The organism is Oscillospiraceae bacterium (assembly GCA_015068645.1).
Taxonomy (GTDB): Bacteria; Bacillota; Clostridia; order UMGS1840; family UMGS1840; genus SIG452.
In genome coordinates, this window is sequence record SVKD01000010.1 from 1 (window position 1) to 57,671 (window position 57,671).

Genomic DNA, 57,671 nt, shown 5'->3' on the forward strand with positions numbered 1-57,671 from the left:
CAACAAAGGTATGAAATATATCAACCTTGTTGGAACCGGTGAAACCTTCGGTCAATAATCGCTGATGAACTCGTCGTGTAGCGACACAGCGAAAAATTTGTTCGTGCAAATGAACAAATCACACAACTAAAAAAGGACTGCCTTCGGGCAGTCCTTTTTTGTATGAATTGCAAAAAGAAAAGGCTTCCCGCTTTTCGGGGAAGCTGTCACGAAGTGACTGATGAGGTGTGGTGAAATAAAGAATAAATAATAAAAATGGTGGCACCTTGCAGGTGCATAGCATTGTAGGGGCGGATGCCCACATCCGCCCGTTTCTTCAGTATTGCAATTTTCTACAACGGGACGATGCGGGCATCGTCCCCTACAAAAACGGTTCCCCAAACCGTTTTCTTAACGGCTCGTGCCCTCTCAGTGTTCGAGTCCCTTTCGGTGCTTATTGACATAAAAAAAGAGCAGATACAATATGTATCTACTCTTTATGGTGCACCTTCAGGGACACAGTTGCTTCGCACCTTGTCTGCTTGACGACCCAAGCCTGCGGCTTCGGTACCCGTCTGCGCACCATTCACCTAAAAACGGTTCCCCAAACCGTTTTCTTAACGGCTCGTGCCCTCTCAGGTTTCGAGTCCCTTCGGTGCTTATTGACATAAAAAAAGAGCAGATACAAAATGTATCTACTCTTTATGGTGCACCTTCAGGGACTCGAACCCGGGACCCACTGATTAAGAGTCAGTTGCTCTACCAACTGAGCTAAAGGTGCATAACAACTCCGTTATTATACATCATTATTTTGAAATTGTCAAGTATTTTTTATGGAAAAATCTTTCTGATAAAATGAAAATCTCTCCCGATTGGGAGAGATTTTATCATTCAGTTACTTTGATTCGTTCTACGCTGTGGCATTTGCCGGTGGATTCGTCCACGGTGAAGATGGCGCCCATCATGGCAGGATTGGTGTCTGCCCAGTCAAAACGGGAGCGTTTATGATGCACAATCCGTCCGATGGAAATTTCTTTTTTTAAGCCTAATACCGAATCGGTGGCACCGGTCATCCCGATATCGGTGATAAAACCTGTACCGTTTGGTAACACCTGTTCGTCGGCGGTGGGGGTGTGGGTATGAGTGCCGAACACGGCAGATACCCGTCCGTCCACATAATAGCCGAAGGCTTTTTTTTCGCTGGTGGCTTCGGCGTGGAAGTCCACGATTATGATATCGGTTTTATCTATTAAGTAGTCCAGCGCTTTATCCATTGCCAGAAAGGGACAGTTGACAGGGGAGAGGTAGATTCTGCCCAAAAGATTTACCACGCCAATGCGGTATCCTTTGGCGTCTAACACGGTGTAGCCCTCGCCCTCTAAGGAGCCGTCATAATTTAAGGGACGGATAATGCGGTCGGGGTAACGGTCAAAGGCTTTTTCCACGTCTTTTTTATTAAAAGCGTGATTGCCTAAGGTGACACAGTCTGCCCCTGCGTTTAAAATGTCTTCGGTGATATTTAAGCTGATACCGCTTCCGGGAAGAGCGTTTTCACCGTTGACCACGGTGAAATCAATGTTGTTTTCTTTGATAAAGGTTGGTAATTTCTTTACCAAAAATTCGACGCCGCAATCTCCCACAACGTCACCGATTGTTAATAGTTTTAACATGAGATTTGTTCCTTTTCTATCTTCCGAATCGGAAGCTGAAATGTTTATTATTTATTCTTTTTCCTTGATTAAAGGGGCATAGTATTTCGCCATAAAATCGTTGTAAATTCTGGAGTATTCTTCGGTTTGACGGATGCTTTCCACTTCCAGATATTCATGGGAATTGAACAGTTTTTCTTCCGAGTGCAGCTGGATGATTGCCACGCCCACATTGGAACAGTGATCTGCCACACGTTCTAAGTTGTTGACAACTTCCAGGTATGCAATGCCCGATTCTGCAGTGCATTTTTTCTTTGCCAGACGTCCCATATGTTTTCTGCGGAAGGTGGACTTGAATAAGTCGATAACCTGTTCCTTGGGTTCAATCTGAGAAGCAACAGAAAGGTCGTTGGTGCGGATAGCTTCCAGGGTGGTATCCAACAGGTCGTAAACAGCCAAGAACATATTGTGCAACTCTTTGGTTCCGCCTTTGGACAGTTTCTGATCGTCTTCTATCATCATTTTTGCAATGTCACTCATATTGCTTGCGTGGTCGGAAATACGTTCGATATCGGAAACCATACTGATATATGCCATAGTCTGTCTGTTTTCGGATTCGGAGAGAGTTTTATCGTTGATTTTACCAAGATAAGAAGACAGTTCACTTTCCATGGTATCTACGTTTTTCTCGATGAGTTTGATTTCTGTCATCGCATCGGAATTTTTTTCTAACATTGCCGCTTCGGATAACACGATATTCTTTTTCGCCAGTTCCAGCATAGAAATTACCACGTTTTTACTCTGTCCGATAGCAATAGCGGGGGAGTGAAGGAAACGTTCGTCCAGCATACGGGATGGCTTGTCTGCCATCGATTCCTGTTCCTTGGAGCCGCCGATGAGCTTTACCAAAAGCCCGGCAAAGGGGAACAGAATGATGGTGGTGGTAATGTTAAAAATGGTATGAAAATCTGCGATAGAACCGGAATTTACGTTGCCGTTCATCAGTATGTTCCAACCGGGAACTACGTAGGGGCATACGAAGAATAATGCCACAATAAACAGTAAGGTTCCGAGGATATTAAAGGTTAAGTGCAACACGCTGGCTTTTTTTGCAGTTTTGGTGGCACCCATAGAGGATAGTACCGCTGTAACGCAGGTACCGATGTTTTGCCCTAAAATAATGGGGATTGCTCCCCCTAAGGTGATGGCACCGGTGGAAGCCACTGCTTGCAGAATACCGACTGATGCAGAAGAAGACTGAATAATAGCAGTTACAACAGCACCAATGATAATGCCTAAAAATGGCATATTGGCACAGAATGCAAAGAGGGTTTCAAATACGGATTTATCAATGCCGTTTAATCCGTCTGACATAAACATCATTCCTGCGAAAATCAGGGAGAGACCGATAAAAATACCACCGGCATCTTTTTTTGTCTGATTTTTTGCCATATAAATCAGCAACATTCCTGCGATGATTAACACAAACATTAAATTGTCCGGTTTAAAGAAAGATAAAAAGAAATTTTCTGAAGATACGTCATTTAAACGAAGAATGTGTGCTGTGATGGTGGTACCGATGTTAGCGCCCATAATGATTCCTGCAGCTTGCTTTAGGGTCATAATTCCTGCCGATACAAAGCCCACCACCATAACCGTGGTGGCAGAGGATGATTGGATTACTGCAGTAACCAAAGCACCTACCAGGACTCCTTTCAAAAGATTTCCCGTTAAGGATTCAATGATTTTCTGCATCCGCATTCCGGCTGCCTTTTCTAAACTGTCTCCCATCAGGTTCATACCGAATAAAAACAGACAAAGTCCTCCAATAACCTGAATGGCGATGGTTACATACAATCCGATGTTGTCCATAATGTTGTTGCTCGCTGCTTTCTCTTTTTTTGAAAACAACTTTTCCTTTCTCGAATTTTTTGGATATGTAAATATTTTTTGTAAGGGAATGATTTTTTTCTTCACATATTATAATGAATATGTAAGAGCCAGATTATTTTGACAGATTTTTTCACACAATTTTCAATTTTATTATAGCATAGTAGTTTCGGGTTTTCAAATATTTTACGAGAAAATTTTGAAAAAAATAAATTTTCGTAAAAAAGAATAAAAAAATTAAAAATATTTCAAAAAAACTATTTATTTTTCTGATAGAATATGCTATAATTACTTGATAAAATGTATTAGTATGTCAATTTGACAGTAATTATGATAAAAATATGATAAAAAAATGAAAAAAGAGGTGACCGGATTGTTTGGACTGGGTAAGAAAAAGAAAGATAACACAGTGCTGTTAGACCCCAAAAATATTCCCGTGCATATTGCAATCATTATGGATGGGAACGGTCGTTGGGCAAAAAAACGTGGGTTGCCTCGTACGGCAGGTCATGCAGCGGGTGCGGATAACTTGGTAAAGATTGCCCGTCACGCTTATGATTTAGGGGTAAAATGTTTGACGGTGTATGCCTTTTCCACCGAAAACTGGAAACGTCCCGAAGAGGAAGTTAACAATCTGATGAATCTTTGTATGAAACGGTTGCCTCAGATTGTGGATCTGATGGAACACAGAAAAGTGGCAGTTCGTTTTTTGGGAGACCGTTCTCCTTTGCCCGAACCTCTTGTAAAAATGATTGAGAAAGAAGAAAAACGCACCGAGCCTTATGCCAAAACCGGTTGTTTTTTAAATATTGCTTTAAACTATGGCGGACGTGATGAATTGATTCACGCGATTTCCGAGATTTCCAAAAAAGTGAAAGCCGGGGAATTGACACCCGAAGAAATTTCCGAAGAAACCGTTTCCGCCCATTTGTACACGGCTCATTGTCCCGATCCGGATTTGGTGCTTCGTCCTTCCGGAGAAATCAGAATTTCCAATTTTCTTCTGTGGCAATCTGCGTACAGTGAGTTTTATTATGACCATATTTTATGGCCGGATTTTTCGCCTCGTCATTTAGAAGAAGCAATTCTTACATATCAGGGTAGAAGCCGTCGGTTTGGCGGGGTTGAGCCTGCGAAATAGAAAGGAAGATAAGCTATGTTAACAAGAATTATCAGTGCAGTGGTTGCTGCTGCTGTGTTGATTGCGGTGATGCAGTTTGATGCCATTGTTATCACAGTTTGTGCAGTAGTGTTGGCACTTTGGTGTCTGATGGAAGCGTATAGTGTGTTTTCATATCAGAAAAATCCTGTGTTTATGACCATCGGACTTTTGGTTTGCCTTGGAATGCCTTTTTATTCCCGTTTGAGTTTTCCGCAGTTGGGTGGAATCGGATTTATTCTGTTTCTGCTGATGGTGCTGTCTATGGTTGCCCGACCAAAGAAGGTTCATTTTTCAGATATTGCTAATATGAGCCTTTTGACGGTTCTGATTCCTGTTTCCTTTACACTGTTAATGTTGTTGCGTCAACAGCCTGTGAACGGTCATCATTATGTGTGGCTTTCCTGCATCGGAGCATTTTGTACCGATACCGGCGCATACTTTATGGGAATTGCCTTAAAAGGCCCTAAACTTTGTCCTGATTTAAGCCCCAAAAAGACGATATCCGGTTCTGTTGGCGGATTTTTAGGAGCCCTTCTCGGATTTTTTGTATATGCAATGATTTTGCAATATGGCTACGGTATTAGCGTGAATCCTACTACATATTATCCTTTGGCACTTCTATGTGGTTTGGTTGCACAGCTGGGAGATTTAACTGCGTCTTCCGTAAAGAGAAGCAGAAATGTGAAGGATTTTGGAAATGTTATTCCCGGACATGGTGGATTTTTAGACCGTGTGGATAGCTTAATGTTTGTTGGACCTATGGTATATATTTACGTAATTACCTTTGGATTGCAGGTGATTTTATAATGGAAGCAAAAACAAAGTCGGTTTATATTGCGGGCTCCACAGGTTCCATCGGAACGCAAGCTTTGGCTGTCTGCAAAAAACACGGTATCCGTGTAGCAGGGTTATCTTGCGGTAAAAATGCAGAACTTCTCATTCGTCAGGCAAAAGAGTTTGACGTAAAATATGTGCATATCGGTTCAGAAGATGGGTATCATCTTGTAAAGGAACAACTTCCCGATTGCATAGTGGAAACCGGTGAAGATACGCTCTGCCGTCAGATTGAAGAAAGTGATGCAGATACGTTACTCGATGCCATTGTGGGCAGTGCAGGGTTAAAGCCTGCTATTTCCGGAATTAAATCTCGAAAAAAATTGGCGCTTGCCAATAAGGAAACGATTGTCTGTGCCGGTCAGCTCATTATGGATATGGCGGAGGAATATGGGGTGACCATATTTCCTGTGGATTCGGAGCATTCTGCGATTTTCCAATGTTTGCTGGGTAACCGTGACCGTGATGTGAAGCGTATTTTGTTAACTGCATCCGGTGGTCCGTTTTTCGGAAGAGAAGATTTATCCGGCATCCGTCCTGAAGATGCTTTAAAGCATCCGAACTGGGATATGGGCAATAAAATTACCATTGATTCTGCTACGCTTATGAATAAAGGGCTGGAAGTGATTGAAGCCTATCACTTATTCGGACATAAGCCGATTCAAGTGCTGGTGCATAGAGAAAGCATTATTCATTCTATGGTGGAATATGTGGATAACGCCATTATGGCACAACTGGGTACGCCCGATATGACTATCCCCATTCAGTTAGCACTGACCTATCCTGAGAGAAGCGAGAGCGATGCAGGAGAAGTGGATTTTGTAAAATTGGGTACCCTCAGCTTTTTTGAACCGGATACGGAAAAATTCCGTTGTTTGCAGTTGGCTTATGATGCGTTGGCAATTGGCGGAACTATGCCTTGCGTATTAAACGGCGCTAATGAGGTGGCGGTGGATGCTTTCTTAAAAGGGAAAATCGGATTTTTGGATATTCCCCGCATGATTGAAGCTACGATGCAGGCGCACACTGTGATTACTGACTATACTATGGATGATGTGCTGGCGGCAGACCGTTTTGCCAAGGAGTACGCTCGTTCTTTATTGTAAAAAAACTGGAGGAAATTAAATGACCGCAATTATCACAACCCTTTGTGTGATTATCATTTTCGGCTTGATTATTTTTATTCATGAGCTTGGGCATTTTCTTACGGCAAAAATGTTTGGCGTGAAGGTGCATGAATTTGCTCTTGGCATGGGACCGAAGCTGTTTGGCAAACAAAAAGGAGATACGCTATATTCTGTTCGTTTGATTCCGATGGGCGGATATGTGAAAATGGAAGGGGAAGATGCAGATTCTTCCGATCCGGCAGCCTTTGGTAACAAAAAGCCTTGGCAACGGTTTATTATTCTGTTTGCAGGAGCATTCATGAATTTATTGCTTGGCTTTGTATTGCTGGTGGTGTTAAATGCGGCAAGTCCTCGATTACCAATTGTTCCCAAAATGGAGATTGCCGCTGTGCAACAGGGAATGGGTGCTGAACAAGCAGGAATTTTGGCAGGCGACAAAATGATTGCCATTGATGGGAGTCGTGTGCGTACCCAGCTGGATTTGAATTTAGCGTTAGACGCAAAAGACTCTGTAACGGTTACCGTAGAACGTGACGGCGAGAAGCAAACTGTTCCTGTAACCTTAACGGAGGTAGACGGAACCGGACGTCTGGGAGTAATTCAGAAGGTGGAAGAGAAACACTTTGGAAACGTGATTTCTTATTCGTTCTTTGAAACATTTTCCATTATTAAGTTGACCTACCAATCCTTCTTCGGGATGTTCAACGGTTCTGTAGGTGTGGAGCAGATGTCGGGTCCCGTTGGGATTGTGACGGAAATTTCCAATGCCGCCAAAACCGGATTCTTTGACGTGATGTTCTTAGCACTCATTATTAGCTTGAACCTAGGTGTTGTGAACTTATTCCCACTACCTGCATTGGACGGCGGACGAATTGTGTTTGTCCTTTGGGAAATGCTCACCAAAAAGAAATTAAAACCGGAACAAGAAGGTTTTATCCATTTTATTGGCTTTGTCATTTTGATATTATTTATGCTTTATATCACGAAAAACGATATCGTGAAGTTATTTGCAAGGTAGGGTTGCCGAAACTCACTCCCTTTGCAAATTTACGTTTCCTTACGTACAAAAAGTATGCGATGGTCATTGAAATTTACAAATGAAGCAAGTTGTAGGCAACCCGATTTGATATGGTAGGGATTGCCGAACCCCACTCTTGTTGTCATTCAGGAGGATTTCTTTATGAATATACCGAAAGACTTAAAAAAATCAAAAAAAATAAAAATCGGAGACCGATTCATCGGTGGAGGTGAACCGGTTGCCATCCAGTCTATGACCAACACGCCTACCGCTGATGTGGATGCCACAGTTCAACAGATTTTATCGCTGGAGCAGTGCGGCTGCGAAATCGTAAGAGCTACTGTCAACGACGAGGAGGCTGCCAAAGCTATCTCAAAAATCAAGGAACAGATTCATATTCCCTTGGTTGCGGATATTCACTTTGATTACCGTCTTGCCATTCAAGCCGTGGAGCAGGGAGTGGATAAGGTTCGCATCAATCCGGGAAACATCGGAGACCGTAATCGTGTGAAGCAGGTGGTGGATGCCTGCAAAAAACACGGTGTTCCCATCCGTGTGGGAGTAAACGGCGGTTCTCTTCCCAAGCCGATTTTGGAAAAATTCGGGGGAGTAACGCCCGAAGCTTTGATGGAAGCTGCAAAGGAGCAGATTTCCGTGTTGGAAGAACTGGATTTTCACGATATTGTGTTATCGTTAAAAGTTTCTGATGTGGAGAAAAATATCGCTGCATATACGTTGGCAAGTGAAGTGTTCCCATATCCGTTGCATCTTGGTGTGACCGAAGCAGGCGGCGGAATCTGGGGTGTGACAAAAAATGCCATCGGTATCGGAACTCTGCTTCGGAATGGCATCGGTGACACCTTGCGGGTATCCTTAACTGAATCGGTGGAAGAAGAAATTGATGCCGCGAAAGCTATTTTAACTGCCACGGGCAGACGAAAAGAGTGGGTAGAGGTGATTGCTTGCCCCACTTGCGGTAGAACGAAAATTGATATTATTTCGTTGGCAAAAGAAGTAAAAGAAAAAACAAAACATATACATAAACCGCTCAAAGTTGCGGTAATGGGTTGTGTGGTAAACGGTCCCGGAGAAGCAAAAGATTGCGATATCGGGATTGCAGGTGGAGACGGAAAAGCTGTTCTCTTTGAAAAGGACGAAAACGGAATTTCTCAAATTACCAAAACACTCCCGGAAGCTGAAATTGTGCAAACACTCTTAAATAAAATCGAGCAAATGTAAGAAAAGGAAGGAAAAGAACAATGGAAAACGTATTTGATGTGTTACAAGAAAGAGGACTGATTGCTCAGACTACACACGAGGCAGAAATCAGAGAATTATTAGGCAAAGAAAAGGTAACCTTTTATATCGGTTTTGACCCGACAGCAGATAGCTTGCATGTAGGACACTTTTTGCAAATGGTGGTTATGCGTCATATGCAGATGCATGGACATAAACCCATCGCTTTAGTTGGTGGCGGTACCGGACATATCGGAGATCCCTCCGGCAGAACTGATATGCGTCAGATGATGACCAAAGAAATCATCGACCACAACTGCGAATGCTTTAAAAAACAGCTTTCCAGTGTGGTGGATTTCACCGATGGTAAAGCGATTATGGTAAATAATGCTGATTGGCTTTTGGACTTGAATTATGTAGAATTTTTACGTGACATCGGTTCTTGCTTCTCAGTTAATAAAATGCTTCAGGCAGAATGCTTTAAGCAGCGATTGGAAAAGGGGCTTTCCTTCCTGGAATTTAACTATATGCTGATGCAAAGCTATGACTTTTTGATGTTAAGCAGAAAATATGATTGTAAAATCGAGTTGGGCGGCGACGACCAGTGGTCCAACATTTTAGGTGGTCTGGAACTTTGCCGCAGAAAAGACCAGAAACAGGTTTACGGTATGACCTTTACTCTGCTGACCAACAGCGAAGGTAAAAAGATGGGCAAAACTGCTTCCGGTGCAGTATGGCTGGACCCCAATAAAACATCACCCTATGATTTCTATCAGTATTGGGTGAATGTTTCCGATGCCGATGTTATTAAATGTATCAAACTTCTGACCTTTGTGCCCATGGACGAGATTCGTAAAATGGAACAATGGGAAGGGGCAGAACTCAATCAGGCAAAGAAAATCCTTGCTTACGAAGTGACCAAGTTGGTTCATGGTGAGGAAGAAGCCAACAAGGTGAAGGCAGCTGCAGAAGCTGTGTTTGGCGGAGTTGGCGTTTCCGCGGACATGCCCACCAAGGAAATCGAAGATTTTGGCGATTCCATCGGTGTTTTAGATTTATTGGCAAATACCGGTATTGTGCCTTCGAAAGGTGAAGCAAGAAGACTGATTCAGCAGAACGGTCTTTCCATTGGGGATGACAAAGTAACCGATCCGATGATGGCAGTTACTAAAGCAGACTTTGAAAAAGAAGGATTTATCATCGTGAAGAAAGGCAAAAAAGCATTCTTCAAAGTGATGATTAAAGGATAAGGCAGAATATTTGAGAAACAGGCACGGAATTTTTCGTGCCTGAAATTTCTTCTATAGGCTAGAAAATTAAGAGGTTTTTCTATGAATCTGAAAGTGATGACCTTTAATATATGCCATGGTGCAGATTATCAAGAGCTGGTGAAAACCAACAAAAGTCCAAACGGACCGCTTTGTTTCGGATATGAATTGACCGAAAAACTTTTTCAGGAAGAAAATGCAGATGATTTAATCAAAATTTGGCATCAAAGCGTAAATCTGGAAAAAATTGCCAAGGTTATCTGTCAGTATGATTGCGATATTATTGGTTTAAACGAAGTCCGCGGAGCGGGAGATTCTCCTTATTATTCCAATCAGGCGGAATTGTTAGGGAAAATGACCGGCAGGGAATTTGCTTTTGCGAAAGCGGTGGAATTTCCCGGCGAGGGTAGCTATGGTACAGCTATTTTGTCTCGATTTCCCATCAAATCTTGTGAAACCGTGAAAATTCCGCAAATGGAAGATTTGCCTAACAGGGAACCCCGTATTTTTTTGAAAGCTGTTCTTTTGATACCGGAAGAAGTGACGGTGTTTGTGAGCCATTTCGGCGGACATGCAAGGGAGCAGGAATTGGCAGTAGAAACATTTTTAAGAGAAATTGAAGATATTAGCACGCCTGTCATTTTGATGGGTGATTTTAACACCACGCCGGACAGTGGGCGGTTGGATAGTATATATGAAGTGATGGAAGAAGCTTTTTTAAAAGAAAATCGATTTACGTTCCCGTCTTTTCATCCTGTTCGAAAGATTGATTATATTTTTGTAAATCATATGGAAAAAAACATTCACTTTTCAAAACCAGAAGTGATTACCAAAATAATTTCAGATCATTATCCTCTTTTTGCAGAGGTTATCTTATAAAAGGAGATTTATCATGACAGGTCTTACCCGTCAACAAGTTGCAGAAAAAACACAAGCTAATCAGACTAATGTGATGCCCAAGCCAAACGTAAGAACAAGCTGGGATATTGTCAGAGAAAATGTGTTTACCTATTTTAATTTTTTAAATACTGTCATCTTTCTTCTGGTGCTAACCACAGGGAGCTGGAAAAACACTCTATTTATGGGAGTAGTCATTTCCAATATCTTGTTGGGAATCGGTCAGGAGTTTTATCTAAAAAGAAAACTGGACCGGCTCAAATCTGTTCGTCAGCAGTATCATACTGTGTTGCGAGACGGAGAAAAAGAACAAATCCGCTCCGAAGCAATCGTGTTGGAGGATATCGTTTTTTTAACTGCAGGAGATCAGATTCCCTGTGATATGCAAATTCTTTGTACCGACTATCTGGAAGTGAATGAAGCGTTAATTACCGGTGAAGCTGACCCCATTTCTAAAAATCAGGGAGATGCTTTGGTTTCCGGTAGTTTTGTGGTGGCAGGTTCTTGCTATGCCAAGGCAGTGAAAGTGGGTAAAGATACCTACTATGCAGGCATTATTACCAGTGCAGGGAGCTATCAGAAGATGGAATCCCGCATTTTAACTGCTATCGGCAAAATTATCAAGGTGATGTCCTATGTGATTCTGCCTTTAGGCATCGTTCTGTTTTTATCCACTTTTTATCGGAACGGCACCGATTGGCAGACAGCAGTGATTTCCACGGCAGCAAGTATTATTGGAATGATTCCTTCCGGACTTTATTTGATTACTACCGTTACCGCAGGCACTTCTGTGTTGAAATTAGCCAACAAAAAAGCGTTGGTCAACGATTTTTCTGCCGTAGAATGTTTAAGTCGTGTTACCACGGTTTGTCTGGATAAAACCGGAACGTTAACCACCGGTGAAATCAAGTTAAAAGAGCTTGTTCCTTATGATGGCACTGTTTATCAGTACCTTCGTTTGTTTGCCAAAGCGTTTCCTGTGAGAAATCCCACTATGGAGGGAATCTATCAGGCGTATGGTGACAAAACCGAGCTTACTTGGGATGTTTGTATTCCTTTTTCTTCGCAGCGGAAGTATTCCGAATTAAAAATCGGGGAACACTGTTATCGGTTAGGTGCCGCAGATCGTTTGGTTAATTCAGAAGATATTTTGAAAACCGTTAGCGAAAAAACCGCACAGGGGGACCGTGTGTTAGCACTTACCCGTGACGGCGAATGCTTGGCGCTTATTGTAATGAGTGATGTAATCAAGAAAGATGCACACTCGGTGTTGGATTATTTTCGTCATGAACAGGTGGATTTAAAAATTATTTCGGGTGACCATCCCGAAACGGTTTCTGCCATTGCCAAACAGCTTGGTTTTATGGATTATGACCGTTATATTGATTTAAATACGCAACCAAAAACCTTAGAACATTATCAAAAACTGGTGGGAACTTATTCCATTTTTGGTCGTGTGACACCGGAGCAAAAACGACTTCTGGTGCAGGCTATGAAGCAAAAGGGAGAAACCGTAGCCATGAGCGGAGACGGTGTGAATGATGTATTAGCATTAAAAGAAGCAGATCTTGCCATTGCTATGGCAAACGGTGCTCAGGCAGCCAAAGCAGTTGCTCAGGTGGTCTTAAGTGAGTCTGATTTTTCACCCGTTCCTCTTATTTTAAAAGAGGGCAGACGAATTGTGAATAATATTGAACGTGTTGCAAGTTTGTATTTATTAAAAACAGGCTTTTCGCTGATATTATCCTTCATTTTTATTTTGCTTGGTACACCTTATCCCTTTGCACCTATCAGTATGACGGTGATTGGTTCTCTTGCTATCGGAACACCTTCTTTCTTTTTGGCAATGGAACCCAATGATAAACCCGTGGGGGAAGATTTCTTCGGTTCCGTGATGAGAGCCACCGTTCCCACTGCTGTGTTAATCGGTTTGTTTGTGGGATTTTTCGGAATTTTAGAAAAAATAGGGGTGCTGGCAGATAAGGATACTCTATCTTTTTACGTCACAGCATATTTTGCCTTTTTCCATCTGATGCAAACCAGCCTTCCTATCAGCATTTGGAAGCTGACGGTGGTTGGGGTTATGCTTGTGCTGTTCTTTATTTGTCTTTTTGTTCCCAATCTGCTGCCTCTCGGCATTTTAGAAGGTTCAGATTTTCTTCTGTTGGGGACAACGATGTTGCTTGGTACGGTGCTGTTGTGCCTGTGCCATAAAGAATCCTGATTTGAAACGATTTGGAGATGAACTATGATTTATTTGGATAATGCAGCTACAACCCGTCCGTATGAATGTGTGGTGGCTCGTGTAACAGATATTTTAACCAATTCTTTTGGGAATCCCTCTTCCTTACACCGTTTGGGTATGGAAGCGGAAGATATTGTGAGAGAAGCCAGAAAAACCATGGCCTCATCCATTGGTGCGAAGGAGAATGAGATTTATTTCACTCCTTCCGGTACGTTAGCCAATAATACTGCTATTTTAGGATACCTTCGCAGAAATAAGCATAAAGGTAATAAGGTGCTGATTTCTATGGTGGAACATGCTTCGGTTTATAACATTGGAAAACAATTGGAAAAAGAGGGCTATCAGGTAGAATGGATTCCCGTTGTCAACGCTGAAGTTGACTGGGATTTTTTAGCGGAACAGTTAAATGATGATGTGGCGCTTGTAAGCGTGATGGCAGTCAATAACGAAACGGGGACTTTGTTTGATATTGCAAAAATCAAACGGATGATGAAAGAAAAAGCACCCAATGCGGTACTGCATTCCGATTGTATTCAAGCGTATGGAAAACTGGATATTCACGTTCGTGAGTTTGGAGCGGATCTGATGAGCTTTTCCGGTCATAAAATCGGTGCCCCCAAAGGAATCGGTGCTTTGTATGTGAAAAAAGGAATCTTACTGGAATCGCTTTATTATGGCGGCGGTCAGGAAGAAAATCTGTTTTCGGGAACGGAAAATGTGGCAAATATTGCGGCATTTTCGGAAGCTGTAAAGATTTTTCGTAAGGAACATCCCATAGAAAAAATGAAAGAACTTTCCTCGTTGTTTCTGAGTTTGTTGGATTCTGATATTTTAGTGAACAGCCAAAACAGCTTAGGAACTATTGTGAACATTTCCTTAAATCTTCGTTCGGAAATTGTGCTTCATATGTTGGAAAGTGAAGGGATTTATGTGTCTTCCGGTTCTGCTTGTTCTGAGAAAAAGGGCGGGAACAACCGTGTACTCGCTGCATTCTCTGTGCCGAAAGCAATGCAGGATACGGCAATCCGCGTTTCTTTTTCTCATCAAAACACCGAAGAGGAAGTCCGTTTTGCAGCAGAAAAAATCAATCAAATCTTCCAACAGAACAAAATCAGAGCAAAAAAATAAAAAAAATTGAAAAACTTTAAAAAATCACTTGACATTTTAGAGGTTATTCGTTATAATATTGAGTGCTAAAATTGATAAATACTGTTTTTTTGAATCAAGATTTAGCGTTTTTCCCGAAATGGGAACCCATAATTGTTAAAGTAATCAATGATATATTTGGAGGTGCAAAAACATGAAAAGAACTTATCAGCCCAAGAAAAGACAGAGAAAAAGAGAACACGGTTTCTTCAAAAGAATGAGAACCAGAAACGGTAGAAAAATCTTAGCTAGAAGAAGAGCAAGAGGCAGAGTTAGTCTTAGCGCATAATTCATAAGATAAGAAATGTCGTCAGATGCTTAACGCTTACGACATTTTTTTTCATTTAGCCCATTAAAAAAAGATTGCAACATTCGTTGGATTTTTCTAAAAATGTGAGGGAGACGGTTTGATTCACGCTACTTCTTTAACAGAAAACTACGAATTTCAAAGAGTTTACAAAAAAGGTCGGTCTTATCCCGGCAGATATGTGGTACTCTATTACCGTAACAATAATCACAAAGATTTGCGTTACGGCATTACTGCTACCAAAAAAATCGGGAAGGCTTGTAAGAGAAACCGTGCAAGACGGTTGATTTTTGAGAATATGAGACTTTTTTTCCCCACGATGAAAAAGGGGTATGACCTGGTGGTTGTGGCTCGTCCTGCCATTTTGGGTACCGATTTTTTCTCGTTGGGAAAAGAACTTTCCAGACTGTTACATAAAGCAGGTGCATTTGATGCTCAGTAAACTGTTTATTTTATTGGTTCGGGGGTATCAGAGGTGGATTTCGCCACTTTTGGGTGCCCGTTGCCGATTTCATCCAACGTGCTCTCAGTATGCTATTTTAGCGGTGCAAAAATACGGCTTTTTCAAAGGATTTTGTAAGGCTGTTTGGCGCATTTTACGTTGCAATCCATGGAATCCGGGAGGGATAGATTATCCGTAAAATCCCGGCAACAGAAAGGAAAATACAATGGATTGGTTATACCAGCTTTTAGGTCTCGTTATGAGACTCATTTATAATTTAGTCCAGAATTTCGGTTGGTCTATTATTATTTTCACGGTATTGGTTCGTGTTTGTATGTTGCCCTTAGTGTTAAAACAGCAGAAATCTATGGCACATATGCAGAAGATTCAACCTGCTCTGCAGGAAATTCAGGAAAAATATCAGTACGATAAGAATAAACAAAGCGAAGAAACTATGAAGCTTTATCAGCAGCATAAAATCAATCCCTTAAGCAGTTGCTTACCGTTAATTGTGCAGATGCTGGTATTGTTCTCTGTGTATGCAGTTATTCAGAATCCTATTACTTACGTTCTGCAAACTACCGGTGACGGGTTGAAAACCGCTTTTGAAGCCTTGATGAATGGGGCGGAAACGCTCACCGGATATTCCTCTCAGTTGGATGTTGCTGCTTGGGTAAGTTCCCACATGGCAGAAGCCGGAACCCTTTTGACCAAAGCAGGAAGCACGCTGAAACCGGAACAGTTTGCACTGAATTTTAAACTGTTTGGTCTTAATTTGGGAAGCGTCCCCGGTGTGGCGATTGCTGAAGGAAATAGTATTTTCTGGATATTCCCCCTCGTTGCAGCTTTGTCTACCTTCTTAACCAGCTTCATTTCTCAGAAAATGATGGCTAGAACTCAGACCAGTGAACAGGCATCTCAGATGAAAATGATGCAGTATTTCTTCCCCTTGATGACAGGTTGGTTCTGTTATAAATTGCCTGCTGCAATGGGACTTTACTGGATTGTTGGTAATGTTTTGCAGATTCTGCAGAGCTTTACTTTAGACCGCTATGTGATTCGAAAAGAAGCTCAGGTAATTGAAGTCAAAGAAGAACAGAAACGTTTGGCTAGAAAAGAAATGAAAAAGAAGAAAAAGAAATAGAAAGGATGGAAAACATCTGTGAAAGAAATTATCACCTCTGCGAAAACAGTTGATGAAGCGATTGAAAAAGCTGTGCAGGAACTGGGTGTAGACAGAGATTTAATTGAGATTGAAATTTTAAATGCACCCACCTCAGGATTTTTGGGAATTGGTGCAAAGCCTGCAAGAATCTTAGCAAGATATGACGTAAAAAAACCGGAGGAAGAAACTTCCGCTCCTAAAAAAGAAGCAAAAGCTCCCAAGGCAAGACCTGAAAGAGCAGAAAAAACCGCAAGAACCGAGAAGAAGGTTGTAAAGGAAGAAGTAAAAGCAGAACCGAAAAAACCTTCTGTCAATTATGAAGATGATGCCGATTTTGTTCCTACTGAAAACGGCGTAGCATTTGTGGAAGAACACGTGAAAGAGCTGTTCAGACTGATGGATATTGCAGTTACCGCAGAAGTAACCCAGAAAGGCAGAATCATTTCTGTGAATCTGGTTGGGGAAGAAGCGGGTAACATCATCGGGAAACACGGTGATACCTTGGATGCTATTCAGCATATGCTGCAGTTAGCATTCAATAAAAAGATAAAAGGCGGCGAAAAAATCCGCTTAGATACCGAAGATTATCGTATGAAACGTGAAAAAACCTTAACCGGCTTGGCAAAAAGCATTGCAAACCGCGTAATTAAGTCTCACGGTAAATACGAATTGGAACCCATGAAAGCGTATGAAAGAAGAATCATCCATTCCGCTCTGCAGAGCTATCCGATGATTACTACCTACTCTGTTGGCGTGGAACCTCAGAGACGTCTGATTGTTGCATTTAAGCACAGAAATCAGCAGAATCAGGATGTAGCAGAAACTACCGAAGAATAAGGTGGATGCTCGATAAAATACCGCAGAGCGTTTTACTACCAACAAACCTCATCACTCGGCGTACACCCGGTACGCCTTCGGATTACCCCTTCTGGTTCGGTTTGTTTGTTCTACGATATTTTCTCATCGCCTGATTTGATGGTGGATGCTCGATAAAATACCGCAGAGCGAAAATTTAAAATAAGGGGCTGTCTGAAACATAGACAGCCCTTCACATATGCTGGTGTGGCTCAAAGGCAGAGCAGCGGTATCGTAAACCGCAGGTTGCAAGTTCGATTCTTGTCACCAGCTCCAAAAAACCGTACACAGATGTGTACGGTTTTTTGCTTTTATGATGATAAAAGAGATGAAGAAATGATGGATTGGTTATTCGATTAGATGGTTCTTTTGCAAAACAGATGATTTTAAAATGCAAATGGCTTTTTCTAAGCTGAAATTACATAAAAGATGTCCTTTTTTCGTATTTACATATGAGGCAAGTCGTGATATACTAAAGATAGTATATCCAGATAACAATGTAAGGAGGATATTGGAAGTATGAAAAAATTAAAAGTAATTTTAATCGGTGCCGGTGATCGAGGCAGAATTTATATCAGCAGAATGGATCCTGAAAAATTTCAGGTGGTTGGCGTTGCGGATCCCGTTCCGGCATTAAGACAGTTTGTAAAAGAAACCTACAATTTAACCGATGATCAGTGTTACGAAAGCTATGAAGACATTTTAGCAGTTCCCAAATTTGCAGATATTGCTATCATTGCAACCATGGACCAGCTTCATTATGCTCCTTGTATGAAAGCCATTGAATTAGGTTACGACATTCTGTTGGAAAAACCTGTTTCAGCAGACTATCAGGAGTGTGTGGATATGGCAAACGCTGCCAAAGAAAAAGGCAACAAAGTGTTGGTTTGTCATGTGTTGCGTTATGCACCCTTCTTTATGAAAATAAAAGAAATGATTAACGAAGGAAAAATTGGTCAGGTTGTTTCTGTGCATCACACTGAATGTGTAGGTCACGTGCATCAGAGCCATAGCTTCGTTAGGGGTAACTGGGGTAACTCTGAAAGAAGCTCCTGCATGATTCTGCAGAAATGCTGTCACGATATGGATATTATGCAGTGGCTGGTTGGTTCTCCCTGCAAAAACGTTCATTCGTTCGGCTCTTTGGGCCATTTCACCAGAGCAAACGCTCCCGAAGGTTCTCCTGAACGTTGTGACAAAACTTGTCCCATCTATGATACCTGTTATTACAATGCAGTAAAACTGTACTTAGAAGACGAAAAGAACACCTGGTTCCGAAATGCTGCCACCAAAATTGAAACTCCCACCAATGAACAGGTGGCAGAAGCATTAAAAACCACTCAGTACGGCAAATGTGTTTACAAATGCGATAACGATGTTGTAGACCGTCAGGTTGTAAACTTAGAATTTGAAAATGGTGCTGTGGCATCTTTCAATATGAGTGCTTTCAACGAAGGTGGACGTTACATCCGCGTTATGGGTACCGACGGTGAATTAAGCGGTTCCATCGGTGATATGCAGCTGGAATTCTTTGATTTCAGAACCCGTCAGAAAACCCAGATTGATTTGATAAATGCTACTGCTTCCAATTCTATCGTTGGCGGACACGGTGGCGGTGATCAGGGCTTGGTGAACTCTTTATATGATTACATCACCGGGAACTGTGACGAAAAGGAACTCAGTGCCATTGCAATTTCCGTGGAAAACCACTTGATTTCTTTCGCAGCAGAAAAATCCAGAGTGGAAGGTTCTATTGTAAATTTAGCAGAATTCAAAAAAGAATTAGGATTGAAAGAATAGAACACATACAAAAAAAGGAAGTATCCGATGATACTTCCTTTTTTGATGCCAAAAAACAAAAGAATTATTCTTTTACTTTGTTGTATTCTTTTACCATGAGCGCACGTTTGTAGCCACGGTCTTCGGAGATGGAATCAATATAGAATTTTCTGCCGTAGTAAAATCGAACCAAATCAAAATATTTGGCTGCGGTGTGCAGTTCCAGTCGTTTTACGCCTTTTTCCATCATCACGGTGTCCACCACGCTCATTAAACTTTTGCCAACCCCGTGGTTCTGGAATTCTGGACTAACGCCGAAACGACTTAAGTATGCGGTGCCGTCTTCTTTCACTTTGATACGCACACTGCCTGCAGGCACTTCGTTGATGAATGCCACAAACACTAATTTGTTGTCTAAATCACGAAGAATATCATCATAGGTTTCATTTAATGCTTCGGTATCTTCCAGCCCTGCATTTTTTACGTATTTCTGGAAAGAAATTTTGGTAATTGCCTGAATTTCAGGAATTTCCGCTTCAGTTGCCAAACGGATATGAAAGCCGTAGTAATCTTTTTCCTGTGCCATTTTTTATCTCCTTATTTCTTGTAGGAATCAGCCATCAGCATAGTCATAATTGCTTTTTGTGCATGCAATCTGTTTTCTGCTTCCTGGAAAATTCTGGAATGAGGACCATCAATTACATCCTCGGTTACTTCAAAGCCTCTGTATGCAGGCAGACAATGTAAGAAGATGGAGTTTTCATCGGTTAAGGAGAACAGTTTTTTGTTTACCTGATAATCACCGAATTCTTTTACTTTGGTTGCTTTTTCTGCTTCCTGACCCATACTTACCCAAGTGTCGGTATAAACGATGTTGGCACCTTTCATTGCTTCTTCGGGGTCACAGGTTTCCACGATTTTACAGCTTTTTGCCAGTGCTTTTGCTTTTTCAATCTGGTCGGGTACACATTTATATTTTTCGGGAGTTGCAATATAACAATCAATTCCTGCCATTGCACAAGCATGTGCTAAGGAGTGTGCCATATTGTTGCCGTCACCCACATAAGCAAATTTCAGACCTTCCAGTTTGCCGAATTCTTCGTAGATGGTCTGCATATCTGCCATTGCCTGACAGGGATGTTCTAAGTCGGTTAAGGCGTTGATTACGGGGATAGAACCGTATTTTGCCAGATCATACACGTCGTCTTGCGAGAAGGTACGAATCATAATCCCGTCCAGCATTCCGGACAATACGTTTGCAGTGTCATAAATGGTTTCCCCTCTGCCGAGCTGAATGTCATTGGAGCTTAAGAACAGGGGATGGCCACCCAGCTGATACATTCCAACTTCAAAGGAAACACGGGTTCTGGTAGAAGATTTTGCAAAAATCATCCCTAAGCTTTTGCCCGCAAGATAGGGGTGGGGAGTGCCAGCTTTCTGCATTTTTTTCAGTTTATGCGCTAAGGTTAAAATATCGTCAAATTCCTGTTTTGTAATATCGGTAATACTAATAAAATGTTTCATTTCTTTTCAATCCTCTCTTTTATAATGCTTGCAGTAATTCGTCTAATTTATCGGTAAGTAAATTGATTTCTTTTTCGGTAATAATCAGAGGGGGAACCAGTCGGAACACGGTTTCACCCACAGTGCCAACCAAAAATCCTGCTTCAAACAATTTTTTTGATAAGGCTTTTGCAACGGGTTTTGCGAACTCTACGCCAATCATCAGCCCTTTTCCGCGAACTTCTTTGATAATGGGAAATTTATCTTTTAAAGCGGTTAATTTTTCTTGGAAAATCGCACCCATTGTTTTGGCATTTTCTAAAACACCGTTTTCTAATAGTTCATTTACCACACAAAGACCTGCCGCAGTTGCTAAAGGATTTCCGCCAAAGGTAGTTCCGTGGTCACCGGGAACAAACGCAGAAAATTTTTCTTTGCAGAGAATTGCCCCAATGGGAACGCCACCTGCCAAGGCTTTTGCCAATGTGAAAATATCAGGTTCCACACCAACGGTTTCGTAAGCAAACAGGGTACCGCATCTGCCCATACCGGTTTGCACTTCGTCAAAAATCAGGACAATATCTTTTTCGGTACAGATTTTTCTGATTTCTTCTAAGTAAGTTTTTTCTAACGGACGAACGCCGCTTTCTCCCTGAATCACTTCCAGCATCACAGCACCGGTTTTTTCAGTGACTGCAGCCTTGAACGCATCAATATCATTTGCAGGAACGTGAATGAATTTTTCAACCAAAGGAGCGTAGGGCTTTTGATATTTTTCTTGTCCCGTAGCAGAAAGGGTTGCTAAGGTTCTTCCGTGAAAGGAATTTTCCAAGGTGATTACCTCAGGTTTTTCCTGTCCTTTATTATAAAAATATTTTCTGGCAAGTTTTAGGGCACCTTCGTTTGCTTCTGCACCGGAATTTGCAAAAAATGCTCTGTCGGCACAGGAGTTTTCACAAAGTGCTTTGGCTAAATTTGCCTGAGATTCAATATAATATAAGCTGGAAGTATGAATCAGTTTTTTTGCCTGATTGCAGATGGTTTCCACCAGTTTCGGATGATTGTGACCTAAGCAGTTTACCGCAATTCCTGCCATAAAATCATAGTAGATTTTACCGTCGGTTGCGGTCATGGTCATACCGTTACCTTCGGTGAAACAGACGGGAAGTCTTTCACCAAAAGTGTTCATATAATATGTTTTGTCGGTTTGTTTAATTTGCTCTAACATGTTTCTCACCTTTATTGCATAATTATGCAAGTATAATCAATAATAAACCTATTATAATACATAATTATGCATTTGTCAATAAGTTTTGCAATATTTTCTGTTTTTTCAAAAAAGTTATTTACAAATAGGGAATATTATGTTATAATACTATATTGAAGAAATATTGATAAATGTTGAAAAAAAGGTCCGCAATCTTGTTCTCGAGAGAGCAGACACCAACAAAAGAATTGAGAATTTATGCATAATATATACATGGATGCACAAAACCCGTAAGGAAAGGAACACGGCAGATTTCATATCGCCTTTTGGTAATCTTATGAGTGACAGATTAAATCATATCAGAAACTTTTCGATTATAGCACATATTGACCACGGAAAATCCACTCTGGCAGACCGTCTGCTTGAGAAAACCGGGGTTGTTTCTGCCAGAGAAATGGAAGAGCAGCTTTTAGACAATATGGAGCTGGAAAAAGAACGTGGCATCACCATTAAGGCAAGAGCCGTTCGTCTGGTGTACCGTGCAAAAAACGGAGAAGAATATATCTATAATCTCATTGACACTCCCGGTCACGTGGACTTTAACTACGAAGTATCCCGCAGTTTAAAAGCTTGTGAAGGTGCTATTCTGATTGTGGATGCGGCCCAGGGGATTGAAGCACAGACTCTAGCAAATGCCTACTTAGCGGTAGACAGTGATCTGGAAATTCTGCCTGTCATCAATAAAATTGACCTGCCCAGTGCAAGACCGGATGAAATCAAAAGAGAAATTGAAGACATTATCGGTATCCCTGCAGATGAGGCTCCGCTGATTTCTGCAAAAAACGGCACCAACATTGAAGATGTGTTAGAAGCGATTGCTAACACCATTCCTGCTCCCAAGGGCGATGAAAACGCTCCCTTAAAAGCGTTGATTTTTGACTCATACTATGATGCTTATAAAGGTGTTATTATCTATATCCGTGTGATGGACGGAAAAATCACCAAAGACACTACCATGAAAATGATGTCCAACGGCAAAGAATTTGAAGTGGTAGAAGTGGGGTATTTGAATGCTCTCGGTATGACTCCCTGTCAGGAAATCTGTGCCGGGGAAGTTGGTTATGTTACCGCTTCTATCAAAACCTTGCGTGATACTGCGGTTGGCGATACCGTTACCGATAAAGCAAATCCTGCAAGTGAGCCTCTGCCGGGGTATAAAGCAGTGCAGCCCATGGTGTTCTGTGGTTTGTATCCTGTGGATGGCGCAAGATACGATGACTTAAAAGATGCCCTGTTAAAATTGCAGTTAAACGATGCGGCGCTGATTTTTGAACCGGAAACCTCCATTGCGTTGGGATTTGGTTTCCGTTGCGGATTCTTGGGACTTCTGCATTTAGAAATCATTCAGGAACGTCTGGAGCGTGAATTCAACTTAGATTTAATCACCACCGCACCCAGCGTAATTTATAAAATCACCAAAACAGACGGTACCAAGATGGATTTGGATAACCCCACTAACTTGCCCAATCCGTCTGAAATTGCTTCCATGGAAGAGCCCTTTGTTTCTGCCACCATTATGACACCCACCGATTATGTGGGCAACATTATGGAGCTTTGTCAGGAACGCCGAGGCGTGTTTATTGATATGAAATATCTGGATGAAACTCGTGTTTCTATCCATTACGATATGCCCTTAAACGAAATCATTTACGATTTCTTTGATGATTTGAAATCCCGCACCAAAGGTTATGCATCTTTGGATTATGAATTGTCTGATTACAGAGAATCCAAGCTGGTAAAATTGGATATTCTCTTAAACGGCGAAATCGTGGATGCACTTTCCTTCATTGTGCATACCGATAAAGCCTATGCAAGAGGCAGAAGAATAGCGGAAAAATTAAAAGAAGTCATTCCGAGACAGTTATTTGAAATTCCCATTCAGGCGGCAATCGGCACTAAGGTTATCGCCCGTGAAACCGTAAAGGCAATGCGAAAAGACGTGCTTGCAAAATGTTACGGCGGTGACATCACCCGTAAGAAAAAACTTCTGGAAAAACAGAAGGAAGGGAAAAAACGTATGCGCCAGTTCGGTACCGTGGAGGTGCCCCAGGAGGCGTTTATGTCCGTGTTGAAACTGTAATGAAAGCAGGTCTTTATTTTCACATTCCGTTCTGCGTGAGAAAATGTGCGTATTGCGATTTTTATTCCGTTTCGGATACATCATCCCAAAGAGCGTATTTTAAAGCAATGCATGGGGAAATGGAAGCATACCGAGGAAAACAGATTCCTGTGGACTCGGTGTTTATCGGAGGGGGAACCCCTTCGGTGGCAGACGAAACAGAAATTGCAAAGCTTGTAAAAAAAGCAAGGGATATTTTTGATTTTTCATCCGACACGGAAATCACCATTGAATTAAATCCTAAAACCTTTGATGAGAAAAAACTGCTTGTCTATCGGGATGCAGGGATTAACCGTGTCAGTATGGGATTGCAGTCTGTAAACAATGACGAGCTAAAAAAACTGGGCAGAATCCATACCGCAGAAGAATTTTTGGCATCCTATCAGTTACTTCGTAAAATGGGATTTACCAATATCAATGCAGATATTATGTACGGCTTGCCGGATTCATCTATCGAAACTTTAAAGAAAACCCTGACTTTTTTAAAACAACTGGATTGTGAACATATTTCTGCGTATGCTTTAACTTTGGATGAGGATTCACCTTTGTACCGGAAAGGGTATGTGTTTCCCAATGACGACGGTGTGTATGAACAATACTGTTTGGTTTGCGAAATGCTTTCTCAGTACCGTCATTATGAAATTTCTAATTTTACGAAAGATGGCAAAGAACCTTGCCGTCATAATCTAAAATACTGGACCCGTGCTCCTTACATCGGTTTTGGTGCAGCAGCACACAGTTTTTTTGGAAACAAACGATTTTTTAATCCATCGAGTATTTCGGAGTATGTTGACGGAAATTTCGACAGATGTGAAGAAACAATTTCCAAAGAAGCTGCTTATTTTGAGGAACTGATGCTGTCTTTACGGACAGATATCGGCGTGGAACGCGAAAAATTGCCCTCCGGTTTTTGGCAACAAAACCAAGCATTGATTCAGCAATATCAAATGAATGGGTATGTGGATGTTACGCAGAAAGGGATTTGTTTAACCGAAAAAGGTTTCTTTGTGTCGAATGCTATTATATCATCCTTCCAAACGGAAATGGATTGACAAATTTGGGAAAGAAAGTTATAATAAAAAGATAACATTGTTCAAGTGAAAAAAACAATGGAGAGTTAATATGATGAGTGAGAATCAGAAAAAACAAAAAAAACAACTGAAGAAGAAACAAAAAGCCGAAAATTTTCGGGTATTCCGGAAGTTGTATTCTATGCCCAAGGTGTTTATCGGTTTTGTGTTTCTTTTGGTGTTTTCTTTATCTGTATATCCGTATAACCGCAATTTGGCGTTGATTCAGGTGACTTTGACAGTGGCCTTGTTCTTTGTGTTTGTTTTAACCGGAAATAATTCCAGCAAGAAATTTCGGGATTATATTGAGAGCTTGTCTTTTGAAGTTGGATCTGCAAGCCACAATTCCGTGTTGAAGTCGCCGTTTCCCATGGCGGTTATGAGAGCCAATGGAGAGTTGGTTTGGTGTAATGATGCTTTAGGATTGCTGTTGCCAACCGAAGATTATATTGGACGATCTCTGAGTGACTTCTTTCCCGACTTTTTATTAAATCATGTGAGTGGTATTTCGGAATTTTCTACCGCTGACAAAAGCTTTACCGTGTATTCTGTGGTAACAGATGATACCGTGGCTGTGGACGAACGTATTTATGTTTGCTATTTTTCTGAAATTACCGATTATATTGCCTTGAAGCAAAAATATCAGGATGATATGATTGTGAAAGGACATATTTATATTGACAATTTAGATGAAATTACCAAGCAGATTTCTGATGCGGAACGTACGATGATTGCTTCTCAGGCAGAACGGATTATTTCTGAATTTGTTGGCTCTTATCAAGGTATTTTGAGCAAAATGGATCGTGACCGTTTTACCTTTGTGATGGAGCATAAATCCTTCGAAAAACTTCTGGAAACCAAAATGTCTGTGTTAAAAGAAGTGAAGAATATTGAAACCTTCGGAAGCCTTCCCGTAACATTAAGTATCGGGATTGGTGTGGGAGAAAGTCTGGGTGAAACCGAGAATTTCTCTCGTGTGGCTTTGGATATGGCATTAGGTCGCGGCGGTGACCAGGCGGTTATCAAAGTGGGAAATGATTTTACCTATTTTGGCGGTCAGAACCGTGAAATTGAAAAACGTACCAAGGTGCGTTCCCGTATTATTGCACTTTCTTTCAAAGAGATGGTGCATCATGCAGACAAAGTGCTGGTAATGGGACATAAAAATGCAGATATGGACTCCTTGGGTTCTGCATTAGCTCTTGCAAGAGTTGCAGCCGCTTTTGATAAGCCTGCTCATATTATTTTAGAAGATACCAACGTGAATACCGAAGCGATTCTGACGAAAACCCGTTTGGATAAAGATTTTGAAAACACCTTCATCACGGAAAGTCAGGCAGAAATGATGATTACCGGTAAGACAGTTTTGGTAGTGGTGGATACCCACAGACCCAATCTGGTTGCGGCTCCCGATTTATTAAAAGAAGATGTGAAAGTTTTCTTAATTGATCATCACAGAAAGGGCGCAGATTTTATTTATGATGCTGCTCTTACCTTCCACGAGCCGTATGCATCTTCCACTTGTGAATTGGTGGTGGAAATGCTTCAGTATCTGGATGATACGGTAAAATTAAAGAGAATCGAGGCCGAAAGTCTGTATGCGGGGATTCTTCTGGATACGCAGAATTTCTCTATGAAAACAGGTGCCAGAACTTTCGAAGCAGCATCATACTTAAGAAAACTGGGAATGGACCCCAATGCTGCAAGAGATCTGATTAAAACTGATTTTGCCAACTATGTAAAAGTTTCTGATATTGTAAAATCTGCTGAAATTTATAAAGGCTCCATTGCCATTGCCAAGTATTACGGTGATGAAGGAGACAGCGTGTTTATTGCGCAAGCAGCAGATGATTTGATTGATATTAAAGAAATTGAAGCTGCATTTGTAATTTTCCGTCGGGGAGAAGACACTATTATCAGTGCCCGATCCAACGGAACCATCAATGTGCAGGTGATTATGGAGAAACTTGGTGGCGGCGGTCATCAGACGGTGGCAGGTTGCCAGAGCCGTGAACTTACGGTAGATAAGTCTATTATGCTTATCAAAGAAGCTTTGGATGAAATGGAAGAAGCATAATTTTATGCGGATAGAAAGGAAGACAAAATTATGAAAGTTATTTTATTACAGGATGTAAAAGGAAGCGGCAAAAAAGGGGATATTATCAATAGTTCTGACGGATATGCAAGAAACTTTTTATTCCCCAAAAAATTAGCTGTGGAGGCTACCGAAGCAAATTTAACCACCTTAAAAAACCAAAAGGATTCCGTGGCACATAAACGTGCCGTAAATCATGATAATTCCGAAAAATTAAAAGAACGTCTGGAAGCAGCCACTTTCAGCGTTTCCGCGAAATCCGGAGATAACGGCAAATTATTTGGTGCCGTAACCTCCATTGATATTGTGAAAGCCATCAAAGACCAGTCCGGTATTGAAGTAGAAAAGAAAAAAGTGGTTTTAAAGGATGCTATCAAAACCCTTGGTACCTATGAAATCACCGTGAAATTATTTGAAGATGTCAGCGCAAAAGTAAAAGTTGAAATCAAAGGATTGTAAGTTTTATGGATATGGTAAGAGATTTACCCTATAATCTGGAGGCAGAAGCAGCGGTTTTAGGGTCTGTCATTATTGATAAAGAATGTTTGCTGGAAGTAATGGAGTTTATTTCCGCAAACGATTTTTACGTGCCGAAAAATCAGGAGATTTATAAAGCAATCACCAATTTATTCAATCTGAATATTCCGGTGGATGTTGTTACCCTTTATGATGAATTAATCCGTATGGGCATTTATGAGCAGGTGGGTGGCAAAGAGTATATTTTAGATATTGTCAATTCCGTTCCCACCACCGAAAATGTGAAACATTATGCCAAAATTGTGGCTGACCAGGCTCACTTAAGAAAGTTGATTACCTTGTGTCAGGATATTGAAAATGAAGGATATGCCTCTAAGGGTGCTCAGGAAGTTACCGAGTATGCCATTTCCAAAATTTTTGATTTGGTTTCCGAGCGGGATACCGGTGGAATTACCCATATTAAGCCCATTATTTACCAAAACTATAATAAATTTGCAGAAATGCTGGAAAATCGGGGTCAGGTAGCAGGAATTCCCACAGGTTTCAGTGAATTGGACCGCAGACTGTCCGGATTAAAACCTTCCACTTTGGTGCTGATTGCTGCCCGTCCTGCTATGGGGAAAACCTCTTTTGCCATTAATATTGCGCAAAATGTTGCCATTACACAGAATTTACCCGTTCTGATTTTTTCTTTGGAAATGTCCAAGGAAGAACTGGTAAACCGTATTATTTCTTCTGAAGCAAGAATTGAATCCGATAAAATTCGTTCCGGAGAAATTACCCCGGAAGATATGAATAAATTTTTAGATGTAATGGAGCCTTTGTCCAAAGCTCCGATTTACATTGACGACAATGCTTCCGCTACTGTTACCGATATTCGCGCCAAAGCCAAACGTATGAAGTTGGAAAAAGGTTTGGGACTGATTGTGATTGACTATTTGCAGCTGATGCAAAGCGGACGCCGTGCAGAAAGCAGACAGGTGGAAATTGCTGCTATCAGCCGTGATCTGAAGGTGCTTGCAAAAGATCTGGAGGTTCCTGTGATTGCAGTTTCCCAGCTGTCCCGTGGACCGGAAAACCGTGCGGATAACAAACCGATGTTGTCCGACTTGAGAGAATCAGGAGCGATTGAGCAGGACGCCGACATTGTTATGTTCTTATTCCGTGAGGAATATTATAAACCCGAAACAACTGAAAAGCATAATATCGGGGAATGTATTATCGCTAAGCACAGAGCAGGGGAAACCGGTTCCTTTGAAATGACCTGGCTTGGGAAATATACCAGTTTTTATGATTTGGAGACCCGCCATGAGCCGTATTGATTTTTCTCACGATGTGTTTTTAAATCACGTGAGAGCGTTGATTGAGCGGGAAGATATGATAAACCACGGAGAGTCGGTGCTGGTGGGGTTATCCGGCGGTGCTGATTCTGTGGCGCTTTTGCGAGTTCTTCTGGAACTTCGCGAAGAATACGGCATGAAATTATGTTGCGCGCATATTCACCATGGTCTTCGTGGCGAAACTGCTGATCGTGATATGCAATTTGCAGAGGATTTATGCCAAAAATATGAGATTCCCATTGCAGTTTTGGAAGAAGATGTAAGAAGCTATGCCAATCAATACCATCTTTCTTTGGAAGATGCGGGAAGAAAAGTGCGATATGCATTTTTTGAGAAGCAACATACCGATAAAATTGCAGTTGCGCATATGAAGGATGATAATGCCGAAACGGTCTTAATGAACCTGTTAAAAGGGAATTTACCGCTGGGAATTGCTCCTTGTCGGGAGAAAATTATTCGTCCGCTTTTAGGCGTCACAAAAGAAGAAATATACGCCTACTTAAAATATTTGGATCAAGATTTTGTTACTGACGAAACCAATTTTCAAAAGGATTATACCCGAAATAAAATTCGTTTGGATTTAATTCCCTATTTAGAGCAACATTTTAACACAAATTTCACAAACACCGTGTATCATAGTTCCGATGTGCTTTATCGGGAACACCAATTTTTGGAAGAAAAAGCCCGAGCAATCTATCAGCAGGTGGCAACGGAGGGGGATTCCTCTGTGATGCTTTCGTTGGCTCCGCTTTTAGAAAATGAGGACGTAATGGTCAAACGTACCATTCGTTATGCCTACTATCAGATGTGTTGCAGCGGAGAATGTATTTCCTACCGGCAGACAGAACGGCTGTATCAATTGTGTATTGATGGAAAAAAGGGAAAACAGATCTCCTTGCCGGGTGGAATTGTTGCCTTATTATCCGGAGAATTTTTAGTTTTTAAGTATAGCGGGGAACAGGCTTGTAAACCTGTTTTATTAGAAGCAGAAACACCCGTTTGTTTCGGAGAAGCTGATTACAATATTTGTTTATCCAAATCCAAAGATTGCGATGCAACATTTTGCTATCCCATCTGTGTGAAAGCCGGGGATAGCGTGTGGGTTCGTCAAAGATGTGCCGGAGACAAACTTTATTTTCAGAACATTCGTATACATAAGAAATTATCAGACTTTTTTATCGATAAAAAAATTCCGCTTCATGAGAGGAACGGGATTCCGCTTGTTTGTGTTAATCATGCTGTGCGGGTGGTTGTAGGTCATTTTTATGAAGAAGTGACCAATTGTCCAGAGGAAGAACAATATTACATTGTTATAAACAAAAATAAATAAAAAGGAACCAAAACAATGATTTATCAGGAGAACGATATCAAGAAAATTTTGTTTTCAAAAGAAGAAATTAAGGCAAGAATCGAAGAAATGGGAAAACAGATTACCGAAGATTATAAAGATGCCAAAAGTCTGCTTGTGATTGGTATTTTAAAAGGTTCCTGCGTATTTTATGCAGATTTAATCCGTGAAATTAATTTACCCATTGAAATTGAATTTATGTCAGTTTCCAGCTATCAGGACAGCAGTATGTCTTCGGGAGAAGTAAAAATTGTGAAAGATGTAGGCACTTCTGTTGCCTTAAAACATGTGTTGTTTGTGGAAGATATCATTGACACGGGATTTACCATGTCTAAAGTGATGGAGATGTTTGAGGAACGGGGTGCCGCTTCCGTAAAGCTTTGTTCATTGCTCAGCAAACCCGATCGTCGCAAGGTGGAAATTTCCATTGATTACTTAGGATTTACCATTCCGGATGAATTTGTTATCGGGTACGGTTTGGATTATGCGGAACGTTATCGTAATCTGCCTTTTGTGGGTGTGTTAGACGAATCGGTTTATTTATAAGACTTTTTACCCCGTGTGGGGTTTATGATAAAAATGCAGGAGGATTTCAATGAAAAAACATATTAAAAATATTGGTTTTTATGTGTTGCTGTTTGTCATCTTTATGACGGTATTATCCGTTCTGACAACCGGTTCTGAAATAGAAACCATTAACTATTCCGATTTTGTGAATTCTTTCCAAGCAGGTGAGGTTCGTTCTATGGACTATCATCTGGGCGAAAATCGCATTGAAGGGATTATCAAAAAAAATGGTCACGAGAAAAAGTTTGATGTAATCATCCCCAGCCTTGATACCTTAAATCAGGATATCGGAACCAAAATCAACGAATCCATGACCACAACTGAGGGCAATAAATTAACCTATAAGGTAATTCAGCCTCAGGAAGCTCCTTGGTGGTTTGCATTGATTTCTCCGTTAGGACTTATCATTATTGCAGTATTATTTTGGGTATTTTTCCTTCGTCAGGCCAATGGTGGCGGCGGGGCAATGTCTTTTGGTAAGAGCAAAGCGAAAATGACGGACCCTTCCAAAACTACGGTAACATTTATGGACGTAGCAGGTGCTGATGAGGAAAAAGAAGAACTAAAAGAAGTGGTGGATTTCTTAAAAAATCCCCAGAAATATCACGCTATCGGTGCCAGAATCCCCAAAGGGTTACTGTTGGTGGGACCTCCGGGTACCGGTAAAACCTTGTTGGCAAAAGCCTGTGCAGGGGAAGCGGGCGTACCCTTTTTCTCCATCAGCGGTTCCGACTTTGTGGAAATGTTTGTTGGTGTGGGTGCATCCCGTGTGAGAGATTTGTTTGAAAATGCGAAAAAAGCAGCTCCCTGTATTATTTTTATTGATGAAATTGATGCTGTCGGCCGTCACAGAGGTGCCGGTTTGGGTGGCGGTCACGATGAACGTGAACAGACTTTAAACCAGTTACTGGTTGAAATGGACGGTTTTACCGAAAATCAGAATATCATTATCATTGCAGCAACCAACCGTCCCGACATTTTAGACCCGGCACTCCTTCGTCCCGGTCGATTTGACCGTCAGTTGGTAGTGAACTATCCTGACGTGAAAGGCAGAGAAGAAATTTTAAGAGTTCATGCAAGAAAGAAACCTTTGGCTGCTGATGTGGATTTAGGTGTGATTGCAAAAACCACTGCAGGATTCACCGGTGCTGACTTGGAAAACCTGTTAAATGAAAGTGCGCTGCTGGCAGCACGTCAGCAGAAAACCAAAATCACCATGCAGGATGTTTCCGAAGCGATGATTAAGGTGATTGCAGGACCGGAAAAGAAATCCAAAAAAGCCAGCGAAAAAGAGAAAAAACTGACTGCTTATCACGAAGCAGGCCATGCAATTGTGACCAAACTTCTGCCCAATCAGGACCCCGTACATCAGATTTCCATTATTCCCAGAGGCCGTGCAGGCGGTTACACTCTGTCCTTACCCAGTGAGGATAAAATGTATGCCTCCAAGGTTGGAATGCTGGAAGAAATCGTGGTGCTGTTGGGTGGTCGTGTTGCAGAAAAACTGGTGCTGGACGATATTTCCACCGGTGCTTCCAACGACATTCAGCGTGCTACCAAAATTGCCCGTGAAATGATTACCAAGTACGGTATGAGCGAAAAATTAGGGCCCATTTGCTTCGGAAGTGAACAGGACGAAGTATTTATCGGAAAAGATTTTGGTCAGACCAGAAACTATTCCGAACAGGTAGCTGCATTAATCGATGATGAAATCAAAGCAGTGATTGATGGTTGTTATGAGCGTTGCCAGACCTTATTATCCGATAATATGGAACTGCTTCACGCGTTATCCGATTTACTGTTGGAAAAAGAAAAAGTGGAAGGCGACGAATTCTTGGCATTATATAACAAAATGAACGGAATCGTAGAACCTGTATCCGTTGATGCTGATTCCGATGAGGCGCAAGATGGCAACAACTAAGAAAAAATTCTATGCCGTAAAGATAGGGAAAATTTCAGGGATCTATGAATCTTGGGCAGCATGTGAACCGCTGATTAAGGGGTTTCCCGGTGCGGAATATAAAAGTTTTCCAACGAGAGCGGAAGCAGAGTTTTATTTGACAGGTGTTACACCGAAAGCTCCTCAGGAAGAACTACCGCCGGAAGGTACTCTTTATGCCTATGTGGACGGAAGCTATAATATTGAAAGCGGATTCTACGGTTACGGCGTAGTGCTGATTTTTCCCGATGGTCACACGGAAGAACAGCAGGGCGGTGACAAGAAAGAATCGGTTGCTACCATGCGTAATGTGGCAGGGGAATTAAAAGGTGCTATGATTGCTATGCAGTATGCGGTGAATCACGGCTTTTCCCAAGTGAAAATTTTTCACGACTACGAAGGAATTGCCAAATGGGCAAAAGGGGAATGGAAAACCAACCTGGATGCCACCGTAGCCTACCGTGAATTTGCCTGGATGATTCAATCCAGAATTAAAGTGGATTTTGAGAAAGTAGACGCCCATACCGGTGTGCTCTATAATGAACGTGCCGATGTTTTGGCAAAACAGGGCGCCGGCGTTATCGATTAATTTGAAATCGTAAAAAATGACAATATTTGCTTGGCAAGTATTGTCATTTTTATTTTTCTATGTTACAATAGAACTGATTTTAATCTGATAAATATAATTGCAACCAAGGAGAAACAACATGGACACTAAAAAACAAATTGTAAGAAAATGGTATGAAAAATTAGAATTTCCCGCTCATTTTGATGAGTTGTTTGAAGATGTGTTACAAAGAAAAGAAATTCCCGAAAACTGTGTGTTAGCTCGTTATAATGAGTTGTTGGATCAGCATGGTGATGTGGAACTAAATATGATGATGCTCCTTTACTTATGCGAAGAATTACAACAGTGGTTTTTTGATCGTGGGATTTCGGAAGAAATTTTTGTGCACACCATGAAAGATCTGGTGCTTTGGGCAGAAGATTATTTCAAACAGTCCGGCGGCGTGTTCGGGATTGCTTTTGAAGTGCTTTGGTTAGGTACCTATTATTCCGGTAAACTGTTCCGTCTTGGCAGACTGGAATTTGAAATGGCTACTGCTTGGAGAGATATTCCCGGCACCCACATCAAAAACGGAGATACCTATATTTCCGTACATATTCCCGAGGGCGGAGCGATGACTCCGGAATCCTGTCAGGCGTCCTTTGATATGGCGGTGGAGTTTTTTAAAACCCATTTCCCTGAATATAAATTTGACTGTTTCTTATGTCACACCTGGATGTTTGATGAACAGCTAAAAACGGTGTTGTCACCCAATTCCAATATTGTGAAATTCTTTGATTTCTTTGAAGTGGTAAATCAGGAAGAATCCGACGAAATTATTCGTCATATTTTTGGAAACGGTTCTACCAGAGAAAATATTTTAGACCGTCCGTGTAACTCTTCTTTGACCAAATGGATCGTACAAACCGTAAAAGAAAACGGAAAATTCTACGAAGGCTACGGCATTCGCAAAGTATCAATGGATTAACAAATTCACAAAATCTACAACTGTTTTTCATAAATGAAACATATCCTTTTGATAGAATCCAATCTGAATAAAGGAGGAATTTTCTATGAAACGAATTCTTTTTATTTTCGTAGCTTGTGTGTTAACCTTAGCTTTACTCGGCGGTTGTAACCAAAAACAGAACGAATCGTCTTTTAGCGACATTCAGAGCACCCGTTTTGACACGGTACAAACCATTACACTTTCCGATGGAGATATTCTTTATAACGGTTCTTCCGTAGGGGAATCAGGAGAGGTGTATGTAAGCCGTGACATTATCTATTACGAGGATATGGAAGTGTATCCCAGCGGTAATCCCTATGGGGAAGGTACCGATGTCGATCAACATACCAAAGAAGAAGCGGAGGACCATCGGGTTGTGAATATTACAAAACCCGGTTCTTATGTTATCAGTGGAACCATCTCTTTAGGGCAGATTCGTGTGGACTTAGGCAAGGATGCCAAAGAGAATCCCGAGGCAGTGGTAGAACTAATTTTGGACAATGCAGATATTACTTGCACTGTGGCACCTGCTATTTTATTTCAAAATGTGTATGAGTGCGACAAAGACTGGTCCCAGGATTCTGCCACTTTTGATGTGGATACCACAAAAGCAGGTGCAAACATCGTACTGGCAGAGGATAGTAAAAACATGGTGAACGGTTCCTATGTGGCAAAGATTTTTAAGGACAGCGAGGGGGAAAAGAAGCTCTATAAACAAGACGGTGCTATCTATTCCTATATGTCTATGAATGTGGATGGTCCCGGCAGTCTGGAACTGAATGCCGAAAACGAAGGTCTGGATTCAGAACTTCATCTCACCGTAAATGGCGGTGATATTACCATTCGTTCTCAGAATGACGGTATCAATACCAATGAAGACGGAATTTCCGTGACGACGATTAACGGCGGAAACCTTTATATTATGGCAGGGCTTGGCAAAGAGGGAGACGGTATTGATTCCAACGGTTGGCTGGTGGTAAACGGCGGAACTGTGGTATCCTGTGCCCATCCCGCATCGGATGCAGGGTTAGACAGTGATATGGGCTCCTTTGTGAATGGCGGAACTGTGATTGCCTTAGGTTCTACCATGGATTGGCCCGAAAGTGATTCCCGTCAGGTGACTATGAATCTGCAATTTCAAAACGCCGTGGATGCCAACGATGCGTTAGTAGTAAAAGATGTTGATGATAAGATTGTATTTGCTTACCAGACTGCGGAAGAAAAGTTGACAGGCAGAGATTACCGCGGTGCGATTATTTCCTCTCCCAATTTCCAACAAGGCGGAGAATATATCGTTTCTGTGGGTGGTGCACTTCAAGGAGATTCAACCAACGGATTATACGAAGTGGAAACAGTAGCGGAACAAGAGTACGGTGTTCAGCAGGGATATTTCGGTACAGATTTGCCCTTTGGAAAAGGTCCGCACGGAAAACCGCCTAAGTTTGATGGCGAACCTCCAAAAATGCCTGAGGGCATGATACCTCCTGGATTTCATGGTGAACCGCCTCAGTTTGACGGAGAACATCCGCCCATGCCTGAGGGAGGATTCCCGCCTGAATTCCAAGCAGAACCGTTGGAAGGGCAGGAGCAAAAAGAACGGTTTGTCATGGCAGACCAGGTGAACTTATTCACAGGTGTTTCTGATTTGATAGTAAGACCTTAACAGAAAAAGAGGTTACTTTTGATGCAAAACCAAAAAGATTCAAAAAAATCTGATATCCGTCCCTTTCGGATGTATGGGAACTTATATTTTGTGGGAAGCTCTGCCGTTTCGGTGCACGTCGTTGAAACATCTTCTGGACTTGTGATGATAGATACCGGATATCCCGATATGTATGAACAGATTTGTTTCAGTATGAAAGAGGTTGGGTTAAATCCCGAAGATATTTGTGCGATTTTTCATTCTCACGGACATATTGACCATTTTGGTTGTACCGAAAGGCTGAAAGCAATCTCCGGCGCCAAAACCTACATCAGCCGCATTGATAACGCCATCGTGAACGGTACCTACGATTGGTCCTGGGCAAAAGAATTGGGACTTCCCCGTGTGGAACCTTTTGATTGTGATGTTTTGGTAGAAGACGGCGATTCTTTTGTATTTGGTGACACAACGATTCGCTGTGTGTTAACGCCGGGTCATACCGAAGGTGTGCTTTCCTTTTTTGTCAATGTGGAAGAAGACGGCAAATCCTTGATTGCCGCAATGCACGGTGGCATCGGGATGAATAGTATGACCAAAGAATTTTTAGAAGAATACGGTTTCTCCAAAGATTGCCGTGAGATTTTTAGAAAAGGTCTTCATTCTCTAAAAAGTGAGCAGGTGGATATCGTGATGGGGAATCATCCTTTTCAGAATAACACCGAGGGTAAACTGAAACGCTTAGAAGCAGGGGAGTCTGCCTTTGTGGATTTCACAGAGTGGATTCGTTTTTTACAAGAAACCGAAGCTACGTTGGATGAAATGCTTGAAAACGAGGAAGAAAAATAAGAAAAATCGCTAAAAAATATTGACAAAGCTTGAAACTTATGCTATACTATGCTCTAATGAAAGGCTATGACGAAGAGGGCAACTCCAGGAGAACCCGGGAGAGAAGTGGCGGTTGGTGCGAGCCATGGGGGACAGGTTTTGTTTGTAGCTTCTGAGCCGAAAGGAAGAAAGTTTTTCTTTTTTAGAAGAAGGGAAAAATGAGTAGAACCTTTCCGTGATTGCTGCGTAAAAGCACAAGAGGTTGTTAGACCTTGAAAGTGGCAATGAAATTTTCGTTGCAATTTGAGTGGTACCGCGGGTGCATATTTTCGTAATACACTCGTCTCAAAGAATTTTACCGATACTTTGAGGCGAGATTTTTTTTGCCTCAAACACAGGAGGATTTTTTCTATGGAAAACTCAAGAGACATCAGCTTAAAAATTAAAGAAATGGCGTGGCGTATCCGTGAACTTCGTGAAATCGAAGGCTTCACCACCGAAGAAATGTCCGCAAAAACCGGCGTATCTTTGGAGGAATACGTGAGAATGGAAAACGGGGAAGCAGATTTAAACTTTGCTTTTATTTACCGTTGTGCAGAAGCGTTTCGTGTCAACGTAACCGATATTATTGAAGGTGCCAGCCCCAATTTGCGTTCTTACACCGTAACCCGTGCAGGAGCAGGTCAGCAGATTGCCAAAGCGCACGGTATGGTGTACTACAATATGGCACATGCTTTTCGGAACCGTATTGCAGAACCCTTGTACGTAGTGAGCGCTTATGATGAAGCAGCTCAGAATAAAGATATTGAATTAACCACTCACGACGGTCAGGAATGTGACATTGTTATTGAGGGGAACTTAATGGTGCAGATCGGGGAACATAAGGAAGTGTTAGGCCCCGGCGACAGCATTTATTACAACAGTAACACTCCTCACGGGATGATTGCAGTAAACGGTAAAGACTGTAAATTCTATGCGATTGTGCTTCGTGCCGATGCAGAAACTGTAGAAACCACCAAAGAAGTGGTGCCCACCGAACAGATTATCGGTTCCATTCACAGAGATACCAAAGACAGAATTTATCATAAATTTATTGACGTGGTGGAAGATGAACAGGGAACGCCCACCTCCATCACCTTTAAAAATACCGAAAAATTCAACTTTGCATTCGATTTGGTAGACGAGCTTTCCAGACGTGAGACTGATAAACTCTGTATGCTTCATATTTCCAAAAACAAAACCGAGCGTCGTTTTACCTTTACCGATATGCGTAAAAAATCCAGTCAGTGTGCCAACTACTTTGCATCCTTGGGAATCAAAAAGGGTGACAGAGTAATGCTGATTTTAAAACGTCACTATCAGTTCTGGATTGCAATGCTGGGTTTAAACAAACTGGGTGCTGTTGCTATCCCTGCAGTTGATCAGCTTCACGAACACGATTTGGAATACCGGTTCCAGTCTGCAGGAGTAAGTGCAATTGTTTGTACTGCAGACGGCGAAGTTGCAAATTATGTGGATATGGCGGCGAAAACTTGCCCTACATTAAAACATAAAATGTTAGTTGGTGGCAAAAAAGAAGGCTGGAGAAACTTTAACGAAGAATATAAACGTTTCAGCACGCATTTTGACCGTACGGAAGATTCTCCCTGCGGTGATGATACCATGCTGATGTATTTCACTTCAGGTACCTCCGGCTATCCCAAAATTGCAACCCATAACTATAAATATCCCTTAGGTCATTTCCACACTGCAAAATATTGGCATAATGTGGATCCCGATGGATTGCACTTTACCATTTCCGATACCGGTTGGGCAAAGGCAATGTGGGGAAAACTGTATGGTCAGTGGCTCTGTGAAGCTGCAACCTTTGTGTATGACTTTGACCGTTTCGATGCAGCAGAAATTCTGCCCATGTTTGCAAAACACAATATCACCACCTTCTGTGCACCGCCTACCATGCTTCGTATGATGGTAAAACAGGATATTTCCAAATATGATTTCTCCTCCGTCCGCCATATGACCACAGCCGGGGAAGCACTCAATCCTGAAGTTTACCGTCAATTTGAAAAGGCAACGGGACTGCAGATTAAAGAAGGTTTCGGTCAGACCGAAAGTACTATGATTATTGGTAACTTAGTTGGCAAACCCCATAAAATCGGTGCAATGGGTAAACCTGCTCCGATTTATAAAGTGGAACTGCACAATGCAGACGGAGAACAGGTAAAAACCAGTGAATCCGGTGAAATCGTTATTAACGTAAAAGACGGGGCGCCCTGCGGTCTGTTTACCGGTTACTACGGTGCAGAAGAAAAAACCAAAGAAGTATGGCACGACGGTTACTATCACACCGGTGACGTTGCCTGGTGTGACGAAGACGGTTACTACTGGTATGTTGGCCGTGTGGATGACGTTATCAAATCCTCCGGTTACAGAATCGGACCCTTCGAAATCGAAAGCGTTATTATGGAATTGCCCTATGTGTTAGAATGTGGTGTTTCCGCTGTTCCTGATGAAGTAAGAGGTCAGATTGTAAAAGCATCTATTGTATTGGTTGCAGGCACTGAAGGTACCGACGAGCTGAAAAAAGAAATTCAAAATTATGTTAAGGAAAAAACCGCTCCGTATAAATATCCCAGAATTGTGGAATTTAAGGATAGCTTACCTAAGACCGTCAGCGGTAAAATCCAGCGTAATAAACTGTAAAATAAAAAATGACAATATTGTAACAAATATTGTCATTTTTTATTTTATGTGTTATACTGTATTATGATATGATATATAAATAATAACAAACAGCTTTGTTGCTTGGCATATAAAAGAAAAATATTGCCGTAAAACGGTTCTTGATGGTAAATCCAAAATATCCCCTTGAAAGAAAAGTGAAGTGATTGAATTTGGAAAAAACAAAAAAACTTTTACTGATTATGAATCCCTGTGCAGGGACAAAAAAAGCGAATAAATATTTGACCGATATTTTGGTGATGTTCGGAGAACACGGCTATCAAAACACTGTTTATCTGACGAAAGCTGCCGGCGATGCCAAGCAGTTTGCAAAAGAAAATGCCAAGGATTTTGATTTGATTGTAGCCATTGGAGGAGACGGTACCTTCAATGAGGTTGTTTCAGGTGTACTAAAGTCCGGCGCTGATGTGAAAATTGGTTATATTCCTGCCGGCAGTACCAATGATTTTGCCAACAGCTTAAAACTTTCCAAAAATATTATGCAGGCTGCAGAAGATATTATGGTGGGTTCCGTTCATGAAATTGATATCGGTTCTTTTAACGGAAGAACTTTTTCTTATGTGGCATGTTTTGGTGCCTTTGCAGAGGTGTCGTACAGAACGCCGCAAAATGCGAAAAATACTTTTGGGCACTTGGCTTATGTGTTGGAGGGGATTAAAGATATTACCAATTTAAAGAGCAAACATCTTCGCTTTATGGCAGATGATAATGTGGTTGAAGATGATTTTGTATTTGGTGCTATTTGCAATTCCACTTCTGTGGGAGGTGTCATTAATCTTGACCCCAAGCTGGTGGATTTCAGTGACGGATTATTTGAAGTGTTGCTGATAAAACCGCCCAAAGATTTTTTTGAGCTGAACGAGATTGTGATAGCATTAACTTCAAGAAAGTACAAATCAAAAATGATTACCTTTTTCAGCGCAAAACATATTGTGATTGAAACTTCAGAAAAGATTAACTGGACGTTAGACGGTGAATATGCTTATGGGGAAGAAACAATCCAAGTGGATAATTTAAACAAAGCGATTAAGCTGATTATCAATCAGACGCCTGAGAAATAGTCATTTGCTTGTTATGGCAAGAGGAATTCATAAAGCGAATCAACAATAATCTGTGTTTTTTGGAAGATCATGAGGATGTGCGAGAAGAATTTGACATTCTCCAAGAGATATTGAGACCTCTAATATCAGGATTGTGCTGCGCAAAAGGGAAAGCACATTGTTTGAAATGACATACGGTCTTTTCCATAAGAAAGAGGTATCGGAAATGGATACAATACAAGTGATTGCACAAATATTGGGAATGCTGACCGTTGTGCTTGGAATTTTAGCATATCAGGTGAAAACAGACAAGCAACTTTTGGTTGTGAATTTGTTGGATTGTGGCGTGTTTGCCGCTCACTATTTTTTGTTGGGTGCTATTCCCGGTGCGGTGTTAAACACGGTAGGAGTTCTTAGAAGTCTGGTGTACTATCACAAGAATAAAAGTTTTTACAGGCCCAAATTATTCCCCGTTTTATTTGCCTTTTTAATGCTTGTTTTAGGCATTTGGTCATCGGTTGTGGCCGGAGATGGTATTCACGCTGTTTTAGTCATTGCAGCTCTTGTGATAAACACCTTATGCTTATCTTTTAAAAGTGCCCAAAAAATCCGTATCAGTGTACTGATTACTTGTCCGATGGTGCTGATTTATGATATTATTGTGCATTCCGTGGGCGGTGCTGTTTACGAATCGGTAGCCATTGTGTCTGCTATAATCGGCATTATCCGATATCATAATCAAGAAGAAAAATAATCATATAAAAACTGACAACTAAGATGAACCCATATAGAAGAAATTTAAAATGAAATGGAGAACAGAAAATGAAGCATTTTATTTTCAACAAAGAACGTATGGACTTTCGTTATAGTTCCGGTACTACCATTTATAACGAAAAACTTTGGGACGGCAGATTAGTGAGTATTAACTACTGCGCAACCGGTATGCCCCCCCACGATCACGACTGCGTGATGGAAGCTCCTGTAACTGCTTTTGACCTGGCAGTTGACGGCAAGGATGCCACCTTTGGCTGGGAATTTGAAAACTGGGAAACCAAAGAAGAAGCATCCGGCAGAGCTTATGCGGAATTGACTTTAAAAAATCCCAAATTGCAATTACAGATGAGAGTGCAGACTTATTGCGGTGAAAACGGATTCTTCTCCCGTCATATTTATATTAAAAACTTATCCGATAAACCTCAGTCTATCACCAAAATTTCTCCCCTTTGCGGTACCTTATGGGAAAAGAAACACGATGTGAAAGACTCCTTGGGCGACTATGATCAATCCTTGGTTTATGTGGGTTGTTTCAAAGATAATCATTGGGGTGCAGAAGGTAATTTTGACTGGTACAATGTGCCTTACAATGCTTGGGTTTCTTTTGGCGGTGAAAATGGACGTAGCGGTCATGGTCATCCTTTTGCCATTGCAAAAAATGACCTTTTGGGCGGATATTTTGTATGTCAGATGGAATGGGGCGCAAACTGGAAGTTTGCATTCAAAAACGATTTTAGAAACTTTGCGGCAACCGATAACAACGGTTTGAAACCCTATATCCGTGTAAAATTCAATCTGTCTCCCGAAGCACCTGCACCTATGCGTGTGATGGAAGCGGGAGAAGAAGTGGAAGCACCCCGCATCCATTTTGGTTTTGGTTACAACGATTTTGACGATACCATTTACAATCTCCATACCTATCAGAGAAAATATTTATTACATAGACCCAGCCGTGGTTATGATATGATTTCCTATGACCATTGGGGTTATATGGAACACGAAATGACCGAAGAAAAACTGCTTATCGAAGTGGAACGTGCTGCAAAATTAGGTGCAGAAATTTTCGTGGTGGATGCCGGATGGTACGGCAGAGCAGATAAAAACTTCTGGTTAAGCGTTGGGGATTGGCATATGTGTCATCTGGAAAATGACCTGCATCCCGTGGTAAAACGTGCAAAAGAACTGGGCTTGAAATTCGGCCTTTGGGTAGAACCGGAAGCTTGGGGTATTGATAGCTTGGCACGTGAAGAACATCCCGGTTGGTTGCTCCAGCGTTACGGTCACGGTATCGAACGTGTGATTGATTTTTCTCATCCCGAAGCAGAAAAATATATTGAAGATGTGCTTTGCTCTTTAGTGGAAAAATATGACCTGGATATGATTCGTTTAGACTACAACAACGGTTATATCGGAGAAGGCGGCTTCAATGAAAACGGTGAATACTTAGAAAACAGCCATTGGCGTAACGTGGAAGCTATCCACAGAATTTTTGATAACATTCACAAAAAATATCCCGATCTGCACTTGGAAAACTGTGCATCCGGTGGCGGTAGAACTGACCTTGGTATGATGACAAGATTCTCTAAAACCCAGTTCTCCGACTGGTATAAATTCCCCAGAATTGCAAAAACCTTCAACGGTATGTCTATGTGCTTACCGCCGGAATGTTTAATGTTTATCTACGGCTCTGCCATGAGTGCATCTGCTTACGGTAATGCAGAATCTCAGCTGCAGATGACCATTCAGGGGATTCCTCAGCTGTCCGGTTATGCCCGTTATGAAGAAGAAGGCAATCCGGCTTTAGAAGCAATGATTCAGAAGTACTTAAAACTCTTTAAGGAATACATCAGACCCATTCATAACAAAGTGAAACTTTATCATCACACTCCTGTGGTGGGTGGATTCTCCGGCAGAGGTTGGGTGGTAACTGAAGCTATGCTTCCCGACGGTACTAAAGGTTATGTGAACATCAACCGTCTGCCCAATACCGAGGAAGACACCTGGCAGTTGAAACTGAAAGGTTGTGACTGCACCAAAGATTATATCTTGACCGATGTGGCAACCGGTAAACAGTTTGTAACCAGCGGATACAGCTTATTCTCTCAGGGAATGCCTGTTACTCTGGATGCATCTTTAACTTCCAAAATGTTCTTGGTGGAAATGAAATAATTTATGATTTTAAAATGACAATATCTCTGTTACTGAGATATTGTCATTTTTTTATCAAACTTAGAAAAAAATCACCAAAAAAAAGTTGTTTATTTTGTGGGAATCATCGGGGAGAACGAGCGCAAAATTTGTTGACTTTTGAAAGCTTATGTGATATAATTTATCTATTAAAATATGTTCTTGGTTAAAAGGAGTGATTCATCATTCTTGCGTTAGAAGAAAAAATCTTAAAAGAGGGTACCGTGTTACCCGGAGATATCCTGAAAGTGGATTGCTTTTTAAATCACAGATTGGATGTTCCTTTTTTGATGGAAATGGGGACAGAAATTGCCCGTTTGTATGAAAATGAGGGCGTTAATAAAATTGTTACCATCGAAACATCGGGGATTCCCATTGCATTTGCGGCGGCTCAGTTTTTGAATGTGCCGGTGATTTTTGCTAAAAAAGATAAATCCGGCAATATTTCCGACAGGGTTTATTCTGCCCGTGTGGAATCCTTCACCCGCAAAAATGTGTATGATGCCGTGGTAAGTAAAGAATATTTGGAAGCCGATGATAAGGTTCTTTTAATTGATGATTTTCTTGCCAAAGGAAATGCGCTTCACGGATTGATTCATATTGTGAATCAGGCCGGGGCATCCTTGGCAGGTTGTGTGGTTGCCATTGAAAAAGGGTTTCAGGGCGGCGGAGATGAGTTGAGAGCGCAGGGAATCCGCGTGGATTCTTTAGCAATTATTGAATCGATGACTGACGATTCGTTAACCTTCCGCAAATAACATTGTAAGAAAAAAACAAAATAAATAAAAATTGCCTCAAAGAGGCAAGGAGGGTATTTCAAATGAAAAAAATCCTTTCACTTCTGCTCGTTGCAGTAATGCTCTTAGGCGTATTAACCGCTTGCGGCGGCGAAACCACCAAAGAAGATGCTGTTGCATCTGATCTGACAATCGGTTTCATCTTCCTGCACGACGAAAACTCCACCTACGACAAAAACTTTTTGGACGCTGCTGAAGCTGCAACCAAAGAACTTGGTCTGAGCCCTGAAAACGTAATTATGAAGACCAACGTTCCTGAAGGTAACGAATGTTACGAAGCAGCAGCAGACTTAGCTGACCAGGGTTGCGATATCGTATTTGCAAACAGCTTTGGTCACGAACCCTACATGTTGCAGGCTGCAAAAGAATTCCCCGATGTAGAGTTCTGCCATGCAACTGGTACTACTGCTCATACTGAAAATGTTGCAAACTTCCACAATGCATTTGCTTCCATCTATGAAGGCAGATACTTAGCAGGTATTGCAGCAGGTATGAAATTAAACGAAATGATCGAAAGCGGTAAAATCACTGCTGACCAGGCAAAAATGGGTTATGTTGGTGCATACACCTATGCTGAAGTTGTTTCCGGTTACACCTCTTTCTATTTAGGTGCAAAATCTGTTTGTCCTTCCGTTACTATGGAAGTTCAGTTCACCGGCAGCTGGTATGATGAAGCTTTAGAAAAAGAAGCAGCAACCAAACTGCTGTCCAACAACTGTGTATTAATCAGCCAGCATGCTGACTCTATGGGCGCTCCCACTGCTTGTGAAAATGCAGGCGTTCCCAACGTTTCTTATAATGGAAGCACTCAGGAAGCTTGTCCTGAAACCTTCATCGTTTCTTCCAGAATCGACTGGGCTCCTTACTTCAAATATATCATTAACTGTGTTGGAAACGGTGAAACCATCGCTACTGACTGGTGTGAAGGTTTCGAAGCAGGTTCTGTAAAACTGACTGATGTAAACGAAGCAGTTGCAGCAGAAGGCACCAAAGAAGCTTTAGAAGAAGCGAAAGCAAAATTAATCGCAGGCGAAATTAAAGTGTTTGATACCGCTACCTTCACCGTTGAAGGAAAAACCTTAGATTCCTATATGGCAGACGTTGATACCGATGCCGATTATGAAAAAGATACTGAAGCTATCGCAGACGGTTACTTCCATGAATCCGAATACCGCAGCGCACCTTACTTCGATATCAACATCGACGGAATTACCTTGTTAAACAGCGCATTCTAATTAAGCCTGATTGTATAGGGCGGGGATTTTCTCCGCCCTATCTTCGGTTTTAGCACGTATGCGCGGTTTCCCAAGCAAAAGGCTGTGTGTTTGGGAAACCGCACAGAAAACTATAAAAATTGGAGATTGCTATGGAACAAAATGTGGCATTGGAATTAAAAAATATTACGAAAACTTTTGGTAGTGTGGTTGCCAATAAAAACGTTTGTTTAAACGTGAGGAAGGGCGAAATTCTTTCTATCTTAGGAGAAAACGGAAGCGGTAAGACCACATTGATGAATATGGTGTCCGGAATTTATTATCCTGATAGCGGCAGTATTTTTGTGAATGGAGAAGAGGTGAGAATTGCTTCTCCTAAAGATGCATTCCGCTATAAAATCGGGATGATTCACCAGCATTTTAAACTGGTGAATGTGTTTACTGCGGCAGAAAATATTATTTTGGGTTTGGAAGATGAAAAAGGATTTGATGTTGCCAAATCGGTTGAAAGAATTAAAGAAATCACCGAACAGTATGGATTTGAGCTGGACCCTGATAAGAAAATTTATGAAATGTCTGTGTCTGAAAAACAGACTGTGGAAATTATCAAGGTGCTCTTTCGCGGAGCAGATATTCTGATTTTAGATGAGCCCACTGCAGTATTGACTCCTCAGGAAACCACTAAGCTGTTTTCTGTGCTTCGCAATATGCGTGAGGACGGAAAAGCGATTATCATCATTACCCATAAACTACACGAAGTGCTATCCCTATCCGATAATGTGGCGGTGCTTCGAAAAGGGGAATATATCGGCACTGTGAAAACTGCCCAAACCAATGAATCAGAACTTACTGAAATGATGGTTGGTAAAAAAATCTCCTTAAATATTGAACGAAGTGAACCTAAAAATATGCAGGATCGTTTGGTAGTGAAAAATATTGATTGCGTGAACAGGGAAGGTATCAAACTTTTAGACAATGTTTCCTTCACAGCCCGTTCCGGTGAAATTTTAGGGATTGCCGGAATTGCAGGAAGCGGACAGAGAGAGCTTCTGGAGGCAATTGCAGGTCTTCAGCATTTAGAAGATGGCGAAATCCTGTACCTGAATCCGAAAACCGATGTAGTGGAAAATTTGCGTGATAAAACGCCTCTGGAAATTCGTCAGATGGGGGTGAGGCTTGCGTTTGTTCCCGAAGATCGTCTTGGTATGGGCTTGGTTGGCAATATGGACATTGTGGATAACATGATGCTACGAAGCTATAAAAAAGGAAAAACCTTCTTCCTGCAGAGAAAGAAACCGAAAAGTTTAGCAGAAGAAATTATTGAACGTCTGGAAGTGGTAACTCCTTCCTCAAGCACTCCCGTAAGAAGATTATCCGGGGGTAATGTGCAAAAAATTCTGGTTGGGCGTGAAATTGCATCTTCTCCCACGGTGTTAATGGCAGCATATCCCGTAAGAGGCTTAGATATTAACTCTTCTTACACCATCTATAATCTGTTAAACGAACAGAAAGAAAAAGGCGTAGCGGTTATTTTTGTGGGAGAAGACCTAGATGTGTTACTGGAACTTTGCGACAGGATTTTAGTAATCGGCTCCGGCAAAATTACCGGCATTGTAGATGGAAGACAGGCAACTAAAGAAGAAATTGGTATTTTAATGACCAAGTCTGCCAAGGATGATTCCGACAAATTGAAAGGAGGTGCCAAACAATGAAGCAATTAAAAAAGCAACCTGCAACCAAAGGCGGCGGTCTTCATCCGCATATTGTAAAGCGTGACGATATTGCCTGGTGGGAAGGCTGGATGATTCGTGCAATTGCGATTGTATTGGCACTGGTTGTGTGTAGTATTGTGACCATCTCCTTAACGAAATTGGATCCTCTCAAAATGTATCAAACGATGATGAAAGGGGCCGTGGGAACTCCACGTCTTACCTGGAATCTGATTCAGAACACTGCAATGCTTCTTTGTGTGGCATTGGCTGTAACTCCTGCATTTAAAATGAAATTCTGGAATATCGGTGCAGAAGGACAGGTTTTAATCGGAGGTTTGGCGTCAGCCTGCTGTATGATTTTTTTAGGAGAAAAATTGCCTACGGGTGCATTGATTGCGGTGACTTTCATTGCTTCGGTTGCAGCAGGTTCTCTTTGGGGATTGATTCCTGCATATTTTAAAACCCGAATCAATGCCAATGAAACCTTATTCACCTTAATGATGAACTATATTGCCATTCAATTGGTGGCATACTTTACTTTGGAGATGTCTATGCCGAAAGGGTCCGGTACTCCCAGAGTATTGGAATTCGGACAACTCCCCACGGTTTTAGGTCAGAAATATATGTTAAATATCATCATTGTGGCAGTGATTACCGTTTTGATGTATATTTATCTGAAGTATAGTAAGCAAGGATACGAAATATCAGTAGTGGGTGAAAGCGTGAACACTGCCAGATATATCGGCATCAATGTGAAGAAGGTAATGCTTCGCACCATGGCAATTTCAGGTGCTATTTGCGGGATTGCCGGATTTTTACTGGTAGCAGGCACAGACCATTCGTTGAAAGGTGACACCGCAGGCGGAAGAGGTTATACTGCAATTATGGTGTCCTGGCTTGCTAAATTCAATCCTATTTACATGGTTTTGACTTCTCTGCTTATCGTGTTTTTGGAAAAAGGTGCTTCCAAAATATCTGAAGTATATCGTTTGAATTCATCATTCTCCGATATTATCACGGGAATTATCATATTTTTTATTATCGGAGCAGAATTCTTCATTAACTATAAACTGAAATTCAAAGGCAAGGAGGAACAGGTATGGTAACAACAATTATCCAACGTGCAATCATGCAGGGGACTCCTTTATTGCTTGGTTCTACCGGTGAAATTCTCACCGAAAAATCAGGAAACCTGAATCTGGGAATTCCCGGTATTATGTATGTGGGAGCTATCAGCGGTGTGGCAGGTTCTTTTCTCTATGAGCACAGCGGAGTGGTTATGAATCCGCTTTTGGCAGTTCTGATTCCGCTTTTTTGTTCCATTTTAGGTTCTCTTCTGATGGGGCTGATTTACTGTTTCTTAACCGTAACCCTTCGCGCAAACCAGAACGTAACAGGGTTAGCCCTTACCACCTTCGGCATTGGGATTGGGAATTTCTTCGGCGGTTCTCTCATAAAATTAGTGAACACCGATGTTCCCTCCATCTCTCTTTCCAGAACCAGTCAGATTTTTAAAACACAACTTCCTTTTGCCAATAGCTTAGGTTGGTTCGGGGACATCTTTTTATCTTATGGCTTTTTGGTATACGTTGCAATTGCGATTGCGCTGTTCAGTTCATTCCTCTTAAATAAAACCAGAGTTGGTCTTCATTTAAGGGCAGTGGGAGAAAGTCCTGAAACTGCAGATGCAGCAGGTATCAACGTAACCAAATATAAATACATTTTCACTTGTATCGGTAGTGCCATTGCAGGTCTTGGCGGCTTGTATTATGTGATGGATTATGCCAATGGTGTTTGGTCCAACAACGGCTTTGGTGACCGTGGATGGTTGGCCATTGCTTTGGTTATTTTCTCTATGTGGCGACCGTCCTTAAGTATTTTAGGTTCCATTTTATTTGGATTTTTATATGTAATTCCCACTTACATTCCCAATATCAGTGTCAGCAGTAAACTGCTTTTTGATATGTTGCCCTATGTGGTAACTGTTATTGTGCTGATTATCACCAGCATTCGTAACAGAAAAGAAAATCAACCTCCCGAAGCACTCGGCTTACCCTACTTCCGTGAGGAACGATAATTTATATATCCCAATAGACAACAGGTATTAAAGGAGAAAAATTATGGCATTTTTTGAAGCAAATTTTTATAGCGAATCTTTAGGATTTCAGACTACCGCTTATGTGATTAAGCCTCAGAGAAGCACCGAAGGACAAATCGGTGTGGACGGTAAAGTGGAGAACGGTGAATACAAATGTTTATATTTACTGCATGGATTAAGTGACGACCATACCATCTGGATGCGTCGTACCTCCATTGAACGCTATGCAGAGGAATATGGTATCTGTGTGGTAATGCCCTTTGGTGGAAAAGGATTTTACACCGATATGAAATATGGGGAGAAGTACTATACCTATATTACCGAAGAATTACCTCGCTTAATGGAAGAATTTTTCGGAATTCCTCGCAAGAAGGAACTGAATTTTATCGCAGGTCTTTCTATGGGCGGTTATGGCGCCTTAAAAATCGGACTCAGAAATCCTGACCGTTATACCGCTTGCGCAGGCCTTTCCGCAGTAACAGATATTTATCTGTGGGCAAGAACCTGCCCTGATTTTATGCCTGCAATTTTTGGGGATGATTTAAATGTTCCTGCAACAGAAGATTTATTTTTCCTTGCAGAAGAGCTGGATAAAAAAGAGGAAAAAATCCGTGTGTATATGGGAGTTGGGACAGAAGACTTTGTATATGAGGAAAATGTAAAACTCCGTGATAAATTCAATACCCTTCATTTCGATTATACCTACCGTGAATCCGCAGGAACTCATTGTTGGACATTCTGGGATGAATATATCCAGTATGTGTTAGCATGGATGTTTGGCGACAAGTAATCTTGTAGCTAAAAACGAGATGTTATGAAAATAGCAACAACCATCCAAGGGATGGAAGCTTATGCAGATACGCCGGCTCAGGTGGTTTCTCTGTTTGTCGATACCCCTTTTCGGTATTTGGATTATGATTTTGGCAGTGTGTTGAAAGTTTCCGAACATTGGTTTATGGGTGACGGATGGCGGGATGAAATCCAAAAGACCAAAGCCAATGCAGACCGTTTGGGGATTCACTTTGTGCAGGCACACGCTCCCAGCTTCATTTTGCAGGGTGAACGGGCAGAATATGGAATTTCTGCCGCAATTCGTGCCATTGAGGCGTGCAAAATCCTGGGAATTTCCAAGATGGTGGTTCATTCCGGCTTTTTTCCCGAAATAAAATATCCCCACGGAGCAGAGGAGTATTTTAGAACAAATGCTCCCTATTTTCAGGCGTTGATTCCTGCAATGGAAGCAAATCACGTGCATATTTTATTTGAAAATACCACCATCAAACATTGCAGAGAAGGGTGCTATTTTCCCATTTATGCCAAAGATTTAAACGCAATGGTGGCTTATATGAACCATCCGTTGTTTGGTGCTGCCTGGGATGTGGGACATGCCAATATTGATAAGATTGACCATCAGAAAGAAATTTTGGAATTGGGCAGTAATTTGGGTGCAATTCACGTTCACGATAACCGTGGATATCTGGATGAACATCTGATGCCTATGATGGGGAATTGTGATTACGATTCTTTGATGAGAGGATTGATTCAGTCCGGATTCAATGGTTATTTTACCTTAGAGGTGAAACATTTATTTGATTACCACCGAACGATGCAATCCGACGGGCCTTTAGCAAAAGGAAGCGTAGCAATCAGAAAGGAAGCACTTTCGCTGATGTATCATATTTGCAAACACATTCTTTCAACGTACGGTGTGTATGAAGAGTAGCAACAATTTGATTTGACTAAGAAAGGAAGGAAAGTTCCTATGAAATTTGAAAAAATAATGTTAGATGACGAAGCTGAACTGTGGACATACATTGCTGACCAAAACCCTTGGTACAAGAGAAAAGCAATGTTGGTGATTCCCGGTGGCGGTTATGAGTTTGTGGATAATTTTGTGGAAGGTGACCCTGTGGCACAGGCATTTTTGCCATATGGATTCAATGCCTTTGTGCTTCGTTATTCCGTGAATAAAATGCAAAATAAGTTCCCCGATCAGCTGATTCAGGCAACCAAAGCAATGAAATATATCCGTGACCATGCCGAAGAATACGGTATGGATCCCGAAGAGGTGTATGCCGTTGGATTTTCTGCAGGCGGACATTTATGTGGTTCTTTAGCAACCATGTGGATGCTTCCCGAGTTGCAGGAAGCGGTACCGATGCCCTATGGTTACAATAAACCTAAGGGTGTGGTGTTGGTTTATCCTGTGGTGACAGGAAACCCTGAATTTTCTCATCAGGACAGTTTCCGTAATCTGCTTTGTAACCCCAATCCCACCGCGGAAGAGTTGGCATCTGTCAGCTTAGAAAATCTGGTAGATGAAAACACAGTTCCTGCCTATATTGTGCATGGTGGTGCCGACGAAGTTGTGCCGGTGGAGAATTCTCTGATTTTGGCAACGGCATACAGTAAGGCAAAAATTCCCTTTGAACTGCATATTTATCCCGGCAGACATCATGGTTTTGGTTTGGGAAATGAAGTGACCGCCCAGATGGAATGCCATATCGGTGAAAATATCAGCCAATGGGTAAAACAAGCAGTTCTTTGGATGAAATCTCTGTAACGAAGAACCCGACTCGAACGACATCATAAAGGAGAAGCCAATGAAGATTTTAGTATGTATCAAGCAGGTACCCGGTTCTTCCAATGTGGAAGTGGACCCGGTTACCGGTGTGTTAAAACGAGACGGAATCCAGAGCAAAATGAATCCCTATGACTTATATGCCATTGAAACAGCGCTGTCTTTAACCGAACAGTATGGAGGTAGTGTGGAAGTGATCACCATGGGACCTCCTCAGGCAAAGAGTATTATCACAGAAGCCATTTGTATGGGAGCAAAAAAAGGTTCTGTGTTGTCCGATAGAAAATTTGCAGGTGCAGATGTTTTGGCAACTGCCTACACCATTTCTCAGGGAATTCAAAAAGCAGGGGAGTTTGATGTAATCCTTTGCGGAAAACAGACCACCGATGGTGACACTGCTCAGGTTGGTGCGGAAGTTTCTGAATTTTTGGGTATTCCCAATGTGGCAAATGTGTTGTCTGTTACCAATGTGACAGATGATTCTATCACCGTTACCGCATCTTTGGACGATAAGGTTGCAACAATGAATATCAAAATGCCTTGTCTGTTGTCTGTGGACGGAGACATCAATTCTCCCAGACTTCCTTCTTATAAAGTGCTACAGAGTGTGACCGATGATTTGATTACTATCTATTCCTTCTCTGATTTTGCAGACCAAAATCCTGACCATTACGGTCTGATGGGTTCTGCCACTCAGGTAGAACGGATTTTCCCGCCGGAAAAGAATGCGGAAAAACGCAGTATTTCGGGAAATTCCGAGGAACAGAGCGAAGGCTTGTATCAGTTAATTCGGGAACGGAAACTGGTGTAAAAGGGGAGGAAATATTATGGGTAAATTAGTAGTCAATCAGAATCTTGTCACCAAAGAAAATGCACCCGAAATTCAATCCCTTTGTCCCTTTGGTGCCATTACATACGAGAATGATAAATTAGATATTTCTTCCGCTTGTAAAATGTGTAAGCTTTGTGTGAAAAAATCAGGCGGTGTGGTCACTTTTGAGGAAGAAGTGAAAAAAAGCGTGGACAAATCCTTATGGAAGGGGATTTGTGTGTATGTGGACCACATGGAAGGAACCATTCACAGAGTCACTTATGAACTGTTAGGCAAGGCAAAAGAACTTGCTAAGGTAACAGGTCACCCCGTGTATGCATTGATGATGGGTTCTGCTATCGGAAACAGCGTGGAAAAACTCCTTCACTACGGCGTGGATAAAGTGTTTGTGTATGACAAACCTGAACTGAAAGATTTCAGAATTGAGCCTTATACCGCTTGTTTCTGCGATTTTATTGAAAAAGTGAAACCCTCCTCTATCCTGGTTGGAGCCACCAATTTAGGACGTCAGCTGGCTCCCCGTGTGGCGGCTCGTCAGAGAGCAGGCTTAACTGCAGACTGTACTGTTTTAGAAATGAAAGAAAATACCGATTTGGTGCAGATTCGTCCTGCATTCGGCGGTAACATTATGGCGCAGATTATCTCGCCTGATACCCGTCCTCAGTTCTGCACCGTTCGTTATAAAGTGTTCACCGAACCTGCTCCCACCAAAGAAACACAAGGTGAAATTGTGAATATGGAAATCGGAGCAGACAAACTGACTTCTGCCATTTCCGTGATTTCCACCTTGGATAAGCCTAAGGACATTGATATTTCTGAGGCTGATGTGGTGGTTGCTGTGGGCAGAGGTGCTATGAGTGAAGCGTTAAGAGCTCAGGCAAAAGAACTTGCTGATTTATTGGGCGGTGTGGTTGCTTGTACCCGTCCTTTGGTGGAAGGTAACATTATGGATGCCAAGCATCAGATTGGTTTGTCCGGCAGAACTGTAAAGCCCAAATTCATCATTTGCCTTGGTATTTCCGGCGCCGTTCAGTTTGCGGCAGGAATGAAATCTTCCGATTGCATTGTGGCAATTAACACCGATCAATCTGCTCCCATTTTTGATGTGGCACATTATGCCATTGTGGGAGACGTAGCGGAAATTTTACCCCGTCTGATTGCAAAAATAAAGGAGGGTGAAGCAAATGCTTAACGAAAGAAGTAAAGTAACCCTTGATGACATCAAAGTATTACAGGGCATTTTAGGGGAAGAAAACGTATTGGTTGGCGATGCTATCAGTCCCGACTATGCTCACGACGAACTGGGCGGCATTGAAAAAATGCCCGAAGTGTTGGTTCGTGTGCATACCACCGAAGAAATCTCTTTGGTAATGAAATTAGCTTGGCAGAAAAGTATTCCGGTTACTGTTCGCGGAAGTGGAACAGGGCTGGTTGGTTCTGCTGTTCCCGTTTGCGGTGGTATCTTAATGGAAACCACCAAAATGAATAAAATTCTGGAGCTGGATACCGATAACTTAACCGTTACCGTTCAGCCCGGCGTTTTATTGATGGAACTGGCAGCGTTTGTGGAAGAAAACGACTTTTTATATCCCCCCGATCCCGGTGAAAAATCCGCTACCATCGGTGGTAACATTTCCACCAATGCAGGGGGAATGAGAGCAGTAAAATACGGCGTAACCCGTGATTATGTGAGAGCGTTGACTGTGGTAATGCCCAATGGTGAAATTGTTAAGCTGGGTGCTAAAGTTGCAAAAAACAGTTCCGGTTACAGCTTAAAAGATCTGGTAATCGGTTCGGAAGGAACCCTTTGTATTATCACCGAAGCAGTGCTGGAAGTGATTCCGCTTCCTAAAGTATCACTGTCTTTGTTGGTTCCGTTTGCCGATATGAAGAGTGCCATTGAAGCGGTACCTCGGATTTTCCGTTCTAAAATCACGCCCACCGCCATCGAATATATGTCTCGTGACACCATTTTATTTGCGGAAGATTACCTTGGCAAAAAATTCCCCGACACCAAAAACGATGCGTATATTCTCTTAACCTTTGACGGTAATACCGATGCCCAGGTGGATGCAGATATGAAAGCTGTGGCAGATTTATGTCTCTCCATCGGCGCTTTGGATGCATATATTGTGGATACTGAGGAACGTAAAAAATCCGTTTGGTCTGCCCGTGGTGCTTTCTTAGAAGCTATCAAAGCGTCCACTCCTGAAATGGACGAATGTGACGTGGTGGTGCCGGTAAATCAGGTAGATGAATTTATTAAATTTACCCACGCTTTAGCAGACGAAATGAATGTTCGTATCCCCAGCTTCGGTCACGCAGGAGACGGTAACTTACACGTTTACATTTGTCGTGACAGTTTAAATGATGCCGATTGGAAACAAACCTTAGATACTTGCTTTGACAAAATGTATGAAAAAGCAGAAGAACTGGGTGGTCTGGTCTCCGGGGAACACGGTATCGGCTACGCGAAAAAAGAATATTTGAAAAAACAGTTGGGAACTGTGCCCATTGAAATTATGCAGGGCATTAAAAAGGTGTTTGACGAAAAAAACATCTTAAATCCCGATAAAATCTGCTTTTAATTTTTCTTGACAGTTTGATATTTTGACATTTTAGTTGTTTGGGAAATCAGGAAAACAAAAAAAGGAACTAAAATCATGTTGGAATTGATATTTGGTATCTTTGCTCTTTTGGGAGCATTGGACCGTATAACAGGGAATCACTTAAAAATCGGTGAAGAATTTGAAAAGGGAATTCTTGCTGTGGGCACGTTAGCTGTTGCTATGGTGGGAATGATTACCATTGCTCCCACTTTGGCAAATCTTTTGACTCCTGCCTGCAGTTGGCTTAGTCAACAGATGAGGATTGACCCCTCGTTTTTAGGCGGTTTTGTGGCAAATGATATGGGCGGTGCTTCTATTTCGGCAGAATTATCGCAGACGGCTTTCAGCCGTTTTCACGGGTTAGTGGTTGCCGCTATGATGGGGGTAACCATCTGTTTTACCATTCCCGTGGCGTTAAAAATGGTGAAAAAAGAATACCATCAAGATATGCTCACCGGAATTTTGTGCGGTGTTGCAACCATTCCCTTAGGTTGTGTGGCATCAGGTCTTTTTATGGGATTTTCTATCGGAGAACTGCTTTTGAATTTACTTCCTGTGATTTTCGTTTCTTTGCTTACTTGCTTAGGACTGGTTTTTTGTCCCGACGTTTGCAGAAAAGTGTTTGAGGGAATCGGAAATCTGGTGCTTATCATCATCACTGTTGGACTGGCCGCAGGAATTTTCACCTATCTGACGGGATATGTGCTGATTCCCGGTATGGCTCCTGTTACGGATGGTTTTATGACGGTTGCCGGCATCGCAATGATTTTGGCGGGGGTATTTCCGCTGATTTCTGTGTTATCACGGCTCTTGAAAAAGCCCTTTGGTTGGATTGGCAGAAAGATGGGGATGAATGAGGATGCTGTGGTAGGTTTGTTGTCTTCTTTGGCAAACAGTATTCCCACTTTTACCTTGATTGAAAAAATGAATTCCCGGGGAATTATCATCAATATGGCATTTGTCACCTCTGCATCCTTCGTACTGGGAGACCACCTTGCCTTTACTATGACATTCGATGGAGAAATGATTCCCGCTATGGTGATTGGGAAACTAACAGGCGGGTTGCTGGCGGTTTTGGTTGCGGTGATATTGTGCCACCATCAAGATAACAAAACGGAGAAAACAAAATGAAGAAAAAGATTTTGCTTTGGATTATTTTGATTTTGTACATTTGATGGTTGAGGCAATTCGGTAAAAAAAAGACAAATGAAAATCATTCGAGCTCAGCATGAGCATTACATAGTGCGCTCGTATTGTATATCATATGAAAGGTGTAAAAATATGTTGAAACGTTTTGTTGCTTTTATATTGTGTACCCTGATGTTGTTAGCGTGTGGTGGTTGTAAGAACCATGAGGAAGTTGCATCAACAACCTCTGATGCAACAGAAAAAAGCACTCCAACATCTACTCCAATGTCAACTCTAACTCCAACTCCAACTGTAGAACCAACGCCCACACTAACTCCGTTTCCTACGCCGGCCCCGGAAGAGCAACTAGAAGAGATTCTTTCCAATCAATATGCATCCTGGGAAGAGGCTTATGGTTATTTTTTTGAAAATAATCCTTATAAAGAGGAAAGATGTCGCTATCATTTAGTTGATTTGGATTTTGATGACACTCCTGAATTGCTTGTTGGCCATAATATGGGGTCAGGTCTGTTTTCTTTGCTCGAAGATGCATTTACTTTTAAAAATGGAGAAATGATAAAATTAAATTATGGTGAAAATGTAGAATTGAGTTTTGGTACATATGAGATCTATGTTGATAAAAATAATAAAAGGCATATTGTATGCGAGTATTTTTGTAGACTTTCACCGGAAGAATATAGAACCAAAGATGTTGAAATGATATTTGCTGATAATACGATTTCTGTTGAAGAATTATTTAAGGTTGAGGAGAAATATGATCAATCCGTTGGCGATATGGTTTTTACTTATTACAGAAATATATCCGGAAATATGACACAGATATCGGAGTCATCTTATGAAAATCGTATGAATATATATTATCCGGATTGGAATAAAGAGGGAGAATGTAAGTTGGGGAGAGATGGATGTGCAGGAGATAGTGTCTTTGATATAACAGAGTTATTGAATTCCTATAACAGCAGTCAACTTGATTAAACCAACGAATGTCAACAGAATTATCCTCAAGATGGATTTATCACTTTTTCACAAAAATAAAGTGGAAAAGAAGGAAGAATTTTTCTAACTGAAAGCCCAAAAAAATGGAAAAAATTTCTTGACAAATAAAGCGTAAAAAATTATAATAGAAATAGAGCGAAAAAAGCTCAAAAGAAAGGGTGAATAAAAATGGTAATCGGTACTACAAAAGAAA

General features: G+C 41.6%; 50 protein-coding genes and 2 tRNA genes (1 of these 52 running past the window's edge). 46 read left to right on the top strand and 6 right to left on the bottom strand.

Annotated features, from left to right (window positions below):
• Positions 1 to 684: 684 nt before the first annotated feature.
• The 3 genes from E7413_05545 to E7413_05555 form a co-directional block, all read right to left on the bottom strand.
• Positions 685 to 760: transfer RNA gene (locus E7413_05545), tRNA-Lys, on the bottom strand.
• A gap of 106 nt (positions 761 to 866) precedes the next feature.
• On the bottom strand, positions 867 to 1,649 hold the full coding sequence (locus E7413_05550) for a TIGR00282 family metallophosphoesterase (protein MBE7019321.1): 783 nt from the start codon (positions 1,647 to 1,649) through the stop codon (positions 867 to 869).
• Between the two features lie 51 nt (positions 1,650 to 1,700).
• Entirely contained in the window at positions 1,701 to 3,500 is a 1,800-nt protein-coding gene (locus tag E7413_05555; protein MBE7019322.1) for a Na/Pi cotransporter family protein, read from the bottom strand.
• Positions 3,501 to 3,870: 370 nt separating this feature from the next.
• Between E7413_05555 and E7413_05560 the strand changes: the two genes are divergently transcribed.
• From E7413_05560 to E7413_05635, 16 genes are all read left to right on the top strand, one after another.
• A complete protein-coding gene (locus tag E7413_05560) occupies positions 3,871 to 4,659 on the top strand; it encodes an isoprenyl transferase (protein MBE7019323.1) in 789 nt (262 codons plus the stop codon).
• Positions 4,660 to 4,674: 15 nt separating this feature from the next.
• On the top strand, positions 4,675 to 5,487 hold the full coding sequence (locus E7413_05565) for a hypothetical protein (protein ID MBE7019324.1): 813 nt from the start codon (positions 4,675 to 4,677) through the stop codon (positions 5,485 to 5,487).
• The gene (locus E7413_05570; GenBank protein MBE7019325.1) at positions 5,487 to 6,620 is read left to right on the top strand and encodes a 1-deoxy-D-xylulose-5-phosphate reductoisomerase; all 1,134 of its coding nucleotides are present in this window, start codon (positions 5,487 to 5,489) and stop codon (positions 6,618 to 6,620) included. The genes E7413_05565 and E7413_05570 overlap by 1 nt, the downstream gene beginning before the upstream one ends.
• A 19-nt stretch (positions 6,621 to 6,639) precedes the next feature.
• Positions 6,640 to 7,659, top strand: a complete 1,020-nt coding sequence (locus E7413_05575; GenBank protein ID MBE7019326.1) for a site-2 protease family protein — start codon at positions 6,640 to 6,642, stop codon at positions 7,657 to 7,659.
• A 162-nt stretch (positions 7,660 to 7,821) separates the two neighbouring features.
• Positions 7,822 to 8,898 carry a flavodoxin-dependent (E)-4-hydroxy-3-methylbut-2-enyl-diphosphate synthase gene (gene ispG / locus E7413_05580; protein ID MBE7019327.1) on the top strand — a complete coding sequence of 359 codons (1,077 nt, stop codon included), beginning with the start codon at positions 7,822 to 7,824 and terminating at the stop codon, positions 8,896 to 8,898.
• 20 nt (positions 8,899 to 8,918) lie between these two features.
• The gene (locus tag E7413_05585) at positions 8,919 to 10,145 is read left to right on the top strand and encodes a tyrosine--tRNA ligase (protein MBE7019328.1); all 1,227 of its coding nucleotides are present in this window, start codon (positions 8,919 to 8,921) and stop codon (positions 10,143 to 10,145) included.
• Positions 10,146 to 10,226: 81 nt separating this feature from the next.
• Positions 10,227 to 11,042 carry a hypothetical protein gene (locus E7413_05590; GenBank protein ID MBE7019329.1) on the top strand — a complete coding sequence of 272 codons (816 nt, stop codon included), beginning with the start codon at positions 10,227 to 10,229 and terminating at the stop codon, positions 11,040 to 11,042.
• Between the two features lie 13 nt (positions 11,043 to 11,055).
• The gene (locus tag E7413_05595; GenBank protein MBE7019330.1) at positions 11,056 to 13,284 is read left to right on the top strand and encodes an HAD family hydrolase; all 2,229 of its coding nucleotides are present in this window, start codon (positions 11,056 to 11,058) and stop codon (positions 13,282 to 13,284) included.
• 24 nt (positions 13,285 to 13,308) lie between these two features.
• Positions 13,309 to 14,433, top strand: a complete 1,125-nt coding sequence (locus tag E7413_05600; protein MBE7019331.1) for a cysteine desulfurase — start codon at positions 13,309 to 13,311, stop codon at positions 14,431 to 14,433.
• A 172-nt stretch (positions 14,434 to 14,605) separates the two neighbouring features.
• Positions 14,606 to 14,740 (top strand): 50S ribosomal protein L34, encoded by a 135-nt coding sequence (locus E7413_05605; protein MBE7019332.1) that lies wholly within the window; start codon positions 14,606 to 14,608, stop codon positions 14,738 to 14,740.
• A gap of 118 nt (positions 14,741 to 14,858) precedes the next feature.
• Positions 14,859 to 15,200: a ribonuclease P protein component gene (rnpA, locus tag E7413_05610; protein MBE7019333.1), complete on the top strand. Its 342-nt coding sequence runs from the start codon at positions 14,859 to 14,861 to the stop codon at positions 15,198 to 15,200.
• Positions 15,190 to 15,399, top strand: a complete 210-nt coding sequence (yidD, locus tag E7413_05615; protein ID MBE7019334.1) for a membrane protein insertion efficiency factor YidD — start codon at positions 15,190 to 15,192, stop codon at positions 15,397 to 15,399. Before rnpA ends, yidD begins: the two co-directional genes overlap by 11 nt.
• A gap of 27 nt (positions 15,400 to 15,426) precedes the next feature.
• Entirely contained in the window at positions 15,427 to 16,344 is a 918-nt protein-coding gene (locus E7413_05620) for a YidC/Oxa1 family membrane protein insertase (protein ID MBE7019335.1), read from the top strand.
• Between the two features lie 18 nt (positions 16,345 to 16,362).
• The gene (locus tag E7413_05625; protein ID MBE7019336.1) at positions 16,363 to 17,202 is read left to right on the top strand and encodes a protein jag; all 840 of its coding nucleotides are present in this window, start codon (positions 16,363 to 16,365) and stop codon (positions 17,200 to 17,202) included.
• Between the two features lie 219 nt (positions 17,203 to 17,421).
• Positions 17,422 to 17,496: transfer RNA gene (locus E7413_05630), tRNA-Thr, on the top strand.
• Between the two features lie 243 nt (positions 17,497 to 17,739).
• Complete coding sequence (locus E7413_05635) at positions 17,740 to 19,020, top strand: Gfo/Idh/MocA family oxidoreductase (protein ID MBE7019337.1); 1,281 nt, start codon at positions 17,740 to 17,742, stop codon at positions 19,018 to 19,020.
• A 64-nt stretch (positions 19,021 to 19,084) separates the two neighbouring features.
• Here the strand turns inward: E7413_05635 and E7413_05640 are convergent, their stop codons facing one another.
• The 3 genes from E7413_05640 to E7413_05650 are packed head-to-tail and all read right to left on the bottom strand — an operon-like array spanning position 19,085 to position 21,730.
• Positions 19,085 to 19,585 carry a GNAT family N-acetyltransferase gene (locus tag E7413_05640; protein MBE7019338.1) on the bottom strand — a complete coding sequence of 167 codons (501 nt, stop codon included), beginning with the start codon at positions 19,583 to 19,585 and terminating at the stop codon, positions 19,085 to 19,087.
• 11 nt (positions 19,586 to 19,596) lie between these two features.
• Entirely contained in the window at positions 19,597 to 20,523 is a 927-nt protein-coding gene (gene argF, locus E7413_05645) for an ornithine carbamoyltransferase (GenBank protein MBE7019339.1), read from the bottom strand.
• Between the two features lie 19 nt (positions 20,524 to 20,542).
• The gene (locus E7413_05650) at positions 20,543 to 21,730 is read right to left on the bottom strand and encodes an aspartate aminotransferase family protein (protein MBE7019340.1); all 1,188 of its coding nucleotides are present in this window, start codon (positions 21,728 to 21,730) and stop codon (positions 20,543 to 20,545) included.
• A 316-nt stretch (positions 21,731 to 22,046) separates the two neighbouring features.
• Between E7413_05650 and lepA the strand changes: the two genes are divergently transcribed.
• The 30 genes from lepA to ald form a co-directional block, all read left to right on the top strand.
• Complete coding sequence (gene lepA, locus E7413_05655) at positions 22,047 to 23,849, top strand: elongation factor 4 (GenBank protein MBE7019341.1); 1,803 nt, start codon at positions 22,047 to 22,049, stop codon at positions 23,847 to 23,849.
• Positions 23,849 to 24,940, top strand: coding sequence for a radical SAM family heme chaperone HemW (gene hemW, locus E7413_05660; protein MBE7019342.1), 1,092 nt, complete (start codon positions 23,849 to 23,851; stop codon positions 24,938 to 24,940). Before lepA ends, hemW begins: the two co-directional genes overlap by 1 nt.
• Before the next feature lie 70 nt (positions 24,941 to 25,010).
• Positions 25,011 to 27,035, top strand: coding sequence for a hypothetical protein (locus tag E7413_05665; GenBank protein MBE7019343.1), 2,025 nt, complete (start codon positions 25,011 to 25,013; stop codon positions 27,033 to 27,035).
• Between the two features lie 30 nt (positions 27,036 to 27,065).
• On the top strand, positions 27,066 to 27,512 hold the full coding sequence (locus E7413_05670; GenBank protein MBE7019344.1) for a 50S ribosomal protein L9: 447 nt from the start codon (positions 27,066 to 27,068) through the stop codon (positions 27,510 to 27,512).
• Between the two features lie 5 nt (positions 27,513 to 27,517).
• Positions 27,518 to 28,852 (top strand): replicative DNA helicase, encoded by a 1,335-nt coding sequence (gene dnaB, locus E7413_05675; protein MBE7019345.1) that lies wholly within the window; start codon positions 27,518 to 27,520, stop codon positions 28,850 to 28,852.
• A complete protein-coding gene (gene tilS / locus E7413_05680) occupies positions 28,821 to 30,200 on the top strand; it encodes a tRNA lysidine(34) synthetase TilS (GenBank protein ID MBE7019346.1) in 1,380 nt (459 codons plus the stop codon). Before dnaB ends, tilS begins: the two co-directional genes overlap by 32 nt.
• Positions 30,201 to 30,215: 15 nt before the next feature.
• Positions 30,216 to 30,764, top strand: a complete 549-nt coding sequence (gene hpt / locus E7413_05685) for a hypoxanthine phosphoribosyltransferase (GenBank protein MBE7019347.1) — start codon at positions 30,216 to 30,218, stop codon at positions 30,762 to 30,764.
• Positions 30,765 to 30,867: 103 nt separating this feature from the next.
• A complete protein-coding gene (gene hflB, locus E7413_05690; protein ID MBE7019348.1) occupies positions 30,868 to 32,706 on the top strand; it encodes an ATP-dependent zinc metalloprotease FtsH in 1,839 nt (612 codons plus the stop codon).
• Positions 32,693 to 33,313 carry a reverse transcriptase-like protein gene (locus E7413_05695; GenBank protein ID MBE7019349.1) on the top strand — a complete coding sequence of 207 codons (621 nt, stop codon included), beginning with the start codon at positions 32,693 to 32,695 and terminating at the stop codon, positions 33,311 to 33,313. The genes hflB and E7413_05695 overlap by 14 nt, the downstream gene beginning before the upstream one ends.
• 118 nt (positions 33,314 to 33,431) lie before the next feature.
• Positions 33,432 to 34,259, top strand: a complete 828-nt coding sequence (locus E7413_05700) for a hypothetical protein (protein ID MBE7019350.1) — start codon at positions 33,432 to 33,434, stop codon at positions 34,257 to 34,259.
• Between the two features lie 85 nt (positions 34,260 to 34,344).
• Positions 34,345 to 35,943, top strand: a complete 1,599-nt coding sequence (locus E7413_05705) for a carbohydrate-binding domain-containing protein (GenBank protein ID MBE7019351.1) — start codon at positions 34,345 to 34,347, stop codon at positions 35,941 to 35,943.
• A gap of 21 nt (positions 35,944 to 35,964) precedes the next feature.
• Complete coding sequence (locus tag E7413_05710; GenBank protein MBE7019352.1) at positions 35,965 to 36,768, top strand: MBL fold metallo-hydrolase; 804 nt, start codon at positions 35,965 to 35,967, stop codon at positions 36,766 to 36,768.
• A 390-nt stretch (positions 36,769 to 37,158) separates the two neighbouring features.
• Complete coding sequence (locus E7413_05715) at positions 37,159 to 39,450, top strand: cupin domain-containing protein (protein ID MBE7019353.1); 2,292 nt, start codon at positions 37,159 to 37,161, stop codon at positions 39,448 to 39,450.
• Positions 39,451 to 39,641: 191 nt separating this feature from the next.
• Positions 39,642 to 40,550, top strand: coding sequence for a diacylglycerol kinase family lipid kinase (locus E7413_05720; GenBank protein MBE7019354.1), 909 nt, complete (start codon positions 39,642 to 39,644; stop codon positions 40,548 to 40,550).
• Positions 40,551 to 40,707: 157 nt separating this feature from the next.
• Positions 40,708 to 41,283 (top strand): YgjV family protein, encoded by a 576-nt coding sequence (locus tag E7413_05725; protein ID MBE7019355.1) that lies wholly within the window; start codon positions 40,708 to 40,710, stop codon positions 41,281 to 41,283.
• Positions 41,284 to 41,351: 68 nt separating this feature from the next.
• Entirely contained in the window at positions 41,352 to 43,472 is a 2,121-nt protein-coding gene (locus E7413_05730) for an alpha-galactosidase (GenBank protein ID MBE7019356.1), read from the top strand.
• 203 nt (positions 43,473 to 43,675) lie between these two features.
• Positions 43,676 to 44,248 carry a xanthine phosphoribosyltransferase gene (locus E7413_05735; protein ID MBE7019357.1) on the top strand — a complete coding sequence of 191 codons (573 nt, stop codon included), beginning with the start codon at positions 43,676 to 43,678 and terminating at the stop codon, positions 44,246 to 44,248.
• Positions 44,249 to 44,310: 62 nt separating this feature from the next.
• Positions 44,311 to 45,522 (top strand): BMP family ABC transporter substrate-binding protein, encoded by a 1,212-nt coding sequence (locus tag E7413_05740; GenBank protein ID MBE7019358.1) that lies wholly within the window; start codon positions 44,311 to 44,313, stop codon positions 45,520 to 45,522.
• A gap of 131 nt (positions 45,523 to 45,653) precedes the next feature.
• Positions 45,654 to 47,213, top strand: coding sequence for an ABC transporter ATP-binding protein (locus E7413_05745; protein MBE7019359.1), 1,560 nt, complete (start codon positions 45,654 to 45,656; stop codon positions 47,211 to 47,213).
• Positions 47,210 to 48,319, top strand: a complete 1,110-nt coding sequence (locus E7413_05750; protein MBE7019360.1) for an ABC transporter permease — start codon at positions 47,210 to 47,212, stop codon at positions 48,317 to 48,319. Before E7413_05745 ends, E7413_05750 begins: the two co-directional genes overlap by 4 nt.
• A complete protein-coding gene (locus E7413_05755; protein MBE7019361.1) occupies positions 48,313 to 49,290 on the top strand; it encodes an ABC transporter permease in 978 nt (325 codons plus the stop codon). Before E7413_05750 ends, E7413_05755 begins: the two co-directional genes overlap by 7 nt.
• Before the next feature lie 43 nt (positions 49,291 to 49,333).
• Entirely contained in the window at positions 49,334 to 50,101 is a 768-nt protein-coding gene (locus E7413_05760) for an esterase family protein (GenBank protein ID MBE7019362.1), read from the top strand.
• Between the two features lie 24 nt (positions 50,102 to 50,125).
• Positions 50,126 to 51,034 (top strand): sugar phosphate isomerase/epimerase, encoded by a 909-nt coding sequence (locus tag E7413_05765; GenBank protein MBE7019363.1) that lies wholly within the window; start codon positions 50,126 to 50,128, stop codon positions 51,032 to 51,034.
• Between the two features lie 39 nt (positions 51,035 to 51,073).
• Positions 51,074 to 51,874 (top strand): alpha/beta hydrolase, encoded by an 801-nt coding sequence (locus tag E7413_05770; GenBank protein ID MBE7019364.1) that lies wholly within the window; start codon positions 51,074 to 51,076, stop codon positions 51,872 to 51,874.
• Between the two features lie 40 nt (positions 51,875 to 51,914).
• A complete protein-coding gene (locus E7413_05775; protein MBE7019365.1) occupies positions 51,915 to 52,703 on the top strand; it encodes an electron transfer flavoprotein subunit beta/FixA family protein in 789 nt (262 codons plus the stop codon).
• A 16-nt stretch (positions 52,704 to 52,719) separates the two neighbouring features.
• Positions 52,720 to 53,916, top strand: coding sequence for an electron transfer flavoprotein subunit alpha/FixB family protein (locus E7413_05780; GenBank protein ID MBE7019366.1), 1,197 nt, complete (start codon positions 52,720 to 52,722; stop codon positions 53,914 to 53,916).
• Positions 53,909 to 55,312 (top strand): FAD-binding oxidoreductase, encoded by a 1,404-nt coding sequence (locus E7413_05785; protein MBE7019367.1) that lies wholly within the window; start codon positions 53,909 to 53,911, stop codon positions 55,310 to 55,312. Before E7413_05780 ends, E7413_05785 begins: the two co-directional genes overlap by 8 nt.
• Before the next feature lie 75 nt (positions 55,313 to 55,387).
• On the top strand, positions 55,388 to 56,464 hold the full coding sequence (locus tag E7413_05790; protein ID MBE7019368.1) for an ethanolamine utilization protein EutH: 1,077 nt from the start codon (positions 55,388 to 55,390) through the stop codon (positions 56,462 to 56,464).
• 150 nt (positions 56,465 to 56,614) lie between these two features.
• A complete protein-coding gene (locus E7413_05795) occupies positions 56,615 to 57,457 on the top strand; it encodes a hypothetical protein (GenBank protein MBE7019369.1) in 843 nt (280 codons plus the stop codon).
• A gap of 189 nt (positions 57,458 to 57,646) precedes the next feature.
• Positions 57,647 to 57,671 carry the beginning of an alanine dehydrogenase gene (gene ald, locus E7413_05800; GenBank protein ID MBE7019370.1) on the top strand. Its footprint extends 1,088 nt past the window's final position, so the window shows 25 of its 1,113 coding nt (coding positions 1-25); its start codon is at positions 57,647 to 57,649; the stop codon falls past the right edge of the window.

Excerpts from the sequence above, each read along its gene's own strand:
- E7413_05565 (MBE7019324.1), top strand. The coding sequence starts at position 4,675 with ATGTTAACAAGAATTATCAGTGCAGTGGTTGCTGCTGCTGTGTTGATT.
- E7413_05745 (MBE7019359.1), top strand. The coding sequence starts at position 45,654 with ATGGAACAAAATGTGGCATTGGAATTAAAAAATATTACGAAAACTTTT.
- E7413_05570 (MBE7019325.1), top strand. The coding sequence starts at position 5,487 with ATGGAAGCAAAAACAAAGTCGGTTTATATTGCGGGCTCCACAGGTTCC.
- tilS (MBE7019346.1), top strand. The coding sequence starts at position 28,821 with ATGATTTGGAGACCCGCCATGAGCCGTATTGATTTTTCTCACGATGTG.
- E7413_05775 (MBE7019365.1), top strand. The coding sequence starts at position 51,915 with ATGAAGATTTTAGTATGTATCAAGCAGGTACCCGGTTCTTCCAATGTG.
- yidD (MBE7019334.1), top strand. The coding sequence starts at position 15,190 with ATGCTCAGTAAACTGTTTATTTTATTGGTTCGGGGGTATCAGAGGTGG.
- E7413_05665 (MBE7019343.1), top strand. The coding sequence starts at position 25,011 with ATGATGAGTGAGAATCAGAAAAAACAAAAAAAACAACTGAAGAAGAAA.
- hpt (MBE7019347.1), top strand. The coding sequence starts at position 30,216 with ATGATTTATCAGGAGAACGATATCAAGAAAATTTTGTTTTCAAAAGAA.
- E7413_05765 (MBE7019363.1), top strand. The coding sequence starts at position 50,126 with ATGAAAATAGCAACAACCATCCAAGGGATGGAAGCTTATGCAGATACG.
- E7413_05705 (MBE7019351.1), top strand. The coding sequence starts at position 34,345 with ATGAAACGAATTCTTTTTATTTTCGTAGCTTGTGTGTTAACCTTAGCT.
- E7413_05785 (MBE7019367.1), top strand. The coding sequence starts at position 53,909 with ATGCTTAACGAAAGAAGTAAAGTAACCCTTGATGACATCAAAGTATTA.
- E7413_05755 (MBE7019361.1), top strand. The coding sequence starts at position 48,313 with ATGGTAACAACAATTATCCAACGTGCAATCATGCAGGGGACTCCTTTA.
- E7413_05695 (MBE7019349.1), top strand. The coding sequence starts at position 32,693 with ATGGCAACAACTAAGAAAAAATTCTATGCCGTAAAGATAGGGAAAATT.
- E7413_05795 (MBE7019369.1), top strand. The coding sequence starts at position 56,615 with ATGTTGAAACGTTTTGTTGCTTTTATATTGTGTACCCTGATGTTGTTA.
- E7413_05595 (MBE7019330.1), top strand. The coding sequence starts at position 11,056 with ATGACAGGTCTTACCCGTCAACAAGTTGCAGAAAAAACACAAGCTAAT.
- E7413_05620 (MBE7019335.1), top strand. The coding sequence starts at position 15,427 with ATGGATTGGTTATACCAGCTTTTAGGTCTCGTTATGAGACTCATTTAT.
- E7413_05600 (MBE7019331.1), top strand. The coding sequence starts at position 13,309 with ATGATTTATTTGGATAATGCAGCTACAACCCGTCCGTATGAATGTGTG.
- E7413_05710 (MBE7019352.1), top strand. The coding sequence starts at position 35,965 with ATGCAAAACCAAAAAGATTCAAAAAAATCTGATATCCGTCCCTTTCGG.
- E7413_05590 (MBE7019329.1), top strand. The coding sequence starts at position 10,227 with ATGAATCTGAAAGTGATGACCTTTAATATATGCCATGGTGCAGATTAT.
- E7413_05770 (MBE7019364.1), top strand. The coding sequence starts at position 51,074 with ATGAAATTTGAAAAAATAATGTTAGATGACGAAGCTGAACTGTGGACA.
- lepA (MBE7019341.1), top strand. The coding sequence starts at position 22,047 with ATGAGTGACAGATTAAATCATATCAGAAACTTTTCGATTATAGCACAT.
- E7413_05605 (MBE7019332.1), top strand. The coding sequence starts at position 14,606 with ATGAAAAGAACTTATCAGCCCAAGAAAAGACAGAGAAAAAGAGAACAC.
- E7413_05750 (MBE7019360.1), top strand. The coding sequence starts at position 47,210 with ATGAAGCAATTAAAAAAGCAACCTGCAACCAAAGGCGGCGGTCTTCAT.
- E7413_05585 (MBE7019328.1), top strand. The coding sequence starts at position 8,919 with ATGGAAAACGTATTTGATGTGTTACAAGAAAGAGGACTGATTGCTCAG.
- hflB (MBE7019348.1), top strand. The coding sequence starts at position 30,868 with ATGACGGTATTATCCGTTCTGACAACCGGTTCTGAAATAGAAACCATT.
- E7413_05715 (MBE7019353.1), top strand. The coding sequence starts at position 37,159 with ATGGAAAACTCAAGAGACATCAGCTTAAAAATTAAAGAAATGGCGTGG.
- E7413_05560 (MBE7019323.1), top strand. The coding sequence starts at position 3,871 with ATGAAAAAAGAGGTGACCGGATTGTTTGGACTGGGTAAGAAAAAGAAA.
- ispG (MBE7019327.1), top strand. The coding sequence starts at position 7,822 with ATGAATATACCGAAAGACTTAAAAAAATCAAAAAAAATAAAAATCGGA.
- E7413_05550 (MBE7019321.1), bottom strand. The coding sequence starts at position 1,649 with ATGTTAAAACTATTAACAATCGGTGACGTTGTGGGAGATTGCGGCGTC.
- dnaB (MBE7019345.1), top strand. The coding sequence starts at position 27,518 with ATGGATATGGTAAGAGATTTACCCTATAATCTGGAGGCAGAAGCAGCG.
- E7413_05730 (MBE7019356.1), top strand. The coding sequence starts at position 41,352 with ATGAAGCATTTTATTTTCAACAAAGAACGTATGGACTTTCGTTATAGT.
- E7413_05635 (MBE7019337.1), top strand. The coding sequence starts at position 17,740 with ATGAAAAAATTAAAAGTAATTTTAATCGGTGCCGGTGATCGAGGCAGA.
- E7413_05575 (MBE7019326.1), top strand. The coding sequence starts at position 6,640 with ATGACCGCAATTATCACAACCCTTTGTGTGATTATCATTTTCGGCTTG.
- E7413_05740 (MBE7019358.1), top strand. The coding sequence starts at position 44,311 with ATGAAAAAAATCCTTTCACTTCTGCTCGTTGCAGTAATGCTCTTAGGC.
- E7413_05670 (MBE7019344.1), top strand. The coding sequence starts at position 27,066 with ATGAAAGTTATTTTATTACAGGATGTAAAAGGAAGCGGCAAAAAAGGG.
- E7413_05780 (MBE7019366.1), top strand. The coding sequence starts at position 52,720 with ATGGGTAAATTAGTAGTCAATCAGAATCTTGTCACCAAAGAAAATGCA.
- argF (MBE7019339.1), bottom strand. The coding sequence starts at position 20,523 with ATGAAACATTTTATTAGTATTACCGATATTACAAAACAGGAATTTGAC.
- E7413_05790 (MBE7019368.1), top strand. The coding sequence starts at position 55,388 with ATGTTGGAATTGATATTTGGTATCTTTGCTCTTTTGGGAGCATTGGAC.
- E7413_05700 (MBE7019350.1), top strand. The coding sequence starts at position 33,432 with ATGGACACTAAAAAACAAATTGTAAGAAAATGGTATGAAAAATTAGAA.
- hemW (MBE7019342.1), top strand. The coding sequence starts at position 23,849 with ATGAAAGCAGGTCTTTATTTTCACATTCCGTTCTGCGTGAGAAAATGT.
- E7413_05640 (MBE7019338.1), bottom strand. The coding sequence starts at position 19,585 with ATGGCACAGGAAAAAGATTACTACGGCTTTCATATCCGTTTGGCAACT.
- E7413_05760 (MBE7019362.1), top strand. The coding sequence starts at position 49,334 with ATGGCATTTTTTGAAGCAAATTTTTATAGCGAATCTTTAGGATTTCAG.
- E7413_05555 (MBE7019322.1), bottom strand. The coding sequence starts at position 3,500 with ATGGACAACATCGGATTGTATGTAACCATCGCCATTCAGGTTATTGGA.
- E7413_05650 (MBE7019340.1), bottom strand. The coding sequence starts at position 21,730 with ATGTTAGAGCAAATTAAACAAACCGACAAAACATATTATATGAACACT.